At 60.6% G+C, this 56192-nt stretch carries 53 protein-coding genes and 3 pseudogenes (2 of these 56 only partly in view); 31 read left to right on the forward strand and 25 right to left on the reverse strand.

Features of this window, described 5'->3' with window-relative positions:
* Positions 1 to 217 carry the 5' portion of a hypothetical protein gene (locus FFR93_RS30030; protein ID WP_246661379.1) on the reverse strand. 56 nt of this gene lie to the left of the window's left edge, so 217 of the gene's 273 nt are visible here — the first part of the coding sequence; its start codon is at positions 215 to 217; the stop codon falls past the left edge of the window.
* Between the two features lie 658 nt (positions 218 to 875).
* On the opposite strand from FFR93_RS30030, the gene FFR93_RS41630 reads away from it, so the two are divergent.
* Positions 876 to 1217 carry a hypothetical protein gene (locus FFR93_RS41630; protein WP_138395930.1) on the forward strand — a complete coding sequence of 114 codons (342 nt, stop codon included), beginning with the start codon at positions 876 to 878 and terminating at the stop codon, positions 1215 to 1217.
* A 30-nt stretch (positions 1218 to 1247) separates the two neighbouring features.
* Here FFR93_RS41630 and FFR93_RS30040 read toward each other — a convergent pair.
* The 3 genes and pseudogenes from FFR93_RS30040 to FFR93_RS30050 form a co-directional block, all read right to left on the reverse strand.
* Positions 1248 to 1942, reverse strand: a pseudogene (locus FFR93_RS30040) (IS5 family transposase); the annotation flags it as partial.
* Between the two features lie 72 nt (positions 1943 to 2014).
* Positions 2015 to 2326: an immunity 53 family protein gene (locus FFR93_RS30045; RefSeq protein WP_138395848.1), complete on the reverse strand. Its 312-nt coding sequence runs from the start codon at positions 2324 to 2326 to the stop codon at positions 2015 to 2017.
* Positions 2327 to 2509: 183 nt separating this feature from the next.
* On the reverse strand, positions 2510 to 2737 hold the full coding sequence (locus tag FFR93_RS30050) for a hypothetical protein (RefSeq protein WP_138395931.1): 228 nt from the start codon (positions 2735 to 2737) through the stop codon (positions 2510 to 2512).
* A gap of 278 nt (positions 2738 to 3015) precedes the next feature.
* Between FFR93_RS30050 and FFR93_RS30055 the strand changes: the two genes are divergently transcribed.
* Complete coding sequence (locus FFR93_RS30055) at positions 3016 to 3474, forward strand: YbaK/EbsC family protein (protein ID WP_138395849.1); 459 nt, start codon at positions 3016 to 3018, stop codon at positions 3472 to 3474.
* A gap of 85 nt (positions 3475 to 3559) precedes the next feature.
* A complete protein-coding gene (locus FFR93_RS30060; protein WP_138395850.1) occupies positions 3560 to 4570 on the forward strand; it encodes a Tim44 domain-containing protein in 1011 nt (336 codons plus the stop codon).
* A 46-nt stretch (positions 4571 to 4616) separates the two neighbouring features.
* Here FFR93_RS30060 and FFR93_RS30065 read toward each other — a convergent pair whose 3' ends face one another.
* Positions 4617 to 5648 carry a hydroxyacid dehydrogenase gene (locus FFR93_RS30065; RefSeq protein ID WP_138395851.1) on the reverse strand — a complete coding sequence of 344 codons (1032 nt, stop codon included), beginning with the start codon at positions 5646 to 5648 and terminating at the stop codon, positions 4617 to 4619.
* Positions 5649 to 5945: 297 nt separating this feature from the next.
* Here FFR93_RS30065 and FFR93_RS30070 point away from each other — a divergent pair, with 297 nt between their 5' ends.
* Complete coding sequence (locus FFR93_RS30070) at positions 5946 to 6545, forward strand: HupE/UreJ family protein (protein ID WP_138395852.1); 600 nt, start codon at positions 5946 to 5948, stop codon at positions 6543 to 6545.
* A 188-nt stretch (positions 6546 to 6733) separates the two neighbouring features.
* On the opposite strand, the gene FFR93_RS30075 is transcribed toward FFR93_RS30070, so the two are convergent.
* From FFR93_RS30075 to FFR93_RS30095, 5 genes are all read right to left on the reverse strand, one after another.
* Positions 6734 to 8737: an aldo/keto reductase gene (locus FFR93_RS30075; RefSeq protein WP_138395853.1), complete on the reverse strand. Its 2004-nt coding sequence runs from the start codon at positions 8735 to 8737 to the stop codon at positions 6734 to 6736.
* Between the two features lie 38 nt (positions 8738 to 8775).
* A complete protein-coding gene (ugpC, locus tag FFR93_RS30080; RefSeq protein WP_064710390.1) occupies positions 8776 to 9858 on the reverse strand; it encodes a sn-glycerol-3-phosphate ABC transporter ATP-binding protein UgpC in 1083 nt (360 codons plus the stop codon).
* A 13-nt stretch (positions 9859 to 9871) separates the two neighbouring features.
* Positions 9872 to 10708 carry a carbohydrate ABC transporter permease gene (locus FFR93_RS30085; RefSeq protein ID WP_138395854.1) on the reverse strand — a complete coding sequence of 279 codons (837 nt, stop codon included), beginning with the start codon at positions 10706 to 10708 and terminating at the stop codon, positions 9872 to 9874.
* Positions 10705 to 11565 carry a sugar ABC transporter permease gene (locus FFR93_RS30090; protein ID WP_064710389.1) on the reverse strand — a complete coding sequence of 287 codons (861 nt, stop codon included), beginning with the start codon at positions 11563 to 11565 and terminating at the stop codon, positions 10705 to 10707. The genes FFR93_RS30085 and FFR93_RS30090 overlap by 4 nt, the downstream gene beginning before the upstream one ends.
* 82 nt (positions 11566 to 11647) lie before the next feature.
* A complete protein-coding gene (locus FFR93_RS30095) occupies positions 11648 to 12922 on the reverse strand; it encodes an ABC transporter substrate-binding protein (protein WP_138395855.1) in 1275 nt (424 codons plus the stop codon).
* An 86-nt stretch (positions 12923 to 13008) separates the two neighbouring features.
* Here FFR93_RS30095 and FFR93_RS30100 point away from each other — a divergent pair, with 86 nt between their 5' ends.
* A complete protein-coding gene (locus tag FFR93_RS30100) occupies positions 13009 to 13929 on the forward strand; it encodes a helix-turn-helix domain-containing protein (protein ID WP_138395856.1) in 921 nt (306 codons plus the stop codon).
* Positions 13930 to 13955: 26 nt separating this feature from the next.
* Here the strand turns inward: FFR93_RS30100 and FFR93_RS30105 are convergent.
* Positions 13956 to 14146 (reverse strand): annotated as a pseudogene (locus FFR93_RS30105) (VOC family protein); the annotation flags it as partial.
* An 88-nt stretch (positions 14147 to 14234) separates the two neighbouring features.
* Between FFR93_RS30105 and FFR93_RS30110 the strand changes: the two are divergent.
* Positions 14235 to 14744, forward strand: a complete 510-nt coding sequence (locus FFR93_RS30110; RefSeq protein WP_138395857.1) for a GNAT family N-acetyltransferase — start codon at positions 14235 to 14237, stop codon at positions 14742 to 14744.
* A gap of 50 nt (positions 14745 to 14794) precedes the next feature.
* On the opposite strand, the gene FFR93_RS30115 is transcribed toward FFR93_RS30110, so the two are convergent.
* Together FFR93_RS30115 and FFR93_RS30120 are read right to left on the reverse strand one after the other, a co-directional pair.
* On the reverse strand, positions 14795 to 15889 hold the full coding sequence (locus FFR93_RS30115; RefSeq protein ID WP_138395858.1) for a Gfo/Idh/MocA family oxidoreductase: 1095 nt from the start codon (positions 15887 to 15889) through the stop codon (positions 14795 to 14797).
* Between the two features lie 10 nt (positions 15890 to 15899).
* On the reverse strand, positions 15900 to 16910 hold the full coding sequence (locus FFR93_RS30120) for a Gfo/Idh/MocA family oxidoreductase (RefSeq protein ID WP_138395859.1): 1011 nt from the start codon (positions 16908 to 16910) through the stop codon (positions 15900 to 15902).
* 365 nt (positions 16911 to 17275) lie between these two features.
* On the opposite strand from FFR93_RS30120, the gene FFR93_RS30125 reads away from it, so the two are divergent.
* Positions 17276 to 18436 carry a fumarylacetoacetate hydrolase family protein gene (locus FFR93_RS30125; RefSeq protein ID WP_138395860.1) on the forward strand — a complete coding sequence of 387 codons (1161 nt, stop codon included), beginning with the start codon at positions 17276 to 17278 and terminating at the stop codon, positions 18434 to 18436.
* Between the two features lie 11 nt (positions 18437 to 18447).
* On the opposite strand, the gene scpA is transcribed toward FFR93_RS30125, so the two are convergent.
* The 5 genes from scpA to FFR93_RS30150 form a co-directional block, all read right to left on the reverse strand.
* Positions 18448 to 20586 carry a methylmalonyl-CoA mutase gene (gene scpA, locus FFR93_RS30130; RefSeq protein ID WP_138395861.1) on the reverse strand — a complete coding sequence of 713 codons (2139 nt, stop codon included), beginning with the start codon at positions 20584 to 20586 and terminating at the stop codon, positions 18448 to 18450.
* Positions 20587 to 20710: 124 nt separating this feature from the next.
* Positions 20711 to 21364 (reverse strand): methionine ABC transporter permease, encoded by a 654-nt coding sequence (locus FFR93_RS30135; protein WP_064696694.1) that lies wholly within the window; start codon positions 21362 to 21364, stop codon positions 20711 to 20713.
* Positions 21345 to 22433, reverse strand: a complete 1089-nt coding sequence (locus FFR93_RS30140; protein WP_138395862.1) for a methionine ABC transporter ATP-binding protein — start codon at positions 22431 to 22433, stop codon at positions 21345 to 21347. The genes FFR93_RS30135 and FFR93_RS30140 overlap by 20 nt, the downstream gene beginning before the upstream one ends.
* A gap of 90 nt (positions 22434 to 22523) precedes the next feature.
* Complete coding sequence (locus FFR93_RS30145) at positions 22524 to 23363, reverse strand: MetQ/NlpA family lipoprotein (protein WP_138395863.1); 840 nt, start codon at positions 23361 to 23363, stop codon at positions 22524 to 22526.
* Between the two features lie 335 nt (positions 23364 to 23698).
* Positions 23699 to 24904: an MFS transporter gene (locus FFR93_RS30150; protein ID WP_171049277.1), complete on the reverse strand. Its 1206-nt coding sequence runs from the start codon at positions 24902 to 24904 to the stop codon at positions 23699 to 23701.
* 338 nt (positions 24905 to 25242) lie between these two features.
* On the opposite strand from FFR93_RS30150, the gene FFR93_RS30155 reads away from it, so the two are divergent.
* From FFR93_RS30155 to FFR93_RS30180, 6 genes are all read left to right on the forward strand, one after another.
* A complete protein-coding gene (locus FFR93_RS30155) occupies positions 25243 to 25695 on the forward strand; it encodes a helix-turn-helix transcriptional regulator (protein WP_064710377.1) in 453 nt (150 codons plus the stop codon).
* Between the two features lie 397 nt (positions 25696 to 26092).
* Entirely contained in the window at positions 26093 to 27307 is a 1215-nt protein-coding gene (repA, locus tag FFR93_RS30160; protein WP_138395865.1) for a plasmid partitioning protein RepA, read from the forward strand.
* A 42-nt stretch (positions 27308 to 27349) separates the two neighbouring features.
* Positions 27350 to 28399, forward strand: coding sequence for a plasmid partitioning protein RepB (repB, locus tag FFR93_RS30165; protein ID WP_138395866.1), 1050 nt, complete (start codon positions 27350 to 27352; stop codon positions 28397 to 28399).
* 149 nt (positions 28400 to 28548) lie between these two features.
* Complete coding sequence (gene repC, locus FFR93_RS30170; protein ID WP_138395867.1) at positions 28549 to 29841, forward strand: plasmid replication protein RepC; 1293 nt, start codon at positions 28549 to 28551, stop codon at positions 29839 to 29841.
* Positions 29842 to 30115: 274 nt separating this feature from the next.
* Positions 30116 to 30682, forward strand: coding sequence for a sugar transferase (locus tag FFR93_RS30175; RefSeq protein WP_138395932.1), 567 nt, complete (start codon positions 30116 to 30118; stop codon positions 30680 to 30682).
* A gap of 123 nt (positions 30683 to 30805) precedes the next feature.
* Positions 30806 to 32800 (forward strand): nucleoside-diphosphate sugar epimerase/dehydratase, encoded by a 1995-nt coding sequence (locus FFR93_RS30180; RefSeq protein WP_138395868.1) that lies wholly within the window; start codon positions 30806 to 30808, stop codon positions 32798 to 32800.
* Between the two features lie 9 nt (positions 32801 to 32809).
* Here FFR93_RS30180 and FFR93_RS30185 read toward each other — a convergent pair whose 3' ends face one another.
* The 3 genes from FFR93_RS30185 to FFR93_RS30195 all read right to left on the reverse strand — a co-directional run bounded on the left by FFR93_RS30185 (position 32810) and on the right by FFR93_RS30195 (position 35114).
* On the reverse strand, positions 32810 to 34084 hold the full coding sequence (locus FFR93_RS30185; RefSeq protein WP_138395869.1) for an O-antigen ligase family protein: 1275 nt from the start codon (positions 34082 to 34084) through the stop codon (positions 32810 to 32812).
* A gap of 338 nt (positions 34085 to 34422) precedes the next feature.
* The gene (locus FFR93_RS30190; protein ID WP_138395870.1) at positions 34423 to 34671 is read right to left on the reverse strand and encodes a hypothetical protein; all 249 of its coding nucleotides are present in this window, start codon (positions 34669 to 34671) and stop codon (positions 34423 to 34425) included.
* A 38-nt stretch (positions 34672 to 34709) separates the two neighbouring features.
* Complete coding sequence (locus FFR93_RS30195; protein ID WP_138395871.1) at positions 34710 to 35114, reverse strand: DUF2934 domain-containing protein; 405 nt, start codon at positions 35112 to 35114, stop codon at positions 34710 to 34712.
* Positions 35115 to 35303: 189 nt separating this feature from the next.
* Here FFR93_RS30195 and FFR93_RS30200 point away from each other — a divergent pair, with 189 nt between their 5' ends.
* Both FFR93_RS30200 and uxuA read left to right on the forward strand, forming a co-directional pair.
* Entirely contained in the window at positions 35304 to 36026 is a 723-nt protein-coding gene (locus FFR93_RS30200; RefSeq protein ID WP_138395872.1) for a GntR family transcriptional regulator, read from the forward strand.
* Between the two features lie 43 nt (positions 36027 to 36069).
* A complete protein-coding gene (gene uxuA, locus FFR93_RS30205) occupies positions 36070 to 37257 on the forward strand; it encodes a mannonate dehydratase (protein WP_138395873.1) in 1188 nt (395 codons plus the stop codon).
* Between the two features lie 12 nt (positions 37258 to 37269).
* On the opposite strand, the gene FFR93_RS30210 is transcribed toward uxuA, so the two are convergent.
* Both FFR93_RS30210 and FFR93_RS30215 read right to left on the reverse strand, forming a co-directional pair.
* Positions 37270 to 38136 carry an aldose 1-epimerase family protein gene (locus tag FFR93_RS30210; protein ID WP_138395874.1) on the reverse strand — a complete coding sequence of 289 codons (867 nt, stop codon included), beginning with the start codon at positions 38134 to 38136 and terminating at the stop codon, positions 37270 to 37272.
* A 99-nt stretch (positions 38137 to 38235) separates the two neighbouring features.
* Positions 38236 to 38565, reverse strand: a complete 330-nt coding sequence (locus tag FFR93_RS30215) for a DUF6665 family protein (protein ID WP_064709997.1) — start codon at positions 38563 to 38565, stop codon at positions 38236 to 38238.
* 143 nt (positions 38566 to 38708) lie between these two features.
* Here FFR93_RS30215 and FFR93_RS30220 point away from each other — a divergent pair, with 143 nt between their 5' ends.
* The 6 genes and pseudogenes from FFR93_RS30220 (at position 38709) to FFR93_RS30245 (ending at position 43132) form a co-directional block, all read left to right on the forward strand.
* Positions 38709 to 40331: an ABC-F family ATP-binding cassette domain-containing protein gene (locus tag FFR93_RS30220; protein WP_138395875.1), complete on the forward strand. Its 1623-nt coding sequence runs from the start codon at positions 38709 to 38711 to the stop codon at positions 40329 to 40331.
* A 105-nt stretch (positions 40332 to 40436) separates the two neighbouring features.
* On the forward strand, positions 40437 to 40823 hold the full coding sequence (locus FFR93_RS30225) for a VOC family protein (RefSeq protein WP_138395876.1): 387 nt from the start codon (positions 40437 to 40439) through the stop codon (positions 40821 to 40823).
* A gap of 75 nt (positions 40824 to 40898) precedes the next feature.
* Positions 40899 to 41487, forward strand: a pseudogene (locus FFR93_RS30230) (hypothetical protein).
* Positions 41488 to 41584: 97 nt separating this feature from the next.
* Positions 41585 to 41749: a DUF1328 domain-containing protein gene (locus FFR93_RS30235; RefSeq protein WP_003571841.1), complete on the forward strand. Its 165-nt coding sequence runs from the start codon at positions 41585 to 41587 to the stop codon at positions 41747 to 41749.
* A 315-nt stretch (positions 41750 to 42064) separates the two neighbouring features.
* Positions 42065 to 42586: a DUF992 domain-containing protein gene (locus FFR93_RS30240; protein WP_064709994.1), complete on the forward strand. Its 522-nt coding sequence runs from the start codon at positions 42065 to 42067 to the stop codon at positions 42584 to 42586.
* 78 nt (positions 42587 to 42664) lie between these two features.
* Complete coding sequence (locus FFR93_RS30245) at positions 42665 to 43132, forward strand: GNAT family N-acetyltransferase (RefSeq protein WP_138395878.1); 468 nt, start codon at positions 42665 to 42667, stop codon at positions 43130 to 43132.
* A gap of 87 nt (positions 43133 to 43219) precedes the next feature.
* Here FFR93_RS30245 and FFR93_RS30250 read toward each other — a convergent pair whose 3' ends face one another.
* Positions 43220 to 44149, reverse strand: coding sequence for a LysR family transcriptional regulator (locus FFR93_RS30250; protein WP_138395933.1), 930 nt, complete (start codon positions 44147 to 44149; stop codon positions 43220 to 43222).
* Positions 44150 to 44223: 74 nt separating this feature from the next.
* On the opposite strand from FFR93_RS30250, the gene FFR93_RS30255 reads away from it, so the two are divergent.
* The 10 genes from FFR93_RS30255 to glpK all read left to right on the forward strand — a co-directional run bounded on the left by FFR93_RS30255 (position 44224) and on the right by glpK (position 55420).
* A complete protein-coding gene (locus FFR93_RS30255) occupies positions 44224 to 45141 on the forward strand; it encodes a DMT family transporter (RefSeq protein WP_138395879.1) in 918 nt (305 codons plus the stop codon).
* A 98-nt stretch (positions 45142 to 45239) separates the two neighbouring features.
* Positions 45240 to 46013, forward strand: coding sequence for a DeoR/GlpR family DNA-binding transcription regulator (locus tag FFR93_RS30260; RefSeq protein WP_064709990.1), 774 nt, complete (start codon positions 45240 to 45242; stop codon positions 46011 to 46013).
* Positions 46014 to 46223: 210 nt separating this feature from the next.
* Complete coding sequence (gene glpD, locus FFR93_RS30265; protein WP_138395880.1) at positions 46224 to 47738, forward strand: glycerol-3-phosphate dehydrogenase; 1515 nt, start codon at positions 46224 to 46226, stop codon at positions 47736 to 47738.
* 41 nt (positions 47739 to 47779) lie between these two features.
* The gene (locus FFR93_RS30270; protein ID WP_138395881.1) at positions 47780 to 48877 is read left to right on the forward strand and encodes an ABC transporter ATP-binding protein; all 1098 of its coding nucleotides are present in this window, start codon (positions 47780 to 47782) and stop codon (positions 48875 to 48877) included.
* A gap of 9 nt (positions 48878 to 48886) precedes the next feature.
* A complete protein-coding gene (locus FFR93_RS30275) occupies positions 48887 to 49957 on the forward strand; it encodes an ABC transporter ATP-binding protein (protein WP_138395882.1) in 1071 nt (356 codons plus the stop codon).
* Positions 49958 to 49960: 3 nt separating this feature from the next.
* Positions 49961 to 50827: a sugar ABC transporter permease gene (locus FFR93_RS30280; protein ID WP_064709986.1), complete on the forward strand. Its 867-nt coding sequence runs from the start codon at positions 49961 to 49963 to the stop codon at positions 50825 to 50827.
* A 15-nt stretch (positions 50828 to 50842) separates the two neighbouring features.
* Positions 50843 to 51670: a carbohydrate ABC transporter permease gene (locus FFR93_RS30285; RefSeq protein ID WP_064709985.1), complete on the forward strand. Its 828-nt coding sequence runs from the start codon at positions 50843 to 50845 to the stop codon at positions 51668 to 51670.
* Between the two features lie 13 nt (positions 51671 to 51683).
* Positions 51684 to 51965, forward strand: a complete 282-nt coding sequence (locus FFR93_RS30290) for a DUF2160 domain-containing protein (RefSeq protein ID WP_064709984.1) — start codon at positions 51684 to 51686, stop codon at positions 51963 to 51965.
* 77 nt (positions 51966 to 52042) lie between these two features.
* Positions 52043 to 53767: an ABC transporter substrate-binding protein gene (locus tag FFR93_RS30295; RefSeq protein WP_064709983.1), complete on the forward strand. Its 1725-nt coding sequence runs from the start codon at positions 52043 to 52045 to the stop codon at positions 53765 to 53767.
* Positions 53768 to 53917: 150 nt separating this feature from the next.
* Positions 53918 to 55420 carry a glycerol kinase GlpK gene (gene glpK / locus FFR93_RS30300; RefSeq protein ID WP_138395883.1) on the forward strand — a complete coding sequence of 501 codons (1503 nt, stop codon included), beginning with the start codon at positions 53918 to 53920 and terminating at the stop codon, positions 55418 to 55420.
* A 24-nt stretch (positions 55421 to 55444) separates the two neighbouring features.
* Here glpK and FFR93_RS30305 read toward each other — a convergent pair whose 3' ends face one another.
* Positions 55445 to 56192, reverse strand: the 3' portion of a protein-coding gene (locus tag FFR93_RS30305) for an ABC transporter permease (RefSeq protein ID WP_138395884.1). 254 nt of this gene lie beyond the right edge of the window; 748 of the gene's 1002 nt are visible here — the last part of the coding sequence; its start codon lies beyond the right edge, outside the window; its stop codon occupies positions 55445 to 55447.

Consider the following 56192-nt stretch of genomic DNA (forward strand, 5'->3'; position numbering starts at 1 on the left):
TGCCTTGAACGGTCGGATCCCGATCGGCTGCTTCCGGGGCACGGGCGGGACCGCTGGCAGGGTTATCATCGAAGGCGCCGGAACCAGAGGGCTGCGCATTGATGGGGTCGGGCTTCGTCGACGCTGTTGCCTGAGGATCCTGGTCGATGCTCTCGCCCCAGAACTCCGCAACGGTCCATGCGACCATGACGAGGGCGAGACCTCCTATGAGGACCATGAACACGGGTCGGCCCCACGGCCCTTGGCGAGCTTCAGACGCGGACTCCACCACGACGCGTCGTTCATCCAAATTCTGGTTATCGTTCATGCTCGTTCAAATCCTTCCGCCAGCAACAAATTCGATTGACGACAAAGCTGCGGAGCATCGATTCGTGCTCTCTTTCGCCCGTCGACCTAACCTGATTGAGCCGGCCGGGGTTCCTGCTGCCGAACAGAAACCTCCAAGCAACCAGCAGCATCTCCCAGCTGATTGATGATGGTGTTACGGTGCGTAGCGAAAGGTTGACACGCTGCATACGTCGCGGCAACGGCGCCGTCGATCTCGTCATCAACGCCTCAGCCACCTCGTAAAGGTGTGAGCTCGCGCTTTCGTTGGACCACTGGACCGCCCGCCCGGCTTTTCGGCTGGAGAAATGTCGCCACCTCGCGGCGGGGCAGATGAAGGTGCGGGAACCTTCCGTCACTTTCGTGGTTAGCAGCATCTATTCGAGGGACGGATGGATATGGCGGTAGTTGGTATCTCCTCTCCTGGGCGACCCGGACTTCATCTGGCGGAGCGTTCCGGCATCAGCGGCCAAGACCTGAAAGAGGTTGGCACAAGGGACATCGAAAAACGGATGCCAACGAAGCCCCGTCATCGAACACGGAGAACCGGGATGACGAACAACAATCGTAGAAACGCCGCTGAGGTTCGCGGTCAGATCCAATCGGGTGAAAGCGGCGACATCAGATCGGGTTTCGACCCCGCAGCTGCGCCGCTCGAAACGGACGCCGAGGCTGCGGGCCAGCCATTGGGACCCGAAGAGGTGGAAACAGCCCTGCATACACAGAGCCGAGGAGCGGCAGACCGTCAACGGAACTATGACGTGGCGATGCGCGAACCAGGGACCGCCGGGACCGAACCGCAATCGATCCGTTCGCCTGCCCTGCGCATCTTCATTGGAACGTTGGCTGTTGTTGCGCTTGCAATAGCGGTCGCGAGCTGGATCTACAGCTGACAGCGACATGGAAAGAGGGGCGTCGAGATAGTCATAGCGGGTCGCAAGTCCTCTGAACTGCTTGAGCTTGTTGAAGAACCGCTCGACAAGGTTACGCTCACGATAGACCCATGAACTGAATGAAGAGCTTTGCTTTCGGTTTCGCTTTGCTGGAATATTGGCCCAGGCTTGCTTTTCCTTTGCGATGTCTCGAAGGGCGTTCGTATCATAAGCCCTGTCCGCCAGCAGGATGGTGCCTTTTCCGATACCCTTCAGCATCGGCTCCGTCATCTTGCTGTCATGCGCTTGTCCTGGGGTCAGGTGGATACCAATTGGACGGCCGTCTGCATCGACGAGTGCGTGGATCTTCGTGGTCAGGCCGCCACCCGACGTCCGATGCAACCATTGTCTTGATCCCCCCTTTTTCCCGTGGCCGCATGCTGATGAACACAGACACAGGAGCTGTCGACCATGACAATGTCACCGTCGAAGGCCTTTGAGACCTCCTCGAGCACATGGTCCCAGACACCAGCCGTTCGCCAACGGACAAAACGATTATTACAGGTTGTGTAGGGGCCGTATCGCTCAGGGACATCTGCCCAGGGTGAGCCGGTGCGAAATCTCCACAAAATGCCATTGATTACTCGTCGGTCGTCAACACGCGGGACGCCGCGAGGCTTGTTGGGAAGAAGCGGCTGGACAATGCTCCATTCGAAATCAGTCAGGTCAAGCCGGCGACGGGTCATCTGAGCCTCCAAATTGATGCCTCAGTGAATCAAAGTCGTACTCGTATGTGAACCCGTCTCTGAGTGTGCGGTCTATTCCGGTAGGGACGGCGAGACGATCGTCGCCCAGCCTCGAAATACCTCAAGAATCGATCGCAGTTGAAGAGGCCCTCCAACGCCGTAAAACACGTTATCCTGCGTCCAGCATGTCCACCAGTCAGCTTCATGTTCGTAATTGTGCGTGAGCCGATCTAGGGTCCGACCATCACAATCAGTCCCAGCGAGATCGATCTTCAGCGACCAACCAGGATTATCGACCGTGCTGATCGATGGCCCGAAGCGGTGTTCCCAATCCCCGTCACACTGCGCTTCATACCAGCGCGAAAACCAGTCTAAAACATCCATTTAATCAGGCTACCTGAACAACATCCAACTGGGAAGAAGCGACCACAACTGCCAAACTTAAAATCCCATGTTTATGAGTTCACGAGCTAGTCTCTCGTTGGCACAGAGCGTCGAAATCCTTCTCAGCCTGGCGACATTCCACAATGTTTCTGGATGACCGGTTCGATCGGGATATCCAGGTTGCTATTCGGCGGCGTCCCGGACTCGGCAATTTTGCGGCATCTCCGCAGCGCTGATGATTTCAAAATCAGACAGCATGGCGTGCTGATCGGTCCCGAGAAGGGCTAGCGTCCAGTAGTCGGGGTCTGCGCCGAAAACTGTCGAAACCTGAACCACGGTGACGTTCCCGTCGAAGAACTTCGAAGACTTTGCCCAGTAGAAGCAGCCTGGCGTGAAATTCGCTGCACCCATGACGCTTACTCCCACGATGGCAGATTTCACATAGAAGAACATGATTCGCTTTTGGACGGGTCGCCAGGACGACCTTTGTACGTTTGCTGACACAGGCATCGCTATATTGGCGTGCAAATGGCAATAAAGTTGCTTAGTCGCTATGCTGCCCGGAACAGGCAGCACCAAGCCGAACAGCCAGTTGAACTTGGCTGCGACACGTGCCGGCAGGTCGACTATTCCATTCCGTTTGAGCAAGAGTGCTTCCATGTGAACAGGAAAGGCTCTAGCATCGCTTCATGAGCCTTGAATCCGTCCGCAACTTCCTCCGTGCTCACGCACCCGATATCGAAATCATCGAAACCGCAGAGAGCTCCTCGACCGTGGCGCTAGCCGCCGAGGCCCACGGCGTCGAGCCCGCCCAGATCGCCAAGACGATTTGCCTGCGCGTCGGCGAGCAGATGATGCTGGTCGTCGCCGGCGGCACGGCGCGACTCGACAATCGCAAGTTCAAGGACACTTTTGGAGCCAAGGGGCGCATGCTCGATGCCGAAGAGGTCGTCGCGGTCACCAGCCATCCCGTCGGCGGTGTCTGCCCGTTCGGCCTGCCCTCGCCGCTGCCCATCTATTGCGATATTTCGCTGAAACGTTTCGACGAAGTGGTGCCGGCGGCCGGCTCGACCAACTCGGCTGTGCGCATCGCCACAGGACGACTGGCTGAGCTGACCGGTGCCAGCTGGGTCGACGTCTGTCAGTAAAGCGAACAGAAGAGCTTCAAACTCGAGAAAGAGCACCTATATTAGCTTTCGATATAACATGACTGTGCATGACAGGAGATCAGGAATGCCGGGTGCCGTTTCGCGTTTTGCCAAGATTGCGGCGATTGCCGTACTGACGAGCGCTACCGTTTTTGCTTCGCTCGGTGATGCCGAGGCCCGCCGCGCCGGCAGCTCCGGTTTCGGGAGCCGCGGCACGCGCACTTTCCAGGCTCCGCCTGCCACCCAGACCGCGCCGACTACTGCTGCGCCGATCGAACGGTCGATGACGCCGCGCCCGCAGACGACTGCGCCTGCTACGGCACAGCAGCCGCTCGGCGCCCAGCGGCCCGGTTTCTTCAACGGCTTCGGCCGTTCGATGATCGGCGGCCTGATCGCCGGCGGCCTGCTCGGCATGTTGCTCGGCCACGGTTTCGGCGGCGGCTTCGGCTTCCTCGGCATGCTGTTGCAGATCGCTTTGATCGGCGGCGCCATCATGCTTGCGATGCGGTATTTCGCCAGCCGCCGTCAGCCTTCTTACGGCGTCAGCGGCCAGAGTCGATCCTTCGGCCAGTCCTTCAACATGTCGCCCGGGAACAATTCGTCGTTCCGAATCCCGGCGATCGGTTCGGGCGCCGGCTACGGCGGACAGTCGCGCGGCGGCAATCGCCCCAGCGACGAGATCGGGCTGGCGCAGGCCGATCTGGATCAATTCGAGGAATTGCTGACGAGCGTGCAGACCGCCTACGGCGCCGAAGACTACGGAACGTTGCGCCGGCTGACGACGCCCGAGGCAATGTCCTACCTTGCCGAAGAACTCGGCGAAAACGCCACCAACGGCGTACGCAACCGCGTCTCCGACGTCAAGCTGCTGCAGGGTGATATCGCCGAAGCGTGGCGCGAGGACGGCCAGGAATATGCGACCCTCGCCATGCGTTACTCCTCGATCGACGCCATGGTCGAACGTGACAGCGGCCGTGTCGTTTCCGGCGACGACCGTCGTCCGAGCGAAAGCACCGAGATCTGGACCTTCGTGCGCAAGCCGGGCTCGGACTGGAAGCTCGCTGCGATCCAGGGCACTGGCCAGCGCGCAGCTTAGCCTTTATAGATGCCGCCCAAGCTGTCAGGCAGTTCGGGCGGCATTTTCAATTCACCGCGACCGGCTTGGACCGCATACGGGAAACAGTCTCGCGTTCGGCGCGCTTGCAACGCATCGGTGGCAAGTTGCGATCCATCAGGTCCATGTCTTCCAACACCATGTCGCCCATCTTCTTGAAGGCGCTGTCGAGCGCGCCGGCGCGGTGCGCCGAGCGGATGAAGCCCTTCAGGCTGCGTACCGGATGATCAGGCGGCAGCGGCTCCTCAGGGTAGACGTCGCTGGCCGCGACGATATGGCCCGATGAAACGGCCCCCATCAGCGCATCGAAATCGACGACGTCGGCGCGGCTGAGCAGGATGAAGGCTGCGCCCTTGCGCATGCTGGCAAACGCCTCAGCGCCGAGAAAGCCCCTGTTTTCGCTGGTGACGGCCGCGACCACGAAGATGAAGTCGCTCCTCGTCAGAACGTCTTCCAGACTTGCGGCTTCGACGCCGTTTTCCTCGAGAATCGAGCCGGGCAACCAGGGATCGAACACCCTGATGTGCGCCCGGAACCCGGATAGAACCCGCCGCAGCGCCTTGCCGAGATCGCCGAAGCCGACGATCCCGATCTCGGAGCCGGCGATCAGCCGCGCGCTCGCATTGCCCTCCCCGCCCCAGAGTTCGCTGCCGTCGCGGAAGGCAACATCCGCATCGACGATGCCGCGCGCCAAAGCCAGCGCAAAGCCGAGACCGATTTCGGCCACCGGCTCGGCAAAGACCTGTCCGGTGGTCACGACATGAATGCCGCGCTGGAAGAGCACATCATAGGGCATGTTGTTCAGAAGATTGCTCTCGACATTGAGGATCGAGCGCAGTGCCGGCATTCTGGCGAGCGTTTCCGCTGAAAGCGGCGGCTGGCCGATGATGTAACGCGCCCTGCTGAGGATGTCGTCGTCGAGCCCGGCGATATTTTCGGGATTGGCTTCGAGGACCTCGTATTTCGAATGCAGTTTGGCGCGTGCCTTGTCGCTGAAGATCAGATCGAGCGTGCGCGGGTCGGGCGCGCTGATCGCCAATGGCCGTTCGATATTTGTCATGAGCATCTCCTCCACCGCGGGCGGCCTGCGTTGCCCGGGCTGGAGAATTGATAACCTTCGATCGCAGCGGTTTCCAGTTGGCGGACGAGAAATTGGAGAGCGAGCCTCGCATCGGCCGCTCATCATGAGTGGCCGAAGCAATTGAAAGCGGCATTTGCCTATCAGATAAGCAATTGAAATCTCTCAACATTCATGGCTTTTTCTGTTGACGGTCCGAATTGCTTGAATTAGCTTCAGTCGCGCAATCTCGGCGCGTCGCCGCCGCGCAAAATCGACGAATCGCAAAGGAAACGAACAATGAAGTCAGTACTTAAGAGCGGCCTGCTTGCCTTGGCTTCCCTAGCGCTTCCGGCTGTCGCTTCCGCCCATCCTGCCGTTGGTGATGCTGCCGGCTTCAGCCATGGCTTTGCTCATCCAATGTCCGGGCTCGATCATGTCCTCGCCATGGTGATGGTCGGTGTGGTTGCTTTCCAGCTCGGCGGCCGCGCCATCGCGCTCCTGCCGGTGACCTTCGTTCTGGTGATGGCGTCTGGCGGTGCTCTCGGTGTTGCAGGCGTTGCTCTTCCCTACGTTGAAACCGGCATTGCGCTTTCCGTTGTCGTTCTTGGGATCATGGTTGCAATCAATGTCAGAGCGCCGCTGGCCGCGGCGCTCGCCATGGCGGGTCTCTTCGCCGTCTTTCACGGTCATGCCCACGGCGCCGAAATGCCGGAAGATGCAGCCGGGGCCGCCTATGCTGCCGGCTTCATGATGGCAACGGGACTTCTGCATGGCGCCGGCCTAGCTCTCGGCTACGTCATCGGCCGCGCCGGCGAACGCCAAGCAGTTTTCGTCACGCGGGCGGCGGGCGGCGTTGCCGCCATATCGGGCCTGGGCATCCTGGCCGGTTTGATCTGAGTCTGTTGGCATCTCGGCAAGAAGGCGGGGCGCAGCTGGCGCACCTCCTTTTGACAATTGCGCCCGGCATGCTGCGACGCAGTGCCGGGGCAACGAGCTGATGGATGACGCTGCGAGAATGAAGACGCCGGAGGCGCAGAAATAGATATGGAAGGGCGTGGTCTAGAGCCGCGCCCTTCCCTCTTTCATCAGCCTTCCAGCCACTTCACCTCGTCGGGCGTCAGCCGGATATCGAGAGCTGAGAGGCTGTCTTCCAGCTCCGCCACAGTGCGCGGCCCGATCAGCGGAATTACCGGGAAGGGCTGAGCGATGACGTAGGCGAGCGCGATATGGATCGGGTTGCGGCCGAGCCTGTTGGCGAGTTCGATGGCGCGGTCGCGGCGTCCGAAATTGCGCTCGGAATACCAGACGCGCACGATCTCCTCATCATCCTTCTTGTCGCGGCCGGCGCGGTCGGTAAAGAAGCCGCGTCCCTGGCTGGACCAGGCGAAGTTCGGGATCTGCTTTTCGTTCAGCCATTTCTTCCAGTCGTCATCGGAGGCGGCGACGCAACCGGCCCAGATCGGATCCAGCATCTCGGCGAGCGAAAAGTTGTTGGAGAGTGCTGCCGGCGCCGTTTTGCCGGTCTTTTCGGCATAAGCGATCGCCTCGTCGAAACGTGCGCGCGTCCAGTTCGAACCGCCGAAGATGCCGCGAATGCGGCCGCGTTTGACCTCGGCATCCATGGCATCGACAAATTCGCCGACGGGCACGTCGGTATTGTCGCGATGCATGAAATAGATGTCGACATAGTCGGTTTTCAGCCGGGCGAGCGACTGGTCGAGCTGCTTTGCGATCATATCGGGATAGCAGAGCGGCGAATGCGCCCCCTTGCCGATCAGCACGATCTCCTCGCGCGGCACTTTGCGGCTGGTGTGCCAGTCGCCGAAGATCGATTCCGTCTTGCCGGCGCCATAGACATAGGCCGTGTCGAAGGCATTGCCGCCGGCCTCGTAATAGGCGTCGAGCGTCAGCGAGGCGGCGGCGAAATTCGGAAAGAATTCGAAGCCGAGTGTGACGACGGAGGCCGGCTTGGAAATGCCGGGGATCTGGCGTTGCGGAATGCCGCTGCCGCGGGTGACTGCGCCACCGGCAATATTCGTCGTGCGCCGCGTTGCTTTCTCGACGCCATATTCGAGACCGATCGATGCGCGCCACTGATCGAGCACGCGCAGGTTTGCAATCGAATCCGCCCAGCTCATGCCGGGAGAGCTGAATTCGGTCCTGCCTGCGCGGATGGCATCACCCGCCGCGTCGACCTCGAAGGAGTAAAGCCAGCGCTCCTCTTTAATCTCGATGGTTTCCTGTTTGCCGCCCTTGAAGATCTCGATCTTGCCGATGCCGCCTTTGTGGCCGGAGGCGAACCAGAAGTCCTGGACCTCGATCCGTCCCTCCGAACCGATGATGCGCAGCACGTTGTCCTGCTGGGCCATGATCGAGCAGGAGACTTCGGCAATGATCTCGTTCGGGAATTTGAGCACCGCCGAAGCCCATTCATCGACACCGCTCTCTCCGAGATGGCCGACGCCGGAGACCTTCTCCGGTTCGAGGAAAGCCTTGCCCTCGGCGGCGCCGGCAATCAATCTCGCCATGGACACGGGATAGCCGCCGACATCGAGAATGCCGCCACCGGCGGTTTCATTGGCGAAGAGCCGATGCTCCGGCTTATAACTGCCCATGTTGAAGCCGAAGCTCGAGCGGATGATGCGCAGCGTGCCGATGACGCCGCTCCTGATGAGTTCCACCAGCTTTTCCGTCTGCGGATGCACGCGGTACATGAAGGCTTCGCCGGCAAAGACGCCGGCCTTCTTGGCTTCATAATAAACCGCCTCGGCATCATAGGCCGAAAGGGCGATCGGCTTTTCCACGAGAATATGCTTGCCGGCGCGTGCAGCCTTGATCGCCCATTCGGCATGGCCGGTGTGGGGTGTGGAGATATAGATCGCGTCTACTTCCTTGTCGGAAAGCAGCGCCTCGTAGCCATTGACGATGCGGGCGCCGGGGAAGTTGTCGGCAAGTCCCTGTTTGCTGGGATTACGGGTGGCGATTGCCACAAGTTTGCCGGTGCGCGAATGAGCAACGCCATCTGCAAAGGTGCGGGCGATGGTGCCGGGGCCGATGATGCCCCAGCGAATCGGTCGGTCGGAATTCATGGAAAATCCTCTTTCGTCTTTCTGCCTTGGGATTGCGGTTAACGAAGCCGTCTGCCGGCGGCATCGAAAAGAAATGTGCGGTTTGCCGGAAGGCCGACCGTCAGGGTCTCGCGGTTGCCGCTGACGCGCGATTCCGGGCGCTCGATGATCAGCTGCTCGCTGCCGACGGCGGCATAGATGTAGCTGGTATTGCCGAGATGTTCGGCGACGTCGACGCTGACGGTGAGATCGGCATCACCCGCGCCGGCATCGACGAAATGTTCAGGCCGGATGCCGAGCGTTACCTTTGCGCCGGCTTCGATGCGGTCGGCGACAGGCAGCGTCAGGCGCGTCTGCGGATTGCTTTCCAGCGCGATCACCGCCCTGCCCGCCTGCGCCTCGACCACAGCGGCCTTCAAGAAATTCATCTTCGGCGAGCCGACGAAACCGGCGACGAACTGATTGGCGGGATCATCGTAAAGGTCGAGCGGGGCACCGATCTGCTCGATATTGCCGGCGCGCAGCACGACGATCCTGTCGGCGAGCGTCATCGCTTCCGTCTGGTCGTGGGTGACGTAGATCATCGTCGTGCCGAGCTGCTTGTGCAGCCTTGAGATCTCGACGCGCATCTGCACGCGCAGTTCCGCATCGAGGTTCGACAACGGCTCGTCGAACAGGAAGACCTCGGGTTCGCGGACGATGGCGCGGCCGATCGCCACGCGCTGACGCTGGCCGCCGGAAAGCTGCTTGGGACGGCGCTTCATCAGCTCGGTGATCTGCAGGATTTCCGCAACACGGCCCACACGCCGCTCGGTGTCGGCTTTCGGATTGCCGTTCATGCGCAGGCCGAAGCTCAAATTCTCCTCAACGGTCAGGTGCGGATAGAGCGCATAGGACTGGAAGACCATGGCGATGCCGCGGTCGGCTGGCTCGACGTCGTTGACGACCTTGCCTCCGATCCGAAGCTCACCCGATGTAATATCCTCCAATCCTGCGATCATCCTGAGCAGCGTGGACTTGCCGCAGCCGGAGGGACCGACGAAGACGACGAATTCGCCGTCCTTCACCTCCAGATTGGCGCCATGGATGATCTCGAAGCCGCCGAAGCGCTTGACGATTTTGCTAAGTGAAAGCTCTGCCATGCGGCCCCCCCAATTACTTGATTGCACCGGCCGCGATGCCGGCGATGAAATGGCGCTGGAGAGCCACGAATACGACGAGGATCGGCGCCGTCAGCAACACCGCGCCTGCCATGATGCCACCCCAGGAAACCTTGGTGAGGCCGATCAGCGTTCCCAAAGCCACCGGCGCCGTCATCATCCCCGGTCTGGAATTGATGAGCAGCGGCCAGAGGTAATTGTTCCACGAGTGCAGGAAGAGAATGATCGCCAATGCCGCCATCGTCGGCCGCGCCAGCGGCAGGGCGATGCGCAGGAAAATCTGCCATTCCTTGACGCCCTCGACGCGGGCCGCATCGAAGAGTTCACTCGGCATCATCGAGAAGGACTGCCGCATGAATAAGACGCCAAGCGAATTGAAGAGCGGCGGGACGATCAGAGCCACCCAGGTGTTTGCCAGCTTGAACTCGCGCGCCACCATGATGAATTGCGGGATGACGACCACGGAGAAGGGAAGCGTGATCGTGCCGAGGATGATGGCGATGACGACCGCGCGGCCGACGAAACGATAACGTGCCAGCGCCCAGCCGGCCATCGAAGTCAGCATCACCGAGAGCGCGGTATAGATGAGCGCCACGCCGATGGAGATCACCATCGCCCCGATGAAATCGGTATCGGCCTGCAGGTTCTTGAAATTCTCCACGAAGTTGGTCGACGGCCACAGCACGATGTCGGGGCTGAAGATGCCGTTGTCGGGCATTGTCGAGAAGACGAACATCATCCACAGCGGAAACAGCCAGATCAGCGCCAACGGCGCCAGCACGGCGTGCAACGCGATCTGACGGGCGAGAAGGGATTGCGATTTGGATTTCATTTCGGGTCCCTCCCGATCCAGAGATTGAGAAGAGAAATCACCACGGCGAGAGCGGCCATCGTATAGGCGATTGCCGAGGCATAACCGAAGTTCAGCGCGGTGAAACCCTGGCGATAGAGGAAGAGGCCGAGTGTTTCCGTGCCGCCGCCCGGACCGCCGCGATTGGTGATGAGGAAGGGTTCGGTGAAGAGCTGCATGGTGCCGATCACCGAGAGTACCACACAGAAGAGGATGATCGGTTTCAGCAGCGGCAGGGTGATGTGGAAAAATTGCTGCACCTTGCTCACCCGGTCGAGCGTCGCCGCCTCGTAGACATCGTCGGGAATGGCCTGCAGCCCGGCAAGGATGATGATGGCGTTATAGCCCGCCCAGCGCCATGTGACGGCGAGGATGATCACTCCCATCGCGGCATTGGCGTTGTCGAACCAGGAGACTGGGCTGAAGCCGACCGCTGAAATCATCTTGTTGATGATGCCGAAATCAAGGCTGAACATCAGCCGGAATACCGCGGCATAGGCGACCTCGCCGACGACGACGGGGGCGAAAAAGGCAAAACGGAAGAGCGGGCGCGCTTTCAACAGCGGCGAATTGAGCATGACGGCCATGACCGTCGCCAGCGCGATCATCACGGGCACCTGGATCACCAGGATGATCAGCGTGTTGTAAAGAGCGTTATAGAAGGCCGGGTCGTAAAAGAGGCGGCCCCAATTGGCCTGGAAGCTGTATTTCCACGGGTTGATGCGCGTGTTCTGAAAGGAAATCAGGAACGAATTGATGATCGGCCAGACCCAGAAGGTGGCAAAGATCAGCAGATAGGGGGCGAGGAACGCATAGGCGCTCCGGGTTCTCAAAGGCATCGAGCCTCCTCCTTACGAACGAATGACCAGCCGCGTTGCAAGCCGGGGAAAGCCGGGCGCTTCACGCGCCCGGCATCGTCATTCATTCCGCGATAGGAAGTCCGGTGGCCGAAGCGATCTGGTTGGCGGCGTCGTCGAGAGCCGCCTTCGCATCGGGATAGCCGCCGGCAAAGAATTTCGCCTGCGTTGCCCTGAAAATGCCCTCGGCATCACTCTGGAAGGCGGTGCCGCGGCTCGGCACGATCTTCGGCAGTGTCGAGAGGATATCGGCCCAGACCTTCTGGCCGCCCCAATAGGGCTGCGGCTCATTGACGAAAGGATCCTTCTCGGCCTCAAGCAGCGACGGCACCAGCCCGAATTCCTTCAGCATGGTGACCTGACCCTCGTTCGTACCAAGGGCGTAGTTGACGAATTTCCAGGCTGCCTCCTTGTTTGCGGAAGCCGCCGAAATGGCGAGCGACGAACCGCCGAGATTGGCGGCATGGGGGCCATCGGCCGTCAGGCTCGGCATTCTGTAGACGCCCCATTTGCCCTTGAGATCGGGAGACGTCGAACGCACGGTGCCTTCATACCAGCCGCCATAGAGCTGGCTTGCGGCCTTGCCGGCGGTATTGGCCTGGATCTTTTCGTCCCAGTTGGCAGCGGTCAGCGTGCCCGCATCCTTCATCTCCTTCACCTTCTGCAGCGCGGCAACGCAGGCCGGCTGGTTGATGGTGATGTTCTGGCCGTCGGTCGAGAAATAGCCGCAGCCCTGTTCGTTGGCGATCATGCGGAACCATTCGCTGTCGCCGTTGAAGTCTGCCTGCGCCATGACGACGCCGGGATTGGCGGCGGAAATCTTTTTGCCGGCGGCGATGAAATCGTCCCAGGTGCTGATCGTGCTCGGATCGACACCGGCCTTCTCATAGAAATCGCGGCGGTAGAAGACGGCAACAGGGCCGGAATCCCACGGCATGGCATAGGCGACATCGCCGACTTCAAGCTCCGTGCGTTTGAAGTCCGGGAATTTCGCCTGGATCTCCGGCGTGTAGCCGAGTTCCTTCAGATTGGCGAAGCAATCCGGGAAGCGGCTCCAGAAGATTTCGGCCTCGAAATTCTCGATGCTGACGATATCAGGCAAGCCGTCGCCGCCCGCAGCGCAGGCTGCAAGCGTCTTGTCGAAGACCTGGCTGTTTCCAAGGTCTTCCACGGTGATCTTGATGTCGGGATATTGTTTATTGAAGCCGGGGAGCGTGGATTTCAACGCCGATGCGGCGACATTCCAGCTCCAGATTGTCAGATTGGCCGACTCCGCAAAGGCGGAACCGGACGCGAGCAGTGCGACGGCAGCGGTCGCGGCGAGAAGTTTGAAGCGCATTGAAAATCCTCCCTTTTCAATTGCCGATCTTTCACGAACGCGGTTAAACTATCCGCAAGGGAGCGGCTGTCTCCTAAAAAGGGAACATGGATTTGGCGGAAAGTAAGGTCGGCACGCGTGCAATTTATCAGCCGGGCGCAAGCAGCATTGAGGGTTCGCCGACGGCGCTGCAGATGTTTCACGCCCATCCGCCTGTCATGGCCATGCCGCACTGGCACGCCCAGGTCGAGGTCAACTATGTCATGCGCGGCACCGTTCACTACCGCATGAACGATCACGCCTTCCGGCTGAACGCCGGGGAAATGTGCCTCTTCTGGGGTGGGCAGCCGCATCAGATGGACGAATCCTCTGACGATTCGCTCTATGCCGGCGCCCACCTGCCGCTCGTCTATTTCTTCCGGCTGCGCCTGCCGATCAGCATTTCCAGCCGTCTGATGAAGGGCGAGACGCTGCTGACCTCGGCAACCGATGCCGCCGACAACGAGAACTTTGCTCGCTGGTTCCGCTATGCCAATTCCGGGGATCCCGCCAAGGCCCAGCACGCCGTGGACGAATTGCTGCTGCGCATCGAGCGTATCGCATTCGAACCCTATTCGATGACGACATCAAAGACGAGCGCCAGCCTGGAAGGCGATCAGCCGCATCCCAATTCCTCGCGCAGCGTCGCGCGCATGTGCGATTTCATCGCCGCCAATTTCCTGCAGGACATTGATTCGGTTGACATCGCCCGCGCTGCCGACCTGCATCCGAAATATGCCATGAACCTTTTCAAGCGATCGACCGGCATGACGCTCAGCAAATATGTGACGCTGCTCAGGCTGTCGCGCGCCCAGGCGATGCTGATGAGCGAGGGCGCCAACGTTCTGCAGGTGGCGATGGACAGCGGCTTCGGTTCGATCAGCGCCTTCAACAAATCCTTTCGCCATATCGCCGGCATGTCGCCATCGGATTTCCGCCGCGACATCCGGCTGGTGACGACGATTCCCGCCGGCGCCTTCCGCAATTAACGAACGGCCCTATGCGGCTGAGGGGCTTATCTTCTTTCGGCAGGCTCTATCTGGGTGTCATCGGGATCGCGCAGCAAGGCGACGATTTCGGCGTTGGCTTCGGGCGCGGTCGCTCCTTGACCTCGACGCCGGCTTCCGCCAGACGGGCGAAGGTCTCCTCGACATTGTCGAACAGGAAGGTCAGGGGGCGCAGGCCGGACCTGCCCTCAGGCACGTCAAAGCGCTTTCCGCACCGCCGGCCGTCTGTTGTGTTCTATCGCGGGCATCGCTACGCTCTCGATCCACAGATGGGGTCATCAAAAGACATGCTTATTCGAAAGGCGGCAACCGCCGACGCGGAAGAGTTGTGCAGTCTCCTGAACGAAATCATTCTCGCCGGCGGAACAACTGCGCTCGAGACACCGCTCACAGCCGCAGAGTTCGCTGACTGGTTCATCGACGGCGATTTCCCGCTTGTATGCCATGTTGCGGAACATGGTCGATCGCTTGCCGGCTTCCAGTCGTTGAGCCTCTATGGCGATCCGCCGAAAGGTTATGCCGATATCGCAACATTTGCCCGCATGAAGCCGAAAATTTCCGGCGTCGGCCGCGCCCTTTTTCAGGCGACGCTGGCAGCAGCCGAGGAGCAAGGCCTCGAATTCATCAACGCCACTATTCGTGCCGACAACGTCGGCGGCCTCGCCTATTACACAAGGATGGGCTTCGAGCCCTATGACAGGCTTCTCCAGGTTCCGCTTTTGGACGGAACGCCGGTCGATCGGATCAAGAAGCGTTTCAAGGTAGACGCCAAGCGCCGCCCGTCATTCTCCGTTTGACCGTTTGAAGCGATCCTGCGTCCAAGGCCCCTTTTTGCACCACTCTTCGTTCAGAGGTCCCCAGCCATGCGCTGTTCTTCCGGAAGCCAGGAGCGATAGAGTGGATGATCGGCGGCGATCGGCATCGGCGTCGGCTTGCCGGTGCGTTGCGAGAAATAAGCGGCCGTCACGAGCTCCAGCGAATTGCGGGCGTCCTGCAACGTCACCGGCGGATCCGTGTCTTCGACGATTGCCCGATGGAACAGTTCGAACTGACGGGTATAGCCGTCTTCACCCGGAACATAGGCGGCGAGCACCGCATCGACCCGCGCCTGGTGCTCATCGGTTCCGGCGGTAAAGACCCAGGGGTCGCGGCCCATCGTATAGGGTTCGAGGATGCTTTCGGCGACGAGGTCGCTGAAGCAGAAACGAAGCCGCGAGATCTCCTTGCGCGAGCCGAGCGTCATTGACAGCGTCGCCAGCGAGCCGTTTTGCATCTTCACCGATAGGGCTGCCGTATCTTCCACCTCGATCGGATTGACCAGGGTCGCGCCATAGGAAAACACCTCGGCGCAGGGCCCATGCACGTAATTCAGCATGTCATGAGCGTGGATCGCGTGACCGAGAAGGCCGCCGCCGAGTTCACTCGCCCACTTGCCGCGCCACGGCACGGCGTAATAATCCGGGCCACGCCACCAATGGGTTTCGATCGTCGTCAGGAACGGCTTGCCGGCAAGCCCGCGATCGATCAGCAGCTTCAGCTTCTGCAGCCCGGAGCCGTAGCGATACTGGAAGATCGGCATCAGCTTTTGGCCGGGGAAGCGGGCGAGGATGCGACCCATCTCGTCGACCTCGGCAATCGAGCCGAAGAGCGGCTTCTCGCAGATCACGTGCTTCCCGGATTCGATGCCCTTGCGGCAGAGTTCGAAATGCGAGCTCGGCGGCGTCGAAATGTCGATAATGTCGAGATCGTCACGGGCAAAAAGTGAATCGGTGTCCTGCGTATATTCTCCCACACCGTATTCTTCGCACAGCGCCCTGCCGCGATGCTCGTCCAGCGAGCAGAGCACGGGCACCTCGAAGATATCCTTGTTCCAGCCGAAACCGGCCAGATGCCGCGCAGCAATCCCTGCGCCGATGACGCCGACGCGCAATTTCCTGGTCATGCGATCCTCCTCAGCGGGCGCCGATGCGCGCGGCTTTCGTCTGGGCTTCGAGCGAAAGGCGGCAGACTTCGAACACGTGTTCCTGCGTCATCGCTGTCTGCGTACGGCTGCCGACGTCGGCGGTGAAAGCGTCGAAATAGTCGAGCTTTTCACCGCTGCAATCGATGTGGGTCATTTCCTTGCCGTTGACGAGGAAGAGGTGATCCTTGCCAGGCCGGCCGGCAATGTCGATATACTTGCGCAGCTCGATATAGCCTTCGGTCCCGAGGATGGTCAGCCGCCCATCGCCCCAGGTCGGCAGCGCCTCCGGGGTGAACCAGTCGACACGGACATATCCCGCCGCCCTCTCGGAGCGTAAGAGCACTTCGCCGAAGTCCTGGAAGGCTGGTTCGTCAGGCATGCCGAAATTGCCGATCGAGCTGGCGATGACCTCGCCTGAGGTCGATCCTGTGTAAAACAGAAACTGGTCGATCTGATGCGAGGCAATATCGACGATGATGCCGCCGAAGGCTTCCGGGTCGAAGAACCAGCTGGGCCTGGTCGGCAACTGCAGTCGGTGTGGGCCGACGCCGAGCGTTTGGATCACCTTGCCGATTGCGCCATCGGCTATGAGTTTGCCTGCCTTGACGGCGGAGCGGACGCAATGGCGCTCGGAAAAGCAGATCGAGAAGATTCTGCCTGTCTCGGCGACAGTTTTCCTGACCTCCTCAAGCTGGGAGAATGTCGTGACGCCGGGCTTGTCGGTCATCACGTCCTTGCCCGATTTCATCGCGCGGATGGCAAGACCGGCGCGGTCGCGCGGAATGGCGGAAATGCAGATGACGTCGATCGACGGGTCGTCGAACAGCTTTTCACGGTCGATCTGCGGCGCATCCGGATAGGTCTTCTCGAAGGCCTCGCGAAGCGCCGGCACCGAGGTCTGGGGGCAGTAGCCGACGAACTCGCCGCCTGAGGCGAGCAGGCCCTTTACGTGATCGAACGTATGCCCATGGTCGATTCCGACGACGGCAAATCTCAACATTGCTGCAATGTCCTCCAGCGATTTTCTAGGGCCTGGCTGACGCCGGCATCCTCCATGTCGGCCAAAACAGATAACGAAAGTTGCCGCCTGTCAAGGCGAGATCGAGACTGAAAATGTGCAAAGATCGCAATAACCATTTGAAAATAAACGGATATTTTGTATCTAAATAGTTATTTACCGGCTTCTGCACGGAGTTTCGTCAAAAAGCCGCTCACTTGATCCGACCAAACGAAAGTGTTTTTCTCCGCTATCTCTTGCTCCATCCGTGTGAATGTGATCGTTTCAGCCGTCACCGGGCTGGAGGGTGGCAACGATCTTGGAAATTCATAAAGAGCGCACCCGCTTGCGTGTGACGGAGGACTACCATGTCTCATCCCCTTCTCAATGCCGACGCCTCGGCCGGTCTTTTTGTCGGCCGCGTCTGGAATCCCGAGGTCGCCGGACCGAGCATTGTCACGCTTCGGGAGGGGATGCTTGTCGACATCACGTCGCGCGAGGCGCCGACGCTGAGCGCCCTCATCGAGAGGCAGGATGCCGCCGGCTTCGCCCGCGCCGCAAGCGGCAGGGCGATCGGCTCATTGGAGGAGGTCGCCGCCAACAGCAAGGGGACGCCGGATCAAGGGCGCCCCTATCTGTTGGCGCCCGCCGATCTGCAGGCTGTCAAGGCCTGCGGCGTCACCTTCGCCCAATCGATGATCGAGCGCGTCATCGAGGAAAAGGCAGCTGGCAATCCTGACCGCGCCGCTTCGATCCGTGAACGTGTCAGCACGCTGATCGGCGGCAGCCTCACCAATCTCAAGGCCGGTTCGCCGGAGGCTGCCAAGGTCAAGCAGGCCCTGATCGAGGAAGGCATATGGTCGCAATATCTCGAAGTCGGCATCGGTCCCGACGCCGAAGTCTTCACCAAGGCGCCGGTGCTGTCCTCCGTCGGCTGGGGGGCGGATGTCGGCCTGCATCCAATCTCCACCTGGAACAATCCCGAGCCGGAGATCGTGCTCGCCGTCAGCAGCCGCGGCGAGATCAAGGGCGCGTCGCTGGGCAACGACGTCAATCTTCGAGATGTCGAAGGGCGCTCGGCGCTGCTGCTCGGCAAGGCTAAGGACAACAATGCCTCCTGCTCGATCGGTCCTTTCATCCGGTTGTTCGACGACGGTTACGGATTGGATGAAGTGCGCAGGGCCGAACTCGATTTGAAGGTGACCGGCGAAGATGGCTTCGTGATGCATGGCAAGAGCTCGATGTCACAGATCAGCCGCGATCCGACCGATCTCGTCAGGCAGACGCTTGGGCCGCATCATCAATATCCCGACGGCTTCATGCTCTTTCTCGGTACGCTGTTTGCTCCAACGCAGGACCGTGACGCGCCGAAGCAAGGTTTCACGCACAAGATCGGCGATGTCGTCGAGATTTCCTCGGCGGGTCTCGGCGCGCTCGTCAATGCGGTGCGCCTCTCCACCGAATGCCCGCCGTGGACCTTCGGCATTGCGGCGCTGATGCGCAATCTCGCAAAGCGCGGGCTACTTTAGACCAGACTAAGCTACTGGTTTCGCCGTCTGCCCTGCAGGAGGTCGAGGACCGAGTTTGCCGCCTCCAGAACATTGGTGCCTGGGCCGAACACGGCTGCAACGCCGTGTTCGTGCAGGAATTCATAGTCCTGCCGCGGAATGACGCCGCCGCAGACCACTATGATATTGTCACCCCCCTGCTCTTTTAGTCTGTCGACCAGCTGTGGCAGCAGCGTTCTGTGACCCGCCGCCAGCGACGATACGCCGACCACATTGACTTTTTCGCCAAGCGCCATCTCGACAGTCTCGTCAGGTGTCTGGAACAGCGGACCGGCAAGCACATCGAAGCCGATGTCTCCGAAGGCCGAGGCGATCACCTTGGCGCCACGATCGTGACCGTCTTGACCGAGCTTGGCGACCATGATTTTCGGCCGCTGCCCCATCGCTTCCGTGACCTCCGCCATGCGGGTCTTCAGCACGGCAAGTTCCGGCTCGTTGTTATAGGCCTCGCCATAGACACCCTTGATGACGACAGGTGTTGCGGCATGATCACCGAAGGCATCGCGCATCGCATCTGAGATCTCGCCGACGGTGGCGCGGGCCCGCGCAGCCTTGACGGCGGCTTCCAAGAGGTTGCCCCTGCCGCTCCGCGCGACCTCCGCCAGAGCGCCCAGCGTCTCGCGCACCGCAGCGCCGTCGCGTCGCCGCTTGGTCTCCTCGATCCGTTTGATCTGGGCGGTGCGCACCGCGCTGTTGTCGATCTCGAGAATGTCGATCGCCTGTTCGCTGTCGAGCCTGTAGCGATTGACGCCGACGATGACCTCCTCGCCCTTGTCAACGGCGGCCTGGCGACGCGCGGCTGCTTCCTCGATCAGTCGCTTCGGCAAACCTTCGTTGACAGCCTTCGTCATGCCGCCGAGCGCTTCCACCTCCTCGATCAGCGCCCAGGCGTTGTCGGCAAGTTCCTTCGTCAGGCTCTCGACGTAATAGGAGCCGGCCAGCGGATCGACGACCTTTGTCACGCCGGTCTCGTGCTGGAGGATCAGCTGTGTATTGCGGGCGATGCGGGCGGAGAATTCCGTCGGCAGCGCAATCGCCTCGTCGAAAGAGTTGGTGTGCAGCGACTGCGTGCCGCCGAGCACGGCCGACATCGCCTCAAAGGCCGTGCGGATGATGTTGTTGTAGGGATCCTGCTCCTGCAATGAGACGCCGGAGGTCTGGCAATGGGTGCGCAGCATCAGCGAAGATGCCTTCTTCGGCTGGAACTCTTCCATGATGCGGCTCCAGAGCAGCCGGGCAGCGCGCAACTTCGCGGCTTCCATGAAGAAGTTCATGCCGATCGCAAAGAAGAAGGAGAGCCTTCCGGCAAAATCATCGACGTTGAGACCCTTGGCGATCGCCGCCCTGACATATTCACGACCGTCGGCCAGCGTGAAGGCAAGCTCCTGCACCAGCGTCGCACCGGCCTCCTGCATGTGATAGCCGGAGATCGAGATCGAGTTGAATTTCGGCATCTCCCTTGCCGTATAGTCGATGATGTCGGCAACGATCCGCATCGAAGGTTCGGGCGGATAGATATAGGTGTTGCGGACCATGAACTCCTTGAGGATATCGTTCTGTATAGTTCCCGATAGCTCGGCCCTTGGCACGCCCTGCTCTTCGCCGGCGACGATGAAGGAAGCGAGGATCGGAATGACGGCGCCGTTCATGGTCATCGAAACCGACATGTCCCCGAGCGGAATGCCGTCAAACAGGATTTTCATGTCCTCGACGCTGTCGATTGCAACGCCCGCCTTGCCGACATCGCCTTCCACGCGGGGATGGTCGCTGTCATAACCGCGATGAGTGGCAAGATCGAAGGCGACCGACAGGCCCTTCTGGCCGGCGGCGAGATTGCGACGATAAAAGGCGTTCGATTCCTCCGCCGTCGAGAAGCCGGCATATTGGCGGATCGTCCAGGGACGACCGGCATACATCGTCGCGCGCGGACCACGAGTAAAAGGCGCAAAACCGGGCAGCGAGCCGAGGTGCTCGGCGCCGTCGAGGTCATCGGCGGTATAAAGCGGCTTGACGGCAATGCCTTCCGGCGTCTGCCAGGTCAGTGTGTCGGGTGAGGCGCGCAACTCCTTCTGCGCAAGCTCCGCCCAATCCGACAGCGTCTTCTTCGTCATGCGTTCCTCCGGCTGCTTCATCGCCACCTTATCATTTCACAGGTGACTGATGCGATACAGCCTTAGGACATTTCACGCGGGAAAGCATTCGCCGCTGCCATTCGCCCGCCGCTCCGGCGCTAGTCTATTTGTGGTCGAGCTTGGCGACCAGCCGGTCGCCAAGCCATTGGATGCCGCAGACGAGGACGATGAGGACGGCTACGACCGCGATCATCACATTGGTGTCGAAGCGCTGATAACCATAGCGGATAGCAAGATCGCCGAGGCCGCCTGCGCCGATCGCGCCCGCCATGGCCGAAGCGCCGATCAGCGTCACCAGCGTGACCGTGAAGCCGGCGACGATGCCCGGCAGCGCTTCCGGCACCAGCACTTCGCGGACGATCGTCCATCGGTTTCCGCCCATGGCGCGCACGGCGTCGATCAGCCCACGGTCGACCTCGCGCAGCGACACTTCGGCGATACGGGCATAATAGGGTGTGGCGGCGATGGCGAGCGGTACGATGGCCGCCCACGTGCCGAGCGCCGTGCCGACGATCAACCGCGTCAGCGGGATCAGCGCCACCAGCAGGATGATGAAGGGCACAGAGCGGAAACCGTTGATGACGGCGCCGAGCATGCGGTTGATCCAGAGGTTTTCGGCGATGCCGCCGCGCGCCGTCACAACCAGCGCAAGACCGAGCGGCAGGCCGGCGACGAGCGAGATCACTCCCGAGGCGACGGTCATCAGGACCGTCTCCCAAAGGGAGCGAAGTAGCAGTTCAAACATGATCGGTGTCATAACCAAGCACCTCTACCCGGGCAGACCGGGACGTCAGAAATTGTTCGACCTTCCCGGCGAGCCCAGGATCGCGGCTGGGAACGGCGATGAAGAACCGCGCCACAGGCTGGTTCTGGATGTGATCGATGCCGCCATGCACGAGGCGGAAGGAATGCGGCAGCGCCGCCGATAGTTCGGCGAAGAGCGCCCCCGGCGCTTCAGGTCCGGCAAGATCAACGCTGAGGATCGCCTCGCTTCCTCCGGTCGCCGAAAGCCGGCCGGCAATGTGGCCGGGAAGCTGCGGGCGGATGCCGCCGAGCAGGCTCCTGGTGATCGCCTCCCGCGGATTGGCGAAGACCGACCAGACCTGCCCTTCCTCGACGATCCGTCCGGCATCGATAACCGCGACGCGATCGGCAATGCCGCGCACCACTTCCATTTCGTGCGTGATTAGGAGGATCGTCAATTCAAGCTTACGGTTGATGTCCTTGAGCAGAGCCAGGATCGATCGCGTGGTTTCCGGATCGAGCGCCGATGTCGCCTCGTCGGACAACAGCAGCGCCGGACGTGCCGCAAGCGCACGAGCGATACCGACTCGTTGCTTCTGGCCGCCGGAGAGCGATCCGGGATAGGCCTTCGCCTTATCGGCGAGGCCGACGAGATCGAGCAGTTCATGCGCCCGCTTCAGGCGCTCGGCCTTGGCAACGCCCTCGATCTTCAGCGGCAGTGCTACGTTTTCCTCGACCGTCTTGGCGGACAGCAGGTTGAAATGCTGAAAGATCATGCCGATGCGGCGACGCAGCGGCTGCAGTTCCTGCTCCTGAAGCCCGGTGATATCGCGGCCTTCGATCAGGATCTCGCCGCTGTCGGCGCGCTCCAGGCCATTCAGGCAACGGATCAGCGTCGACTTGCCGGCGCCGCTACGGCCGATAATGCCGAGGATTTCGCCCCTCTTCACCCGCAACGAAATACCGTCGAGCGCAGCCGTGGCTCCGAACCGACGCTTCACGTCGACAAGTCTCACCACCTCTTCGGCCGTGGCCGCCTGCGGATCTGTCTCGACCGCCGTGGTGGAAACAAACGAATTCATGTGCTTTTCCTTACAAACACCGAAGGCGGCCCGGGCAAAGGAACGCCCGGACCGCCTTTCGGCAGGCCTTAACCCCGGCCTACTCTTGGATCAATAGGCGCTCAGACCCGTTCCCTTGTAAACCTTATCGAACTCGGCCTTGACCGTATCGTTCTGGTAGGAAGACACAAGCGTCTTGACCCAGTCCGCACCCTTGTTCTCTTCCTTGACAGCGATGAAGTTGCGGTACGGATTGTCGGCGATCGGCTCCTGTGCAATGCGCTCGGCCGGTGAAAGACCACTCTTCAGCGCCCAGTCGGTGTTGACGACCCCCGCATCAAGATCGTCGATCGAACGCCCGACGATGCCGGCATCGAGCTCCTTGATCTCGATCTTCTTCGGGTTCTCGGTAACGTCGGCAACGGTCGCAAGAATGCCGGTGCCGTCCTTCAGCTTGATAAGGCCTTCATTCTGCAGAACGCGCAGTGCCCGGCCTTCATTCGAGGGATCGTTTGGAACGCCGATGACGGCGCCTTCCGGGATCTCGGCGACGGACTTGTACTTTTTGGTGTAGAGGCCAATCGGCCAAACGCCGGTATAACCAACGGGAACGATATGGTAGCCGTGCTGCTGGATCTGGTTGTCGAGATAGGGCTGGTGCTGGAAGGCATTGGCGTCGATTTCGCCACGCTCCAGCGCTTCGTTCGGCTGCGTATAATCGTTAAAGATAACGGTTTCGATCTTGAGGCCCTTCTTGGCCGCCTCGCTCGTGACCACCCGCCAGACATCCTCATCTTCGCCGGCCATGATGCCGACCTTGATCGACTTGTCCTCAGCAAAGGAAGGCGCGGGTGCCGCGAAGGTAAAAAGTGTAACTGCGGAAACAGCGACGGCGGCAAGAGCCGCGCGGCGCGAAAGGTGGAGGCCGTGTAGATTTTTGTTCTTGGTCATTTTTATCCCGTCTGACTGAATGAGGCCGAACGCCCCGAGCCGGCTGATCATGGCAAACGTCTGGATCGCGGGCGAAGCAAGAATGTCTGATGTTAAGGAAAGGTCGGGAAAACTCTTGCCCCGCCATCGAAGCCGGCAGCATAAATTTCCATCAAATTTATGGATTAATTGCGGCTTATAAGCACCCTCTCATAAAGGACAGCCTCCGCGGCGCCGTTTTCAACCACGGCGGCCTCTTCACTCGGCAGCGACAAGCGCTTGAACGGAAGAGAAGCGACAGCTCACCGATCACTTCTCCGATCCGCTTCGAAAGCGGGCTATCACGGGCATAGGCCTCAGGCCGATTTCTGCTTCGGGATTCGCGGCAGGAAGACCGTCAGCAAGCCGAGCAGCGGCAGGTAGGAGCAGATGCGGTAAACGAAGGCAATACCGTGAGTGTCGGCAAAATCGCCGAGCAGCGCAGCACCTAGCCCGCCTGCCCCGAAGGCAAAGCCGAAAAATACGCCGGCGATCAGCCCGACGCGGCCAGGCACTAGCTCCTGCGCGAATACAACTATCGCGGAAAAGGCGGACGCGAAGACAAGACCGATGACGATGCTGAGCACGCCGGTCCAGAAAAGGTTGGCATAGGGCAGCAGCAAGGCGAAGGGAATAACGCCGAGGATCGAAAACCAGATGACGAAACGGGCACCGAAGCGATCGCCTATCGGCCCGCCGAGGAAGGTGCCGACGGCGACCGAGCCGAGGAACAGGAAAAGCATCAGCTGCGCCTGCTGCACGCTGAGTTCAAACCTGTCGATGACATAGAAGGTGAAGTAGCTCGACACGCTCGCCATGTAGACGTTTTTCGTCGCCGTCAGCAGCACCAGGATCAGCAGTGCCCAGACGACCCGGTTCTGCGGCAGCGGCAGAATTCGGCTGACGGCGGGTCTGCTGGCGTTTTGACGCCTGTGGTTCATATACCAGCTGCCTACCCAGCTCAGCACGAGCATGCCGACCATGGCGATGACAGAAAGCCAGGAGACGCTATGCTGCCCGAGTGGCAAGACGATGAAGGCGGCGAGCAGCGGACCGATCGCCTGGCCGGCATTGCCGCCGACCTGGAAAAAGGACTGTGCGAAACCGTGGCGGCCGCCGGATGCAAGACGGGCCACCCGCGAGGCTTCCGGATGGAAGACGGCCGAGCCAAAGCCAATCAGGCTGGCCGCGACCAGCAGCAGCGCGAAACTGCCGGCATTGCCGAGCAGAATGAGACCGCAAAAGGTACTCGCCATGCCGATCGGCAGGGAATAGGGCATCGGCCAGCGATCGGTGACAATGCCGACCGCCGGCTGCAGCAGAGACGCGGTGACCTGGAACGTCATGGTCAGAAGGCCGATCTGCACAAAATCGAGATCGTAGTTCGCCTTGAACAGTGGGTAGAGCGAGGCGAGCAGCGACTGCATGATGTCGTTAAGCATGTGGCAGAAGCTGACCGCGACCAGAACAGACATGGTTGTCTTTTCGAAACGGGGTGCGCCCTCGGCAACCGTTGCCATCATATCTCTCCTGCACAGGCACGATCTGTGCCGCGTCGTTTCAATGGATTATGGGCGATCGGGGCTGGCGAGACTGTCGAGCGGCGGTCGCTGCGAAACATTTAACGCAAGCCTGGCAAGAATCACCAGCCCGGTTTGGCCACGATCGGTACGGCTTTTGTTTGATTTGTCCCGTCGACCGCTCTTGCGGCGGTGGCCATCTGTCGGATGGGGGTTTTCATATCACAGTCAGCCGGCATCATCGCATATGTGCTATGCTATATGAAAACAGCCATGGAAAACTGCTTACAGGGATACTACAGCTGCGCTGATGTAAATCCGATCGAGGCTGAAAACACGCGATGAATGTCAAGACACCGAATGCCATAGACAGCTACGTCGGCGCGCGTATCAGAACACGCCGACAGTTGCTTGGAATGAGCCAGGAGCGGCTTGCCGAGCAGATCGGGGTGACCTTTCAGCAAGTTCAGAAATACGAAAAGGGCATCAATCGCATCGGCGCGAGCCGTCTGCAGCGAATAGCCGAAGTCCTTCACACCTCACCGAGCTTCTTCTTCGAGCAGAACGAGTCCGAGCCCTTGAGCCTGCAGGGGTTGGATCTGCCGGAGAATGCCGATCCGGTCGCTCAATTCCTGCGAACGAAAGAGGGATTGGTGCTTAACCGCGCATTTCTGAAGATTGCCGATCGCGATATTCGTGAGACGATCATCGCATTGGTGAAAGCGATGGCGCAAGCGGAAAGCGGCCTGACATTGACTTCGATGACAGATGTCAACCGTCGGCCTCTCGAGTAACTGGCAGGCCGACTGTTCTCGTGGGAGCTGAGGCTTGATTGATCTGGCAAGTCGCGGTTAGTCGACCAGACCCGCGCGCCTTACCGTTGCGCGCCTGAGGCTCAAACCACGCTGAGGAGCTGGCGCCTCGCGGCTGCGGCTTGCTACAGGGCGCTTTGCACGCCCGACATTTTCGATTCGGATTATTATGTCGCCTGATCTCGTCGATTCGGACCGTGAATGTGCGATTAGCGCACCGGGCCGGCGACACGAACGCCCTCGCAAGCGCTTGAAATAGATTGGGACAACCTCCTGATAGGATCTTGTTAACCCTATTTGCCTTGCCACTCCTCCAGAATCGGGGCTAAATGCGGTTTCACGGCGCGTAGAGCTTTTAAATCGCATTTTCGAGATTTCCATGAATATTGCAACGCAAATAGAAAAAGCAATTTCCGACGTCGACCAGCTGATCATTGGGCAGGCGCAGGAACTATCCGACAAGCTGAAGCAGCATCGGCTCGAAATGTTTCCGCCGCGCGCGCTGAAGGGTCTGCGGGAATTTCAGCTTGCCGAAGTGGCGCGGTTTCTAGGCGTGACCAGCGGCTATCTTCGAAATCTCTCGCTCGAGGGCAAGGGTGCCCTCCCCCAGGTTACGCCGTCTGGCCGCCGTTCGTACACGGCGGAGCAGATGGAAGAGATGCGCAGCTTCCTCGAGCAGAATGCCCGCGCCGGAACGCATTACATGCGTCACCGCCGCGGCCGCGAACATCTGCAGGTCGTTGCCGTCGTCAACTTCAAGGGCGGCAGCGGCAAGACGACGAGTGCCGCGCATCTTGCCCAGCATCTCGCCCTGACCGGCCACCGCGTCCTTGCCGTTGACCTCGATCCGCAGGCGTCTCTTTCCGCCATACACGGTTTTCAGCCGGAGTTCGACGTCAACGAAAATGAGACACTCTACGCCGCCATTCGCTACGACGATCGGCGGCGGCCGCTGCGGGATGTCATCCGGCCGACCAATTTCCCGAACCTTCACCTTGTGCCGGGCAATCTCGAGCTGATGGAGTTCGAACACGACACGCCGCGGGTCCTCGCGCAGGGCAAAGCGGGCGATTATGGGCGCGTTTTCTTCGCGCGGTTGGACGAGGCTCTGGCTTCGGTCGCCGAGGATTACGACGTCGTCATCATCGACTGTCCTCCCCAGCTCGGCTTTTTGACCATGAGCGCCATTTGTGGCGCGACGGCGGTTCTGATCACCGTCCATCCGCAGATGCTCGATGTGATGTCGATGTGCCAGTTCCTGCAAATGCTTGGCGAAGTGCTGAACACGCTGAAGGGAGCCGGCGGCAACATGAACCTCGACTGGCTGCGTTATCTCGTAACCCGTTACGATCCGCAGGACGGACCGCAGACGCAGATGGTCGCCTTCATGCGCTCGATGTTCAAAAGTCACGTGCTCACCAATCCGATGCTGCGCAGTGTTGCGATCTCCGACGCCGCGATGACCAACCAGACACTTTATGAGGTCGAGCGAAGTCAGTTTACCCGCGCGACCTATGACCGTGCCATGGAGGCCATGGAAGCGGTCAATACGGAAATCGTTGATCTCATCCATAAGGCATGGGGCCGGAAATGAGCGGGAAGTTTACTGCGGTAAACCGGGGCAAGGAGCTGGCTGATGGCGCGTAAAAATCTTCTGTCGGGCCTGATGGATGATTCCAAGAAGTTTACTGCGGTAAACAACGAGGATGAGCCAGCCCATCGCGACGAGAAACAGCATATCACCTATAAGGGGATTGGCGCGCTCGGTGCCGTCACCCGCAGCATCGATGCCCTGGCTGCCAAGGCCGATGCCGCCAGGGCGATCGAGGAGCAGTTGGCGAGCGGCGAGACAGTGGTCGATCTCGACCCGGCGCTGATCGAGGATTCTTTCGTGACCGACCGGTTGGCGCATGCCGACGAACAGTTCCGCGAGTTGGTCGAGGCGATCCGCCTGCGCGGCCAGGATTCGCCGATCCTCGTGCGCCCGCATCCCGAGAAGGATGGCCGATACCAGATCGCTTTTGGCCATCGTCGCGCCCGGGCTGCAAAGGAACTCGGCCGGCCTGTTCGGGCGGTGGTCAAGAAACTCGACGATCGCGACCACGTCATTGCGCAGGGCCAGGAGAATTCGGCACGCGCCGATCTCTCCTTCATCGAGAGGACGATGTTCGCCGACAAGCTCGATACGCTGGGTTTCGACAGGGAAACGATCATGTCGGCACTCAGTGCCGACAAGACGACGGTGTCGAAGATGCTGTCGGTCACGAAGCGGATTCCAGCCGAAGTCCTGAGCGCAATCGGCGCAGCCAAGACCACCGGCCGCGATCGCTGGCATGATCTTTCGGTGAAATTCGAGACGGAAAACATCACCGCCCGGGCGATCGAGTTCACCAGATCGGTGGAGTTCGAGACGGCAGAGCCGGACGCTCGCTTCGACATGCTCGTCGCCTTCATTAACAGGAAGCAACAGACCTCGTTCGCCACCGCGAATCCGCCCTCTGCTCGCGCCTGGCAGCGCAAGGACGGAGCCGTCAAGGCGAAGATCAAGGATGACGGGAAACAATTCACCATCGCGCTGAAGGCGGAGAAGGCGTCTGCCTTTGGCGCCTACATCGCCAGCAATCTGGATCGTCTCTACGAGGCGTTCGAGAAGACACAGGATTTGACGAAGAACGGAGATCAATAAGCAAAAGAAAAGGCCCCCGAACGTTGCCGTCGCGGAAGCCCTCTCTGATCTAGACACCCAGAGAATCACATTTCCGCGAATCATAGTCAAGAGTCTTTGGCACCGAATTTGGTGAGCTGTGATCTTTTGCCTTGAAGAAGGCGAAGAAAATGGAAAGCGGAAGTGTGACGACGCCATTCGGGCGGCGGCCGATGACGTTTGGCATGTTGGCAAGCCAGGCGGTTGCGCGAAAGATCGAGCCCGGCCGATCGATTGATAAATGGAAACTCTATCGCGCCCTGTGTGAAGCCAGGCCGCTGCTCGGCATTACCGACCGGGCGCTCTCCATCCTGAACGCCTTGCTGAGCTTTTATCCCAAGGGAGAGCTCTGCGAGGACAACGGGCTGGTCGTTTTTCCCTCCAATGCGCAGCTTTCTCTTCGCGCGCATGGCATGGCGGAGCAGACAATCCGTCGCCACTTGGCCGCATTGATCGAGGCCGGATTGCTGATCCGCAAGGACAGCCCGAACGGCAAGCGTTATGCCCGCCGGGAGCAGGGCGGGGAGATCGGTGAGGCATTTGGCTTCTCGCTGGCGCCGCTGCTCGCGCGCGCTGACGAGGTCGAGAGGCTCGCGGCGGAGGTGGCTGCCGAACGGTTGCAACTGCAGCGGCTCAAGGAGCGCCTGACGCTCTGCCGGCGCGACATCGCCAAGCTGATCGAGATGGCCGTGGAAGAGGGGGCCCCCGGCGATTGGAGTGGCTATCATCTGCATTTCCGGAGTGCGGTCGAACAGCTGCCGCGGTCGCCATCCGCGACGGAGGCCGCCGCCGCGCTCGACGAACTGGAACTGCTGCGCGAGGAGATCATCAATCAGTTGGAAATGCAGGTTAAAGCTCAAAATCAAAGCGGCAATGCCCAACATTCTGAGCGGCACATACAGAATTCAAATCCACATTCCATTACTGAACTTGAACCAAGCTTCGGAACGAAGCAGGGCGCAACGGCGGATAATCGATCGGAAGGTTGGGCCGAACCGATGGGCCGAACAGCGACCCAGGAAGGGAGGGGCGGGCCTGTGCCGGCTGAAAGCTCAGCCTCGACTGCTAGCGGCGGACTCAAATCCTTCCCGCTGGGCCTAGTGCTGCAGGCATGCCCCGAGATCGGCGCTTATGGACCGCAGGGCTCGGTGGGCACATGGCGCGATCTGATGGCGGCGGCTGTTGTCGTTCGCTCGATGCTCGGAGTCAGCCCCTCGGCCTATGAACAGGCCTGCGAAGTGATGGGCCCTGAAACCGCCGCTACCGTCATGGCCTGCGTGCTCGAAAGGGCAGGGCACATCAATTCCGCCGGCGGTTACCTCCGTGACCTGACCCGTCGCGCCGAAAGAGGCGAATTTGCCATCGGACCGATGTTGATGGCGCTTGCCCGTGCCAATTCGCCGATCAGGGGCAAGACAGGATAAAATTCCATACTGCTGTTCGCAGCGAGGTTATGGTTAACGGAAAGTGACGGAAACAAACCGGCAGATAACTTCTGATTAACATCTTCTTCCTTTGAGATCAAAGGCCTATAAGTCTCAGTTGGCGAGGCGAGGGCAGGATTTGATCGATGCTCGGCCGGGCGGGGTCCATGAAGAAACGGCGCCGGATGGAGTTGACGCGAAACGCCTTTTTGACGATACGGCGCGGTGGCATATGGCGGAATCCGCTGGTGGGGCAATGGAAGACATGCGGGGAATGGGGTTGAAAAGGGCGGTGGACTTTTTCCTGGCATTGGTCGTGTCGGTCATTCTGCTCGTCCCGATCCTTTTAGTCGCGGTTAGTGTCCGATTAACGTCGCCGGGACCGACCCTCTACTGGTCAAAACGTATCGGACGTTTCAATCAGATCTTTCTGATGCCGAAATTCCGCAGCATGCGCGTCGACACGCCGACGGTCGCGACACATCTGCTCGAAAACCCCGATCGGTTTCTGACGCCCATCGGTTCGTTTCTGCGCAAATCCAGCCTCGACGAATTGCCCCAGCTCTGGTGCATCCTTGCTGGCAAAATGAGTTTCGTCGGCCCACGCCCGGCGCTCTACAACCAGTATGATTTGATCGAGTTGCGGACGGCCCGCGGCGTAGACAAACTCCTGCCCGGATTGACCGGATGGGCGCAGATCAACGGGCGTGACGAATTGCCGATTCCGGAGAAGGTGAAATTCGATGCCGAATATCTTGAGCGGCGCTCGATCGGTTTCGACATGCGCATCCTGTTTCTGACGGCCGAGAAGGTAATCCGCCGTAGGGGAATAAAGCATTAAGTTACCTACTTCTGATAGATAAGCGGTGCGGAAGACTTTGATTTCCGATTATTTCAGTTGCGCTCGTTGTAGAAAATGACAAGAAGGTGGTTGTCTGATTGATCCGCGAGACGCTGGGAAGCAATGCCTGAAAATACCCCCACTGAGACGCCACGCTCAGCATGGTTCTTAGTGCCGATGCAGGCACTCGTCGCCCCTCTGCTGGCGATGCCGCGTGCTGCCAAGCGCGCGCTCGCCCTGATGGTGGATTCCAGTCTTTGTGTCCTGACGATCTGGTTGGCTTATTGCTTCCGTCTGAACGAATGGACGGTCCTAACCGGCGTGCAGTGGCTGCCGGTCTTCGTTTCCTTGTGCATGGCCCTTCCGATCTTCATCGTCATGGGCATGTATCGGGCGATCTTCCGTTATGCCAACATGGCCGCTTTTATTGCCGTTCTAAAGGCGATCGCGATCTACGGCGTCGCCTTCATGACGATATTCACGGCGCTCAGCGTCCCGGGCGTTCCGAGAACCGTCGGCATTCTCCAGCCCTTCCTGCTGCTGATCGCGATCGGTCTGTCACGGTTGGGCATCCGTTATTGGCTCGGCGATACCTATCAGCGCATCCTGCACCAGAATACGCTCGACAAGGTGCTGATCTATGGGGCAGGAAATGCCGGACGGCAACTCGCCGGCGCTCTGACGAACAGCGCCGAACTCAATGTCATCGGTTATCTTGATGATGATCCCCGCCTTAAGGGCGGCATCATGGGCGGTCTGCCGATCTATGACCCGTCGGATCTTCCGGTGCTTGCCGAAGCGCTTGGCGTGCACAACGTGCTTCTTGCTCTTCCCTCCACATCGCGGCAGCGGCGCAATGAAATCCTCGAACGCATCCGCAAAGCCAGGGTGAATGTTCGAACATTGCCGGATCTCACCGCGCTTGCTCAGGGGCGTGTCGCCGTTTCCGACATACGCGAGCTGGAGATCGAGGACCTGCTGGGAAGGGAAGCGGTTGCACCGCGGCAGGAACTGCTCGACAAGGCGATGCGCAACAAGGTGGTGATGGTCACGGGCGCCGGCGGCTCGATCGGCGGCGAACTGTGCCGGCAGATCCTGCGCAATGCGCCTTCGAGCCTTATCCTCTTAGATCAGAACGAGTTTGCGCTTTATAATATTCATGCCGAATTGTTGAAGCTGGCCGAGCTTTACGAGCAGGAAAGCCTGCAGATCGTCCCGATCCTCTGTTCTGTCCGCGATCAGGATCGCATGGAACATATCATGCAGAGCTGGCGACCGCAGACGCTCTATCACGCCGCGGCTTACAAGCATGTTCCTCTCGTCGAACACAATGCCGTGGAAGGCATCAAGAACAATGTTATGGGAACGCTGATCACCGCGCGTGCGGCGAGCAAATGCGGCGTCTCCAATTTCGTGCTGATCAGCACGGACAAAGCCGTGCGCCCGACGAATGTGATGGGCGCCAGCAAAAGGCTGGCGGAGATGGTTCTGCAGGCGCTTGCGGCAGAACCGGCCAATGACAGGGCACGGACAAGTTTCTCCATGGTCCGCTTCGGAAACGTCCTCGGCTCCTCCGGATCCGTCGTGCCGCTGTTCCGGCAGCAGATCAAGGAAGGCGGTCCCGTTACCCTGACACATCCGAAAATAACCCGCTATTTCATGACGATTTCGGAGGCCTCGCAACTTGTCATTCAGGCAGGCGCCATGGCCGAGGGCGGGGATGTTTTCCTGCTCGATATGGGCGAGCCCGTTCGCATTGCGGATCTTGCCCGCAAGATGGTCGAGCTTTCCGGATTGACCGTCCGCGACGAGGATAATCCCGAGGGGGACATCGAGCTTTCCGTTACCGGCCTGAGGCCCGGCGAGAAGCTTTATGAAGAACTGTTGATCGGGGATAACCCTGAGACAACCGAACATCCTCGGATCATGAAGGCGCGCGAGGACTTCCTGCTCTGGCCGGAGCTTTCGAAGAAGCTCAACTCGCTCAATGCGGCCTTGGATCGAAACGATATGGTCGCGGCGCGCGCGACCTTGGCAGAACTTGTTTCCGGCTATTCTTCAACAGGTGAGGTTTCGGATCTGGCATTCACCGGTGCCGAAACCAATACGGCGGCCTGAAGCGCAGGCTCAGCTTCGGACCACGGGCGCAAAGCGTGTGCTGCCCCGATCCGCGCAAATAAGGGCGACCATATAGGCGAAGATCGGATCCAGTGCCTTTTGGTTGAACATGATGCCGAAGCTGCCAGTAATAATGTAGCTGCTGGTGAGCAGAAGAGCGAGCGCCATGGCTAGGTCCCGGCTAGGGCCGGGTTCCTTTTTCCACGCGGCGATCACAGGCGTCAGGAGCAGCAGCGAAAGCGCCGCGATTCCGACAAGGCCGGCGTCAATGCCTGCTGTGAGAAAGCCGTTATGGACATGCGAATAGGGCAACTGCTGCCTTATGCCCTCAGGGACCTCCGCCAAGACTGCAGTCATCCGGTTTTGCGGACCATAGCCGGTCAACGGATCCTTGGTGATTGCAGATAGCGCGCCTTTGTAGAGAGCGACCCGCGCACTCAGCGAGGTGATGTCGCCATGGGCGCTTTCGAGTGCTGACAGATTGTCCTGGAGTTCACGGACGCGATAGACAACCTGGTCGCTGCCCAGGGCGAGAAGCCCCAACAATAGGACAGAACCGGTTATAGCGAGGCTGCGCAGACTGAATTGAAAGCGGTGTTTTGGAAAATACCAGAGAAAGATGACGAGTTGGACGGGGATGACCAGCCAGGCCGAACGCGTTCCGGAGAGCAGCGCGCAGCCTAGCCCCGCAGCATACCCCAATATCGCGATTTTTTGCTCCATGCTTTTGGGGGATTGAATGTTGAGCAGCGCGACGCCGCCGAAAAGAATGCCGATAACGCCCAGCAGTGCCGCGTTCGAGGTTCCCGCCTCTGCCCTGGGCATCAGAAACAGGACCTGAAGCAGGCTGAAAAGAAAAGTAACGATCATGCCGAGACCCGCGCCGAGGATAAAGAGCGACACAAGGCGGCCATCGGGAGATTGACGCATACGCGGCAAAATCAGCCAGATCGAAAAGAAAGGTAGGAGTCGGAAAATCCAGTCCAGTTCTTCGGAGAAAGGCGGATTGACGAATATGCTGACGATCATCACCACCGGGTAGATCGTCATGCAAATGGCAACCACTCGGTCGGACTTCGATAACTTCAGAGGAAAGCGGGCCCTCGCCAGACAATAGAGCCCCGATACCATCGACCCAAGGAGGATAAAGGAGTTAAAGTTGGGCGAAAGGCCGGGCAGGATCGCAAAGAGAAAGACCGCAATGCCGTTGGTTCGATCAAGCGCGCTTCCAGCCCCGTTACCGGGATGAAGCACCGCAATCACGAGTTGCCTGAAATAATTCACTATGCTGGTCCTGAGGTGTCGCTGATGCAGCCTCGCTAAGGACCGTTGTCACCACTGTCAAGCCGTGAACGTGGCCGGAACTCGCGCTTTTGTTACTGTCGTATTCCGGCAACAGCAAACCCCGATGCATTGCTCGACGATGGGCGGTAACGCCCTGCAATAGAAAAGCTGCTCCGATCAGAAAACACGTTTGAGGTGCGAGCTGCTGAGAAGATGGTCATCGAGGCGCATCTCCAGAGGGAACGCGCTTCGAGCACAGGGTCTGGTTCTTTCATTATTCCGACCGGGCCGATTTTGAACAGCGATATTCAGTCACGCCAGCCACTTCGTTAGTGCCGCTATCGCCAGAGGCGAGCCGAGCTTTCCAGCGATGATCGACCAAGGAGATAGCCGAACCCGAACGCCGCAAGACCGACCGTGAGCAACAATGCGCTTGCGGTGTGCGGGTGGTTTCTGGCCCCGGTGGTGACTGCATAGACTTCGCGTTTCAGCCCGCTGGCCGCAGACTGGGCAACTTTCGCCAGTCCTTCCGGCGGCTCGACGGGTGTGCCGGTGAATCCGGCGTCCAAATCTCGTTTATCGACCATCTCGGGACCTTTCCTGAATTGCCTCAAAAGGCTGAATTTCAATCCTGCTCGCGTGTGCCGGGTGAGGCTTCGCGTTGATCAGCGTCTTCGAGATCCGTCTTGACGAGGAAAGCGTCGCTATGTTCGCGCAAGGCCTCTCGCACCGCCTCCAGCCGGGGAGGATTGTCTGCGTCGCCATACCGCGCATCAAGCTCCTGCTCCGCGCGGGTCCAGTGATCCCAATGCTTGCCCTCCGGCCTGTCTTCCTTCTCCCACAGCGCATATGCTCTTTTGCGGATCTCCGCCTCGCGGGCAGCAGCCGAAGAATCGATGCGCTGTCCGTCGGCTTCGCCTGTCGCTTGCCGCGCCATCTTCCCTTTGCGCGCACCGGTTGGGGATGACTCCTCCAGCCGCGTGGCATCGGCCGTGCTTTCATTTTTCTTGCGTCGTTCCGGGTTCTTCATCGGCGGCTCCTTGCTTGGATCTCAACCAATTCGGCTGTTCTAAGTTCCAACATGGAGCCTGGATCAGAATTGAAGGACGCTGTTAACGACGACGAACTTCGGAATTTTGCTCTATCGCCCCACACGCCTTGGCAACGCGCCTCGGCTGATATACTAGTATGCCAGAACTCGATCATTCCGGGTATTGCTATGCGGCAGGCCTCAGAAACCGAAGCGCTCGCGGTCTCGATTTCGCAGGAAGTCGGTCGCAAGTTGCGCCGTGTCACAACGGCAGGCGCCATCTACGAGCGTCTCTATGCCGACATCGTTTCGCTCAGGATGGCGCCTGGACTGTTGCTGCAGGAAAAGCGGATCGCCGAGGACTTCGGCGTGAGCCGTACGCCCGTCCGCGAGGCGCTGCTCAGGCTCTCTGAAGGCGGGCTGGTCGACATCTATCCGCAGTCAGGCACCGTCGTATCGCGTGTGCCGGTCGCGGCGATCCCCGAGGCGGTGGTCGTGCGCAAGGCTCTCGAGGGCGCGACCGTCGAGACTGCGGCCCAAACCGCCACCGCTGCCGATATCGCCGTTCTGGACGCCATCATCGGCCGGCAACGGTCGCATGCCGCTGTCGGCAACGTCTCGAACTTCCACGAGGAGGACGAGGCCTTTCATGAGGCGATCGCGCAGATATCAGGCTATCCCGGCATTTGGGCGATTCTGAAGACGGTAAAGGTGCAGATCGACCGGGCGCGGCGGCTGGCGCTGCCGGCGCTGGGGCGCATGGACAATGTTGTGTGCGAACATACGGCCATTCGCGACGCGCTCGCCTCCCATGATGCTGCGGCTGCGCGCGCCGCGATGATCCATCACTTGAGCGCGGTCATTCCCGACGTCAACGAACTGCGCTTGCGCTACCCCGATTATTTCTGCTGACGGCAGGCCAAACACGAAGCGAAAGGCGAGGAAAGGATTAAGCATGCGACAAGGTTGGAGATGGTTCGGGCCGGAAGCACCGGTGACGCTCGATGAAGTCCGTCAAACGGGCGCGACCAACATCGTCTCGTCTCTGCATCAGGTGCCGATCGGCAGGGCCTGGACGGAAAGGGAAGTGCGCGAACGCCAGTCCCTGATCGAGACGACGCCGGCCGATCGCTCGCCGCTCGTCTGGTCGGTCGTCGAAAGCATTCCGATCCCCGATGCCGTCAAGCGCAAGGGCGGAGAGGCGAAGGCTGAAATCGAGGCGTGGATCGCCAGCCTCGAAGCGGTCGCCGCCTGCCGTATTCCGATTGTCTGCTATAATTTCATGCCTGTGGTGGACTGGACCCGCACCGAACTCGATTTCGTGACGCCGACCGGGGCCACCGCCATGCGCTTCGATCACGAGCGTTTTGCGGCCTTCGATCTTTTCATTCTGGAACGGCCGGATGCGGCACGACACTATTCCGATGAGGATCGCGAACGGGCGCGCGCTGTCTTCGAGGCGATGTCGGAGGAGGAGATCGCCGAGATCACCCGTATCATCACCTCGGCTTTGCCGGGCTCGACCACTGAACCTCTGACAATTCCGGCTTTCCGGGAAAAGCTTGTCGCTTATAGCGGCATCGATGCCGCAAGGTTGCGCCGGCATCTGATCGAATTCCTGGAGGCGGTGACGCCGGCCGCCGAAGCACGCGGCGTCAAGCTGACACTGCATCCCGACGATCCGCCGCGGTCGCTGTTCGGCTTGCCGCGCATCGCCTCGACGGCCGATGATTATGCCGCTCTCTTCGATGCGGTGCCATCGGAGGCGAATGGCATGTGCTATTGCACCGGCAGCCTCGGCGTGCGCGCCGATAACGACCTGCCGGCGATCGCCCGCCGTTTTGCCTCGCGTATCCATTTTGCCCATCTGCGCGCTACGACGCGAGAGGGCGATGGCCGAACATTTCATGAAAGCGCGCATCTGGAGGGCGATGTCGACATGGTTGCGGTTCTCAGGGAACTTGTCGCCGAAGACCGCCGCCGCGGTGCTCAGGATACCATCGTCTTCCGCTCGGACCATGGCCACCGCATGCTCGACGATCTCAACAAAACAGTCACGCCCGGCTACCCCGCTATTGGCCGCATGCGCGGGCTCGCCGAGCTTCGCGGCATCCTGCATGCGCTGGACGCTCCGCCGAACTGAGGGCGCGGACCGTTAGAGGATCTCGACGGTAAAGGCGAAGCGCGTGGCCGCGCCAGGCGCTAATATGTTGGTGTACGGCCGCCGCGACAGCTCGCTCGACGCTCCAGCTTCAGCGGCCGTTCCGTGCCATGGCTCGACACAGATGAAGGGCGCGCCTGGTTTCGTCCATAGGGCAAGATTGGGCAGGTTTTTGAAATGGAACCGCAAATTAGGTCCGCCTTCGGCGCCGTAGCGCAGTCCTTCGCCCGCGCCTTTCGGGAAGATCATTGCATCCTGGTCGAACATGGCATGATCCAGCACCAGCCGGCCTTTGTCGAAGGGTGAAGATAGCGGCGCCGGATTGATGAGGCCGCTCTCCAGCCGCACGAGCTCGGGCTCACCCTGATTGTCGAGCGTGATGGTGTGGGCGCGCCGGGAAGCAGCAGGCAGCGGCCAGGCGAAGGCCGGGTGGAAGCCGAAGCCGAACGGCATCGCCTTCTGATCGCGGTTGCTGACCTCGGCAGTGACGGTCAAAGCGCGACCCTCGACCGCGTGTTCCACGGCAAGCAGAAACTCGAACGGGTAGACCGCCCGTGTGGCCGAGGAGGCGACAAGCTCGTGCCGGCAGGTCGTTGCCGTGGAGGTTGCGAGGGCGAATTCGCTGCGCCGGGCAAACCCGTGCTGAGCCAACGGATAGACCGTGCCGTCGATTGCGACTTGGTCGTCCGGAGCCTTGCCGACGATCGGAAACAGGATCGGTGAGCGCCCTGTCCAGAAGGTCGCGTCGCCCGTCCACAACCAGGAGCGTCCGTCGTTGGTGGTGAGTGCTTGCATCTCTGCGCCGAGGGAAGAGACGTCGACGGTGAGATCCTGATTGCCGATCCGGATTGAGCTTGGCATCGCAATTCCCTTTCACACTGGTTCGGTACCAGAGCCATATCTTCTGGCGCCGTTGATTTCCACACAATAGGGGAGGGAGGTCGCGGTCTCGCCGCACGTTTATTTTCGTACTGCGCCCAATCTGGCGATCACCTCATTCGGGATGCCGTAGCGCTGGATGGCATCGCGATTGTTTCTGAGCCCGCAGATCTCGCGCTGGATGAAGAATGCCCAGACGGCGTCGGATGCCTCATTGATAAGCCCCTCGCGCTCCGCCGTGCTCTGGCGCTCAGGCGTCCAGGCCTTCAAGGCGGCAAGTGCTTTCTCCACCTTCAGCCCGTGGCGTCCGAGCGCGTCGGCGCGCGCCGACATCAGCTCGTATTCGAGGACGTTGAAGCCGCTGGCATCCTGCTGAGATTGTCGGAAAGACTGTGGCGGGCGAACGCTCATTGGCACGAATTCCTTATCAGCGCAGGCCACGATACTATCCAATCGAAACTCGGAGATCGAGAGGGCGGGCAACGGGGCCTATCCTGCCGTTTCCATGCGTGGCATAAGGGCGCCGAAACTTTCCCGGACCCCCGCAGCACACCATGATTCGTATCGAGAATATCAGCAAGCAGCTCAGCCATCGGATCCTCTTCATCGAGGCATCGGCAGCCCTCAACAAAGGCGAGAAGATCGGCCTCGTCGGCCCCAACGGCGCCGGCAAGACGACGATCTTCCGAATGATCAACGGTGAAGAGCAGCCCGACGAAGGCCAGGTCTCCTGTGAGAAGGGCGTGACCATCGGTTACTTCAACCAGGACGTCGGCGAAATGGCCGGCCACAGCGCCGTCGCCGAAGTGATGAACGGCGCCGGCCCGGTCAGCATCGTCGCGGCGGAGTTGCGCGAGCTCGAGGCCGCCATGGCCGACCCTGACAAGGCTGGCGACATGGAGGAGATCATCGAGCGTTACTGTGAGGTGCAGGCGCGTTACGAGGAGTTGGACGGCTATGCGCTCGAGGGCCGAGCCCGCGAGGTGCTCGCAGGTCTCAGCTTCAGCCAGGAGATGATCGACGGCGACGTCGGCGCGCTGTCGGGCGGCTGGAAGATGCGCGTGGCGCTTGCCCGCATCCTGCTCATGCGCCCAGACGTCATGCTGCTGGACGAACCGAGCAACCATCTGGATCTCGAAAGCCTCATTTGGCTCGAGGATTTCCTGAAGGGTTACGAAGGGGCGCTGCTGATGACCTCGCACGACCGCGAGTTCATGAACCGCATCGTCAATAAGATCATCGAGATCGATGCGGGTACGCTGACGGCCTATTCCGGCGATTATGAATTCTACGAGCAGCAGCGGGCGCAGAACGAGAAGCAGCAGCAGGCCCAGTTCGAGCGCCAGCAGGCGATGCTTGCCAAGGAAATCAAGTTCATCGAACGGTTTAAGGCGCGCGCCTCGCATGCTTCGCAGGTGCAGAGCCGCGTGAAGAAGCTGGAGAAGATCGACCGGGTCGAGCCGCCCAAGCGCCGCCAATCGGTCGCCTTCGAGTTCCAGCCGGCCCCGCGCTCCGGCGAAGACGTGGTCAACCTGAAGAACGTTCATAAGAAATACGGGAGCCGAAGGATCTATGAGGGGCTGGACTTCATGGTGCGGCGCAAGGAGCGCTGGTGCATCATGGGCATCAACGGCGCCGGCAAGTCGACACTGCTGAAGCTCGTGACGGGAACCACCACGCCGGATGAAGGCAGCGTCGCTGTTGGAGCGAGCGTCAAGATGGGCTATTTCGCCCAGCATGCGATGGATATTCTTGATGGCGAACGCACGGTCTTCCAATCGCTGGAGGATCGGTTTCCCCAGGCAGGGCAGGGGCCTTTGCGGGCGCTCGCCGGATGTTTCGGCTTTTCCGGCGACGATGTCGAGAAAAGGTGCCGGGTGCTGTCAGGCGGCGAGAAGGCCCGATTGGTCATGGCTATGATGCTCTTCGACCCGCCGAACCTGCTCGTGCTGGACGAACCGACCAACCATCTCGACCTCGATACCAAGGAAATGCTGATAAAGGCGCTCTCGCAATATGAGGGCACCATGCTCTTCGTCTCGCACGACCGGCATTTCCTGGCCGCGCTTTCCAACCGCGTGCTGGAACTGACGCCGGAGGGTGTCCATCAATATGGCGGTGGCTATACTGAATATGTGGCGCGTACCGGCCACGAGGCGCCCGGGCTTCGGAGCTGAACGGCTATTCTTCCGCCGGCATGTCGAAATCATCGAGTCCGAAACGACCAGCAGAAGGCCGTTCGGCGCATTTGCTGAGCGGCCGGAGCCACGGAGGATGATGCCATGCTGCCAGCCGCGATCGAGGTGGTCACGCTGTTCGTCGAAAAGATCGACGACGCCAGGACTTTCTATCAAAAGATTTTCGCCGCCGACGTCGCCTATCAGGACGCGGTATGCTCGGTTCTTCAATTTTCGGGAGCGATGATCAATCTGCTCGAGGCAATACAGGCGCCGCAGCTGGTCGAACCATCGGCCGTGGCGGCATCAGGTTCCGGCGCGCGCATCCTGCTGACGATCAGGGTCGACGACGTCGATAAGGTCTGTGCGGAGCTACGAAGACTTGGAGTAGCCTTGCTCAACGGTCCGGCCGATCGTCCCTGGGGGCGCCGAACGGCAGCCTTCGCCGATCCATCGGGCCATGTCTGGGAAGTCGCACAGGAGCTCAGATAGCTTTATCGGCGGTTGGGAAGGCCATTTATCGGGGCGAAGAACAGCGCTCGCCGATATTGCCGGCGCTCTGCCACGATGATGACCCATTTCCGTGGTGTTCGGGCCTTCTTCAGACAATCGGGGCGGGCGCATCAGCATGGACTGGATCAATCGTTATATCGATCAGCCGTTATTGAACGGCGCTGCAGGCTTGCTGCGGCAATGGCACATCCGCACGCGGCAGTCGCCGGAGCTGCTGGAGCCGACATGGAATCTCGTCGTGCTGTCCTTTCTGCTAATCGCGAGCGTGCAGGTCATGGTGGGCAAGCCTTTCGCGCTCAGCATCGCCGCGCTGATCATGCTGGCCCTGCCGTCCGCCAAAAAACTGTTTTTGGCGGTCAAGGCAGGGGGAAGCGCTTATGGCGCCCGCGAATACAAGTCATCGAGGGCGCGCGCCGTTGCCAAACGGGAAGCAGAATGGTCGGTCAGGATCATCGTGCTGTTCTCCTCCGCCTGCCTTCCGTTCATCGCCCGCATAGACGATCCGGTGGGCGCCTGTTTCATGCTCGGGGCAAGTATCTGGTTCGTACTGACCGGGCCGCTCAAGGCCTATCTCGATGCCGCCGAACCTCCCGAGCCGACTGAGGGCGACCGGATGTACAGCGGCGTCTTTCATTTCGGCTGAAAGACGCCATGCGGCGTTCCATCCGACAGCCGCGAGAGGCAGGGAACCAAAGCGGGCGGTCTCCGTTATGTCAGCAGCAACGTAAAAGGAGATTGCGATGCTTTACTACGCTCTGGTGTTTCTCGTTGTGGCCTTGATTGCCGGCGTCCTCGGATTCGGCGGCATCGCAGGGGCTTCAGCTTCCATTGCCCAGGTTCTGTTCTTCATTTTCCTGGTGTTGTTCGTCGTCTCGCTTGTTATGCGCTTCATGCGCAGAGTATAGCGAAGATTGATACAGTATAAAACCCGGTGATAATTATCACCGGGTTTTTCTTTTTCTTGATGGCCGCCCTACGGACGGCGCGAAACTCGCTCCGAGAAAATGTGTTTTTCCTGCAACCATTCCTAACAAGATCGCGAAAGGCCGCATGCCGGTCGTAAATGCCTTCGAAATGTCCCAATGGGGCTGAACCGTAGACCTGTCGCTTGCGCCTTCCACGCGCTTTGACACGCGACGCGAAAACGGCGCCTGCGGTCCCCTCCGATATCCGGTGCCGTCAGCCGGGTGTTCCCGTCACGATTTGAGAAGGAGAGACTTATGAAAAAAACTCTTGCGGCGGCGTTTGCCGCGGTATCGTTGACGTTGGTCGGCGCGGGGGCGGTCAATGCCGCCGACCCTGTCACCAGAACATATGAAGAGCCGGACCTGCGCAACGGCGTGAAGATCGGTTATCTCACTTGCGATATCGGCGGCGGCACGGGTTATGTGCTGGGTTCGTCCAAGGAAGCCGACTGCGTCTTTCAGTCCATCGTCGGCAATGAGCTTTTCGATCACTACACCGGCGAGGTGCGAAAGCTTGGCATCGACCTCGGATTCACCACGCGCAGTCGCCTGATCTGGGCGGTGTTTGCGCCAACGGCTGGTTATCACCGCGGGTCGCTCGCCGGCCTCTATGTCGGCGCCAGCGCAGAGGCGACGGTTGGCGCCGGTGTCGGGGCCAACCTCCTGGTCGGCGGCACCTCCGGCTCCATCCATCTGCAGACGCTTAGCCTCACAGGCCAGCTCGGCCTCAACGTTGCGGCCGGCAGCGCATCGATGACACTGACCCCGGCGGATTGACGGGTTCTATCGCCCCTGCCGCGACGCGACGGGGGCGTCACGAGCTTGTTGGAATGGCTTAGCGCTGGCGCCGAAACGATGGATATCCGAATTGCAACGCTCGACGAGGACGAGATCCTGGTCAGGCACTATCTGAAAATCTGGGACAGCTATGGCACGCCGCCGGAACATTACAGGCCGGACGCGGTGGCGCGGATATTATCGTTTTTGAGAAGTGGTCGCGAGGAACGCCGTCTCGCCTCGTTCCTGGCCATTGTAGACGGTGTAATCGCCGGTTCCGTATCCTGCCAGTTGCACCAATCGCCGTTTCCGGAAGTCATTCGGCCGGAGCAGCGGTTGCACGGTTACATCTGGTCGGTCTATGTCGCGGAGGCCTTTCGCCGGCGCGGCATCGCTTTGGCGCTGACGACCAGGGCCGTTGATTATCTGAAATCCATCGGCTGCACGACCGCCGTCATCCATGCCTCAGATGCGGGGGAACCGGTCTATCGGAGCGCTGGCTTCGAGCTGGCGAAGGAAATGCGCCTGAAGTTTCCTGTAGAGTGACCGGGGTGGCCGATCGTAATCTCCCATGCGGCTCCACTTCATTACTAGCCAGAGGACAGCGAATGTGCGGGGCGGCGCGTCCTCTGTTTACGCTTTCGGCCTGCCGGGTGCGATAAAGCCGTTGATTGCCGCCTCGTCATGACCGGCTTCGCGCAGGAAGCGGCTGGCGAATTCGATGGCGGGGCTTCTCAGTGCGTCGTCCGGCCGGATCAGATGAAAAGCGACATGGGAATCGAGGGTGCGCTGCGACACTGCGACGACGCGCCCGTCGGCAAGCACGGCATCCGACAGCGGCGGCCGTGCAAGCGCAACGCCGAGCCCTTGCGCGCAGGCATCGATGACCAGATTGTAATCTTCGAAGCGGCGGTCCTGACCGCGCGGCGTATAGTCGAGCCCTTCACGCGCGAGCCAGCGGCGCCAGCCTTCGATATTGGAGTCGTGAAGGATCGGCAGATTGAGCAGCGAAAGCGCATCCGAGCGCTGGCCAAGCCGCGCTGCCAGCGCCGGGGCGGCGATCGGAAAGGATTTTTCCTGCCAGAGCGGCAGGGCACGCACGCCGGCCCACGGCCCCTTGCCGCAACGAACGGCAAGATCCGTGCCTTCACCGAAGTCCGCCAGCCGGTGTTCAAGCGTCAGTTCGACATGCAGCTCGTTTCCTTCGAGCTTTGCCAGGCGCGGAAACAGCCATAGAGAGGCGACGGACGGAGTAACGGAAAGGCGCACTACGGCCTTGCTGGGCCGAGGCAGCCAGCGCTCGCCGCTATTGCCGAGCAGCGCAAGGGCCTCCTCCGCCCGTGCGAAAAACCGCATGCCTTCCGGTGTCAGGCGTACGCCGCGGGCTTCGCGGGCAAACAGGCGCACGCCCATCCAGCGCTCCAATCGCGAGACCTGCCGCGACACTGCGCCATGGGTGATGCCGCTTTCTTCGGCCGCGGCGGAAAACGATCCTAGACGGGCGGCGCGAGCAAAGGTTTCAAGCGTATCGAGCGGAGGCAGGACGGGCGAGCTGTGAACCATACGCACATTTGATCATCGATTGCGATGCTTTTCAAGCATGCTTCGGCGGCATAATCCTTCCTTACCGAGCATCTATGGAGGCTAAAATGAGCATGGCGACAGGCGCACCGGTTTTGACGGAACGGCAGGGAAGGTTCGACCTTGTGGCCTTTGCCGCAATCGTCGTCACCATCCTTTTCTGGGCTTCCTCCTTCGCCGTGATCCGGGTCTGTCTCGGTCCGCTGACGCCGATCGAGCTGGCGACGGCGCGTTATGTGGCAGCCGGCGTCATCGCATTGTTCTATCTCGCCATCTATCGGCCGATGCCGCAAAGGCGCGATTTCTTTCGCCTTTCCGTTGCGGCGGTGCTCTTCATTGCCGCCTATGCGGTTCTCTTGAATACCGGCGAGCAAACCGTCGCTGCGGGGCCGGCGAGTTTCATCATCAACACGATGCCGGTGTTCACCGCTCTCATTGCCACATTCGCGCTCGGCGAGCGCTTCGGCCGTTGGGGCTGGGTGGGGACCGCGGTTTCCTTCGCAGGCGTGGGGTTGATTGCTTTCGCCTCCGGCGACGGTTTTCGACTCGATCCGAATGCGATCATGATTCTTGGTGCAGCGCTCTGCTCGGCGATCGCCAGCGTACTGCAGAAGCCGCTGCTTGCGCGGCTGCCGGCGCTCGCCGTTACCGCCTGGATCCTGCTGATCGGCTCCGTACCGCTGTTTCCGGCGGTTCCGGCGACGATCGAGGCACTGGTCGCCGCACCGGCTGAAGTGAACTGGGCGGTTGCCTATCTTGTCATCTTTCCCACAGTTATCGGCTATCTCACCTGGGCAATCGCGTTGAAGCGGCTGACGGCCGCGCGGGCGTCCAATTTCCTCTACGGTGTTCCGCCTGTCGCCACGCTGATCGGCTTCCTCTGGCTGGGCGAGACGCCGACAGCTCTGGGTGCCGTCGGAGGCGTCATGGCGATCCTCGGCGTGCTGGTCGTCAACGTGATGCGGAAGCGATAGCGTCAAATTCAAGCCGCGAAGCCGATCGTATGACAGATTAACATTGCGCCAGCGTTCGCTTTCTTTAAAACGAAAGCAGATCGAAAGGTGTGGCGCCCATGTTCTTGACCGACCGGCAAACGGAAATCGTGGCGATTGCCAAATCGAGCGGCAGGGTTCTGGTCGAGGAGCTCGCCTCCCGCTTTTCGGTGACGCGCCAGACGATCCGCAAGGACCTGAACGATCTCTGTGATGCGCAGGTGCTGACACGCATCCATGGCGGTGCCACATTTCCAAGCGGGACCGAGAACGTCAAATACGAGGCGCGCCGCCAGATTGCCGCTTCCGAGAAGCAGGCCATCGGTATGGCTGCCGTCGAGCTGATCCCGAGCGGCGCCTCGCTCTTCATCAACATCGGAACGACGACCGAGGCGGTGGGCGAGGCTCTCGCCAATCATCACGAGCTGATGGTGATTACCAATAATATAAACGTTGCCAACAGGTTACGCCTGCTCCCGGCGATTGAAGTCGTAATCGCCGGGGGAGTGGTACGCGGTTCGGACGGCGGGATCGTCGGCGAGGCGGCCGTCGATTTCATCCGCCAGTTCAAGGTCGATTATGCGGTGATCGGCGCTTCGGCGATCGACATGGACGGTGCCCTTCTCGACTATGACTTTCGCGAGGTGAAGGTCGCTCAGGCAATCATCGCCAATGCACGGCACGTCATTCTCGTAGCCGACTCGACCAAGTTCGAACGGACCGCGCCGGTGAGAATCGGCCAGCTCTCGCAGGTTCACACTTTCATTACCGATCACTGCCCGGTGCCTTCGATTCGCAACCTCTGTCTCGAAAACAACGTGAAGCTGATCGAAACGAACAGCCGGCCGCGTTAAGGCAGAGTTTCCGGCCGATTCGAGGTAATCTTTTGATTCATTTCTCTTTTCCTAGCGGAAGCGGGCGCGGCGCCTGCCGGTGCCGTTTTTAAGTACCTATGGCACAAACATTCGTTTGACATTCGTATCTCTTTCGTTTTAACTGTTCTCACTTTCGCAATTGCGCAAATTTTGTGCGATGCGAAATCTGCAGTGGGCTCGGAGGGGAGTTTGGGCCGGGTGATTTACGACATATTCGTCATCGGTGGCGGCATCAACGGCTGCGGCATTGCGCGCGACGCCGTCGGACGCGGCTACTCGGTAGCGCTGGCGGAGATGAACGATTTCGCCTCGGGCACGTCGTCCGGCGCCACCAAACTGATTCATGGCGGCTTGCGTTACCTCGAGCATTATGAATTTCGCCTGGTGCGTGAATCGCTGATGGAGCGCGAAATCCTCTGGGCGATGGCGCCGCACATCATCTGGCCGCTGCGCTTCGTGCTTCCCTACCACAAGGGCGGCATTCGCCCAGCCTGGCTGATCCGGCTCGGTCTCTTCCTTTATGATCATCTCGGCGGCCGCAAGCTGCTGCCGCCGACTTCAGTGGTCGACATGCGCAAGGACCCGGCCGGTAAGCCGCTTAAGGCGCTGTTTACGAGGGCTTTCGAATATTCCGACGGCTGGGTCGACGATGCCCGTATGGTCGTGTTGAATGCCCGCGACGCTGCCGACAAGGGGGCGACGATCATGCCGCGCACCAAAGTGGTGTCGGCGAGACGTGAGAACGGCGTGTGGCACATTGAAACGACCGACACGGTTACCGGCCGCAATGACAGCCACCAGGCCCGTATGCTGATCAATGCCGCCGGTCCCTGGGTCGATCATGTCATTCGTTCCGCCTTCGGCCAGAACGGGGCCCATCACGTACGTCTCGTCCAGGGCAGCCATATCGTCGTGAAGAAGAAGTTCGACGATGTGAGAGCCTATTTTTTTCAGAATCCCGACAACCGCATCATCTTTGCCATTCCCTATGAGGGCGACTTCACCCTGATTGGCACGACCGACCGGGACTATACCGCCGATCCGCGGGACGTCCGGATTTCCGAGGAGGAGACGGTCTACCTTTGCAATGCGGCCTCGGAATATTTCAAGGAGCCGGTCAGGCCGGAAGATATCGTCTGGACCTATTCAGCGGTGAGGCCGCTCTATGACGACGGCGCCTCAAAGGCGCAGGAGGCGACACGCGATTACGTGCTGAAGCTGGAGGGCGAAGGCGGGGCCGCGCCGCTGCTCAACGTCTTCGGCGGCAAGCTCACCACCTATCGTCGGCTTTCCGAACATGCGCTGGAGAAGATCGGCGCCGCGATCGGCGTAAAGGGCGCTCCGTGGACGGCAAAAAGTCATCTTCCCGGCGGCGATTTCCCGGTCCGAGGCTACGAGGCGGAGGTCGCCGGTCTGAAGGGGCGCTATCCGTTCCTTAGTGATGCGCACGCCCGCCAGCTGGTGCGCCGCTACGGCACACGGGCTGCGACGCTGCTCGGCGATGCCCGCGGTCTCGAAGACCTCGGGCGGCTGTTCGGCGGCGATCTCTACGAGGCCGAGGTCAAATATCTCGTCGAACATGAATGGGCCCGGCACGCCGAAGACGTGCTGTGGAGGAGAACGAAGGATGGTCTGCGCCTTTCGAAGGAGCAGGCCCAGTCACTGGAGGAGTACATGGCTGCCATACCGGCGATGGCCGGATAGGCGGCATGTGGTCCCCGCTGCGTGGAGGCACGGGAATCGGAATGCTGGAACTGCGAAACGCCGCCAAGATGGTGGGCGCGGACTATCATATCTATCCGACCGATCTGGTCCTCGAGCGCGGCACGCTGAACGTCCTGCTCGGGCCGACGCTGTCGGGCAAGACGTCGCTGATGCGGCTGATGGCCGGGCTCGACCGTCCGACCGCCGGCTCCGTCCATTTCGACGGCGCCGATGTCACCGGCATGCCGGTGCAGAAGCGCAACGTCGCCATGGTCTACCAGCAGTTCATCAATTATCCCGCACTGACCGTATACGAGAACATCGCCTCACCGATGCGCATATCGGGCAAGGATGCCGCCACCGTTGACCGCGAAGTGCGCAAGGCGGCCGAGCTTCTGAAGCTCACGCCCTATCTCGATCGCACGCCGCTCAACCTGTCCGGCGGTCAGCAGCAGCGCACCGCACTTGCACGTGCGCTCGTCAAGAATGCCAGCCTCGTGCTGATGGACGAGCCGCTCGCCAACCTCGATTACAAGCTGCGCGAGGAACTGCGTGAGGAACTGCCGAAAATCTTCGCCCAATCCGGCGCGATCTTCGTCTATGCCACAACCGAACCTTCCGAGGCGCTCCTGCTCGGCGGCAATACGGCGACGCTGAATGAAGGTCGGGTAACTCAGTTCGGGCCGACGATCGATGTTTACCGCCGTCCCGCCGACCTCGCCACCGCCCGCATCTTCGCCGATCCGCCGCTGAACACGCTCGACGTCACCAAGTCGAGCAATGTCTTCACGCGTCAGGGCGGAGCGGCACTTCCCGTGCCCCTGCATCTGGCCGCCGTGCCGGATGGGCCGGTCACGGTTGCGTTTCACCCGCATCATCTCGGCTTCAAGCCGCAGACAGGTGACGCCGCCCGCCTGCACGCACGCACGCTGGTTTCCGAGATCACCGGTTCGGAGAGCTTCGTCCATCTGGAATATGACGGCGTGCGCTGGGTGATGCTGGCGCATGGCATTCACGACATCGAGCCTGACATGGAGATCGAGGCCTTCCTCGATACGCGCCACCTCTTGGCCTTCGGCGCCGATGGTCGCGCCATCGCCACGGTCGATCACGCTGTCGCTGCAGCCGCAAAGGCATAGGAGAGCACAATGGCACGCATTACGCTCGACCATATCCGCCACGCCTACGGAGCCAATCCGCAGACGGAAAAGGATTATTCGCTGAAGGAAGTCGACCACGAGTGGAACGACGGCGGCGCCTATGCGCTGCTCGGCCCTTCCGGCTGCGGCAAGACCACGCTGCTCAACATCATCTCGGGCCTGCTGCAGCCGTCGCACGGCCGCATCCTCTTCGACGGCAAGGATGTGACGAATCTTTCGACGCAGAGCCGCAACATCGCGCAGGTCTTCCAATTCCCGGTCATCTACGACACGATGACTGTCTACGACAATCTCGCCTTCCCCTTGCGCAACCGCGGCGTGGCGGAAGCCGATGTCGACCGGCGCGTCCGCGACATTCTCGAAATGATCGACCTTGCCGGCTGGGCCAAGCGCAAGGCGCAGGGGCTGACGGCTGACCAGAAGCAGAAGATTTCTCTCGGCCGCGGCCTGGTGCGCAACGACGTCAACGCCATTCTGTTCGACGAGCCGCTGACCGTCATCGATCCGCATATGAAATGGGTGCTTCGCTCGCAGCTGAAGCGGCTGCACAAGCAGTTCGGCTTCACCATGGTTTATGTCACCCACGACCAGACCGAGGCGCTGACTTTCGCCGAGAAGGTCGTCGTCATGTATGACGGCCAGATCGTTCAGATCGGCACGCCGGCCGAACTCTTCGAGCGCCCAAGCCACACCTTCGTCGGCTATTTCATCGGTTCGCCTGGTATGAACGTCATGCCGGCGCAGGTTAACGGCAGCGTGGTCAAGGTGGGGGACGAGGTGCTGACGCTCGATTACGCGCCGAAGACAGAAGGAAGTTCCAAGACCGAGCTCGGCATCCGCCCCGAATTCATCCGTCTCGGGCGGGAAGGCATGCCGGTCACCGTCACCAAGGTCGAGGATATCGGCCGGCAGAAGATCGTTCGCGCCCGCTTCGCCGGCCAGCCGATTGCTATCATCGTGCACGAGGATGCCGACATACCCGCCGATGCCCGCGTCACTTTCGATCCGTCCGCCATCAGCATTTACGCCGACAGCTGGCGTGTCGGCAGGGAGGCCTGAGCCATGCAGAAGACGTGGAATAATAAAGCCTGGTTTCTGGTCCTGCCGGTGCTGCTGCTTGTCGCCTTTTCGGCCGCCATCCCGCTGATGACCGTCGTCAATTATTCCGTCCAGGATACGTTCGGCAACAATGAGTTCTTCTGGGCCGGCACCGACTGGTTCGTCGAGACCCTACATTCCGACCGCTTCTGGGAAGCGCTCCAGCGCAATCTGCTCTTCTCCTTTATAATTCTGGCGCTGGAGATTCCGCTCGGCATCTTCATCGCGCTCAACATGCCGAAATCGGGCCTGGGCGTCCCCGTCTGCCTGGTGTTGATGGCGCTGCCGCTGCTCATTCCATGGAATGTCGTCGGCACCATCTGGCAGGTTTTCGGACGCGTCGATATCGGCTTGCTCGGCCACACGCTCGAAGCAATCGGACTTGATTACAACTATGTCCGCGATCCCGTCGACGCCTGGGTCACCGTCATCGTCATGGATGTCTGGCACTGGACGAGCCTCGTCGTGCTGCTCTGCTATGCCGGCCTCGTTTCGATCCCGGACGCCTATTATCAGGCCGCCAAGATCGACGGCGCCTCGCGCTGGTCCGTGTTCCGCTATATCCAGCTTCCGAAGATGAAGCGGGTGTTGCTGATCGCTGTGCTGCTGCGCTTCATGGACAGTTTCATGATCTATACCGAGCCCTTTGTCGTCACCGGCGGCGGTCCCGGCAACTCGACGACGTTCCTTTCCATCGATCTCGTGAAGATGGCTGTCGGCCAGTTCGATCTCGGCCCCGCCGCGGCGATGTCCATCATCTACTTCCTGATCATCCTGTTGCTGTCATGGATCTTCTACACAGTCATGACCAGCAGCGACGCCAACGCTTGAGAAAGGAGAGATCCCATGGGTTCGAGAATGAAATACAAGCCCGCAGGAAATCTCTCCTGGGTGGTCACGACGCTCTACATCCTTTTTCTGCTCCTGCCGATCTACTGGCTGATCAACATGAGCTTCAAGGAGAATGCAGAGATCACCGGCGCGTTCTCGCTGTGGCCGCAAAATCCGACGCTTCGGAACTACACCGTCATCTTCACCGATCCGTCCTGGTACAGCGGTTACATTAACTCCATCATCTACGTGGCGATGAACACGGTAATTTCAGTGCTCGCAGCGCTGCCGGCGGCCTACGCCTTTTCGCGTTACCGTTTCCTCGGCGACAAGCACCTGTTCTTCTGGCTGCTGACCAACCGTATGGCGCCGCCCGCCGTTTTCGCGCTGCCCTTCTTCCAGCTCTATTCGGCCTTCGGGCTCATCGACACGCATATCGCCGTGGCGCTTGCCCACTGCCTGTTCAACGTGCCGCTGGCGGTCTGGATCCTCGAAGGCTTCATGTCCGGCGTGCCGAAGGAGATCGACGAAACCGCCTACATCGACGGCTACTCCTTCCCGCGCTTCTTCGTGAAGATATTCATGCCGCTGATCGCAAGCGGGATCGGCGTCGCCGCCTTCTTCTGCTTCATGTTCTCCTGGGTCGAGCTGCTGCTTGCCCGCACGTTGACGACGACGGCGGCCAAGCCGATCTCGGCGATCATGACGCGCACGGTCTCCGCCTCCGGTATGGATTGGGGCGTGCTGGCGGCGGCCGGCGTGCTCACCATCATCCCCGGCGCGCTCGTCATCTATTTCGTCCGCAACTACATCGCCAAGGGCTTTGCCCTGGGCCGCGTCTGAGGAGGAGACCGCAATGACATTTTCCTGGATGGCATGGACGCTGCCGACGGCGCTGTTCTTCCTGACGATCCTGGCGCTTCTGATCGCGATGAGCGGCTGGGAATATTTTTCGCCGGGCGGCTCGCCGCGCACAGGCGTGCTGCGTTTCGAGACGACGCGCGGCGACCGGCTTTTCATTTCGCTGCTGGGCAGCGCTTTCATTCATCTTGCATGGCTTGGGCTCGCTGGGCCCAACCTGTGGTGGGCTCTTGCCATTTCCGTAGTCTACGCCATCGGCGTGTTCCGCTACGTGTGACGGCAAGGAGAAGACAGATGGCCGGGGTACTGGCCGCCTGAGACGTGACTGCAATCGCAAACCCTTGGGAGGATATTATGCGACGGCACTTATTGACGACGACAGCATGCTTGCTGCTGGCGATGACAGGTTCGGCCTATGCCGGCATGGACGAGGCGAAGACCTTCCTCGACAAGGAAGTCGGCGACCTCTCGACGCTTCCCCGCGCCGACCAGGAAAAGGAAATGCAGTGGTTCGTCGATGCAGCGAAACCCTTCGCCGGCATGGACATCAAGGTCGTTTCCGAAACGATCGCGACCCACGAATATGAATCCAAGGTGCTGGCCCCGGCTTTCACCGCCATCACCGGCATCAAGATCACCCATGACCTGATCGGCGAAGGCGATGTCGTGGAAAAGCTGCAGACTCAGATGCAGTCGGGCGAAAACATCTATGACGCCTACATCAACGATAGCGACCTGATTGGCACCCATTGGCGCTATCAGCAGGCCCGCTCGCTGACCGACTGGATGGCCAATGAAGGCAAGGACGTCACCAATCCGGGCATCGACATCGACGACTTCATCGGCAAGTCCTTCACCACGGCCCCGGACGGCAAGCTCTACCAGCTGCCGGACCAGCAGTTCGCGAACCTCTACTGGTTCCGCTATGACTGGTTCAATGACGAGAAGAACAAGGCGGACTTCAAGGCGAAGTACGGCTACGATCTCGGCGTGCCGGTCAACTGGTCGGCCTATGAGGACATCGCCGAGTTCTTCACGGGCCGCGAAGTCGACGGCAAGAAGGTCTATGGCCACATGGACTACGGCAAGAAGGACCCATCGCTCGGCTGGCGCTTCACCGACGCCTGGTTGTCGATGGCCGGCAATGGCGACAAGGGCATCCCGAACGGCAAGCCGGTCGACGAATGGGGTATCAAGGTCGACGAGAACTCCCGTCCTGTCGGTTCGTGCGTCGCGCGCGGTGGCGACACCAACGGTCCGGCCGCGGTCTATTCCATCCAGAAGTATCTAGACTGGATGAAGGCCTATGCACCGGCTGCCGCTCAGGGTATGACCTTCTCCGAATCCGGGCCGGTCCCCTCGCAGGGCGAGATCGCGCAGCAGATGTTCACCTACACGGCCTTCACCGCCGACTTCGTCAAGGAAGGCCTGCCGGTCGTCAATGCGGACGGCACGCCTAAATGGCGCTTCGCACCGAGCCCGCATGGCGTCTACTGGAAGGATGGCATGAAGCTCGGCTATCAGGATGCCGGATCGTGGACGCTGATGAAGTCCACGCCAGACGATCGCGCCAAGGCCGCCTGGCTCTATGCCCAGTTCGTCACATCGAAGACCGTCGACGTGAAGAAGAGCCATGTCGGCCTGACCTTCATCCGCCAGTCCACGCTCGATCATAAGTCCTTTACCGACCGCGCACCGAAGCTCGGGGGCCTCGTCGAATTCTATCGTTCGCCGGCCCGCCTGCAGTGGTCGCCGACCGGTACGAACGTTCCTGACTATCCGAAGCTCGCGCAGCTCTGGTGGCAGGCGATTGGTGACGCCTCCTCCGGCGCCAAGACGGCTCAGGCAGCAATGGACTCGCTTTGCGCCGAACAGGAAAAGGTGCTGCAGCGCCTGGAACGCGCCAAGGTCCAGGGCGATATCGGTCCGAAGCTCGCCGAAGAGCACGATCTTGAATATTGGAACAAGGACGCCGTCGCGAAGGGCAACCTTGCACCGCAGCTGAAGATCGAAAACGAGAAGGACAAGCCGATCACTGTCAACTACGACGAACTCGTCAAGAGCTGGCAGAAGAACTAAGGCGGACCCTGCCGGAAGCGACGAGGCTTCCGGCCATCACTTCCCGCCACCGGCGATTAGCCGGTGGCACCCCACAATCTTTCTCTCACAAATTATCCGCGCCCTGCCGCCCGGCGGCAGGGACCGGTTTCGTGCGAGCTGGAGACGGTTATGAGCGGCTACATTCTTTCGATCGATCAAGGCACGACGTCCTCGCGCGCGATCATCTTCGATGGCGACATGAAAATGGCCGGCTCGGCCCAGGCGGAAATCACCCAATATTATCCGCAGCCCGGCTGGGTGGAGCATGACGCCGCCGAAATCTGGCAGTCCGTCATCGATACCGTGCGAGGGGCAATCGCCGATGCCCGCTTGGACGCCGACGCAATCGCTGCGATCGGCATCACCAATCAGCGCGAGACGGCGGTCGTCTGGGATCGCCGCTCCGGAACACCGCTTCACCGCGCGATCGTCTGGCAGGATAGGCGCACGGCCGAAATGTGCGAGAGCCTGAAGGCCGACGGATATGAGAAGTTGTTCAGCGCCAAGACCGGCCTGCTGCTCGATCCCTATTTCTCAGGAACGAAGCTGCGCTGGCTGCTCGATAATGTGGATGGCCTGCGCGAAATGGCGGAGGCGGGCGAAGTCTGCTTCGGCACGATCGACAGTTGGCTGATCTACAAGCTGACTGATGGTCGCGTGCATGCCACCGATGCGACCAATGCGTCGCGGACGCTGCTCTACAATATCGACGACGGCGCGTGGGACGAGGAGCTTCTCGGCATTCTCGGCATCCCGGCCGTCATGCTTCCCGAGGTGAAGGAATGCGCCGATGATTTCGGCCAGGTGGACGAGGCGTTGTTCGGCGCCCCGCTCCCGATCTTCGGTGTGGCAGGCGACCAGCAGGCGGCGGCGGTGGGCAATGCCTGCTTCGAGCCAGGCATGATGAAATCCACTTACGGCACCGGCTGCTTTGCCCTGCTCAATACCGGCAGGGACCGTGTTTCCTCTTCCAACCGCATGCTGACGACGATTGCCTGCCGGCTCGACGGCGAAACGACCTATGCGCTTGAAGGCTCGATCTTCATCGCCGGTGCCGCCGTCCAATGGCTGCGCGATGGGCTCGGCATCATAAACCAGGCCTCCGAGGCGGGGGGGCTTGCGACCAAGGCCGACCCCGGACAGCAGGTCTATATCGTTCCCGCTTTCACCGGTCTCGGCGCGCCCTATTGGGACCCGGCCGCGCGCGGCGCAATTTTCGGCCTGACGCGCAACAGCGGCCCGGCGGAGTTTGCCCGCGCCGTGCTTGAATCCGTCGCCTATCAGACGCTCGACCTGCTGGTGGCCATGAAAAAGGACTGGGGCGCAAACCAGTTGGAAACCGTGCTGCGCGTGGATGGCGGCATGGCAGCGTCGGATTGGACGATGCAGTGCCTGGCCGACATCACCGGAAATCCCGTCGATCGCTCGGCGATCCGCGAGACGACGGCGCTCGGAGCCGCCTGGCTTGCCGGCTCGAAAGCCGGCATCTGGCCGGGCAAAGGGGAGTTTGCGCAGGCTTGGGCCTGCGATCGCCGCTTCAGCCCTTCGATGGAAGAGACCGAGCGGCAGGCCAAGATCATCGGTTGGAAGAATGCCGTGTCACGGATGATCTCGGATACAGCGGCGGGCTGACCTATTCCGCGGATACTGCAGCTCTCACGCGCGGGTGGCGGCTTTCCTGTTGATGAAGCTCAGGGCGAGCACGACAAAAATCAGCGTGCCTGTCCCGACCTGCTGCCAGTAGAAATTCAAATCGGTCAGCAGGAGGCCGTTGGCGACGATGCTGAGCAGCAGCACGCCGAGGACGGTGCCGCCGACGTTCGGCCGCCCGAGCGGGCTGAGCGTCGTGCCGATAAAGGTCGCGCCGATGGCGTTCAGCAGGAAGGCGTTGCCAGAGGAGGGGATGTAGACGTTAACGGTCGCCGTCAGGATCAAGCCGGCGACAGCCGCGATCAACCCGACGATGACGAAGGTTGCGGCGATATGGGCCGATGCAGCGATGCCGGAATAGCGCACGACCGCCGGCTGGATGCCGATCGACAGGATGACGCGGCCGAAGCGCGTGCGGGCAAAGACGACCGCGGCGGCGGCTATGATGAGGATTGCGGCCGCAAGCGGCACCGGAAAGCCGGCGATCGTGCCGTGGCCGAGAAAGCGGAAGGCTTCCGGCACGCCGCTCGGCGGCAGGTAGACAGGGTTGCCGCCATTGGTCAACAATTGCTGCACGCTTCGGCCGATGAACAGCGTGCCGAGCGTTGCAAGGAAGGGAGAGACGCCGATCCCTGAGATCAGAAGCGCGTTAAAGGCACCGACGAGTGCTCCTGCCGCCAGTCCGGCAAGGGCCGCAACCGCCACCGGCTGACCCGCCAGCACGAGGGAGACGAAGGCGAAACTGGCAAAATCC

Origin of the sequence: Rhizobium sp. MHM7A (genome assembly GCF_005862215.1) — a bacterium.
Lineage (GTDB): Bacteria > Pseudomonadota > Alphaproteobacteria > Rhizobiales > Rhizobiaceae > Rhizobium > Rhizobium bangladeshense.

Excerpts from the sequence above, each read along its gene's own strand:
- FFR93_RS41630 (WP_138395930.1), top strand. The coding sequence starts at position 876 with ATGACGAACAACAATCGTAGAAACGCCGCTGAGGTTCGCGGTCAGATC.
- FFR93_RS30045 (WP_138395848.1), bottom strand. The coding sequence starts at position 2,326 with ATGGATGTTTTAGACTGGTTTTCGCGCTGGTATGAAGCGCAGTGTGAC.
- FFR93_RS30050 (WP_138395931.1), bottom strand. The coding sequence starts at position 2,737 with ATGGGTGCAGCGAATTTCACGCCAGGCTGCTTCTACTGGGCAAAGTCT.
- FFR93_RS30055 (WP_138395849.1), top strand. The coding sequence starts at position 3,016 with ATGAGCCTTGAATCCGTCCGCAACTTCCTCCGTGCTCACGCACCCGAT.
- FFR93_RS30060 (WP_138395850.1), top strand. The coding sequence starts at position 3,560 with ATGCCGGGTGCCGTTTCGCGTTTTGCCAAGATTGCGGCGATTGCCGTA.
- FFR93_RS30065 (WP_138395851.1), bottom strand. The coding sequence starts at position 5,648 with ATGACAAATATCGAACGGCCATTGGCGATCAGCGCGCCCGACCCGCGC.
- FFR93_RS30070 (WP_138395852.1), top strand. The coding sequence starts at position 5,946 with ATGAAGTCAGTACTTAAGAGCGGCCTGCTTGCCTTGGCTTCCCTAGCG.
- FFR93_RS30075 (WP_138395853.1), bottom strand. The coding sequence starts at position 8,737 with ATGAATTCCGACCGACCGATTCGCTGGGGCATCATCGGCCCCGGCACC.
- ugpC (WP_064710390.1), bottom strand. The coding sequence starts at position 9,858 with ATGGCAGAGCTTTCACTTAGCAAAATCGTCAAGCGCTTCGGCGGCTTC.
- FFR93_RS30085 (WP_138395854.1), bottom strand. The coding sequence starts at position 10,708 with ATGAAATCCAAATCGCAATCCCTTCTCGCCCGTCAGATCGCGTTGCAC.
- FFR93_RS30090 (WP_064710389.1), bottom strand. The coding sequence starts at position 11,565 with ATGCCTTTGAGAACCCGGAGCGCCTATGCGTTCCTCGCCCCCTATCTG.
- FFR93_RS30095 (WP_138395855.1), bottom strand. The coding sequence starts at position 12,922 with ATGCGCTTCAAACTTCTCGCCGCGACCGCTGCCGTCGCACTGCTCGCG.
- FFR93_RS30100 (WP_138395856.1), top strand. The coding sequence starts at position 13,009 with ATGGATTTGGCGGAAAGTAAGGTCGGCACGCGTGCAATTTATCAGCCG.
- FFR93_RS30110 (WP_138395857.1), top strand. The coding sequence starts at position 14,235 with ATGCTTATTCGAAAGGCGGCAACCGCCGACGCGGAAGAGTTGTGCAGT.
- FFR93_RS30115 (WP_138395858.1), bottom strand. The coding sequence starts at position 15,889 with ATGACCAGGAAATTGCGCGTCGGCGTCATCGGCGCAGGGATTGCTGCG.
- FFR93_RS30120 (WP_138395859.1), bottom strand. The coding sequence starts at position 16,910 with ATGTTGAGATTTGCCGTCGTCGGAATCGACCATGGGCATACGTTCGAT.
- FFR93_RS30125 (WP_138395860.1), top strand. The coding sequence starts at position 17,276 with ATGTCTCATCCCCTTCTCAATGCCGACGCCTCGGCCGGTCTTTTTGTC.
- scpA (WP_138395861.1), bottom strand. The coding sequence starts at position 20,586 with ATGACGAAGAAGACGCTGTCGGATTGGGCGGAGCTTGCGCAGAAGGAG.
- FFR93_RS30135 (WP_064696694.1), bottom strand. The coding sequence starts at position 21,364 with ATGACACCGATCATGTTTGAACTGCTACTTCGCTCCCTTTGGGAGACG.
- FFR93_RS30140 (WP_138395862.1), bottom strand. The coding sequence starts at position 22,433 with ATGAATTCGTTTGTTTCCACCACGGCGGTCGAGACAGATCCGCAGGCG.
- FFR93_RS30145 (WP_138395863.1), bottom strand. The coding sequence starts at position 23,363 with ATGACCAAGAACAAAAATCTACACGGCCTCCACCTTTCGCGCCGCGCG.
- FFR93_RS30150 (WP_171049277.1), bottom strand. The coding sequence starts at position 24,904 with ATGATGGCAACGGTTGCCGAGGGCGCACCCCGTTTCGAAAAGACAACC.
- FFR93_RS30155 (WP_064710377.1), top strand. The coding sequence starts at position 25,243 with ATGAATGTCAAGACACCGAATGCCATAGACAGCTACGTCGGCGCGCGT.
- repA (WP_138395865.1), top strand. The coding sequence starts at position 26,093 with ATGAATATTGCAACGCAAATAGAAAAAGCAATTTCCGACGTCGACCAG.
- repB (WP_138395866.1), top strand. The coding sequence starts at position 27,350 with ATGGCGCGTAAAAATCTTCTGTCGGGCCTGATGGATGATTCCAAGAAG.
- repC (WP_138395867.1), top strand. The coding sequence starts at position 28,549 with ATGGAAAGCGGAAGTGTGACGACGCCATTCGGGCGGCGGCCGATGACG.
- FFR93_RS30175 (WP_138395932.1), top strand. The coding sequence starts at position 30,116 with ATGGGGTTGAAAAGGGCGGTGGACTTTTTCCTGGCATTGGTCGTGTCG.
- FFR93_RS30180 (WP_138395868.1), top strand. The coding sequence starts at position 30,806 with ATGCCTGAAAATACCCCCACTGAGACGCCACGCTCAGCATGGTTCTTA.
- FFR93_RS30190 (WP_138395870.1), bottom strand. The coding sequence starts at position 34,671 with ATGGTCGATAAACGAGATTTGGACGCCGGATTCACCGGCACACCCGTC.
- FFR93_RS30195 (WP_138395871.1), bottom strand. The coding sequence starts at position 35,114 with ATGAAGAACCCGGAACGACGCAAGAAAAATGAAAGCACGGCCGATGCC.
- FFR93_RS30200 (WP_138395872.1), top strand. The coding sequence starts at position 35,304 with ATGCGGCAGGCCTCAGAAACCGAAGCGCTCGCGGTCTCGATTTCGCAG.
- uxuA (WP_138395873.1), top strand. The coding sequence starts at position 36,070 with ATGCGACAAGGTTGGAGATGGTTCGGGCCGGAAGCACCGGTGACGCTC.
- FFR93_RS30210 (WP_138395874.1), bottom strand. The coding sequence starts at position 38,136 with ATGCCAAGCTCAATCCGGATCGGCAATCAGGATCTCACCGTCGACGTC.
- FFR93_RS30215 (WP_064709997.1), bottom strand. The coding sequence starts at position 38,565 with ATGAGCGTTCGCCCGCCACAGTCTTTCCGACAATCTCAGCAGGATGCC.
- FFR93_RS30220 (WP_138395875.1), top strand. The coding sequence starts at position 38,709 with ATGATTCGTATCGAGAATATCAGCAAGCAGCTCAGCCATCGGATCCTC.
- FFR93_RS30225 (WP_138395876.1), top strand. The coding sequence starts at position 40,437 with ATGCTGCCAGCCGCGATCGAGGTGGTCACGCTGTTCGTCGAAAAGATC.
- FFR93_RS30235 (WP_003571841.1), top strand. The coding sequence starts at position 41,585 with ATGCTTTACTACGCTCTGGTGTTTCTCGTTGTGGCCTTGATTGCCGGC.
- FFR93_RS30240 (WP_064709994.1), top strand. The coding sequence starts at position 42,065 with ATGAAAAAAACTCTTGCGGCGGCGTTTGCCGCGGTATCGTTGACGTTG.
- FFR93_RS30245 (WP_138395878.1), top strand. The coding sequence starts at position 42,665 with ATGGATATCCGAATTGCAACGCTCGACGAGGACGAGATCCTGGTCAGG.
- FFR93_RS30250 (WP_138395933.1), bottom strand. The coding sequence starts at position 44,149 with ATGGTTCACAGCTCGCCCGTCCTGCCTCCGCTCGATACGCTTGAAACC.
- FFR93_RS30255 (WP_138395879.1), top strand. The coding sequence starts at position 44,224 with ATGGAGGCTAAAATGAGCATGGCGACAGGCGCACCGGTTTTGACGGAA.
- FFR93_RS30260 (WP_064709990.1), top strand. The coding sequence starts at position 45,240 with ATGTTCTTGACCGACCGGCAAACGGAAATCGTGGCGATTGCCAAATCG.
- FFR93_RS30270 (WP_138395881.1), top strand. The coding sequence starts at position 47,780 with ATGCTGGAACTGCGAAACGCCGCCAAGATGGTGGGCGCGGACTATCAT.
- FFR93_RS30275 (WP_138395882.1), top strand. The coding sequence starts at position 48,887 with ATGGCACGCATTACGCTCGACCATATCCGCCACGCCTACGGAGCCAAT.
- FFR93_RS30280 (WP_064709986.1), top strand. The coding sequence starts at position 49,961 with ATGCAGAAGACGTGGAATAATAAAGCCTGGTTTCTGGTCCTGCCGGTG.
- FFR93_RS30285 (WP_064709985.1), top strand. The coding sequence starts at position 50,843 with ATGGGTTCGAGAATGAAATACAAGCCCGCAGGAAATCTCTCCTGGGTG.
- FFR93_RS30290 (WP_064709984.1), top strand. The coding sequence starts at position 51,684 with ATGACATTTTCCTGGATGGCATGGACGCTGCCGACGGCGCTGTTCTTC.
- FFR93_RS30295 (WP_064709983.1), top strand. The coding sequence starts at position 52,043 with ATGCGACGGCACTTATTGACGACGACAGCATGCTTGCTGCTGGCGATG.
- glpK (WP_138395883.1), top strand. The coding sequence starts at position 53,918 with ATGAGCGGCTACATTCTTTCGATCGATCAAGGCACGACGTCCTCGCGC.